This window comes from Streptomyces pyxinae (genome assembly GCF_024756275.1).
Taxonomy (GTDB): domain Bacteria; phylum Actinomycetota; class Actinomycetes; order Streptomycetales; family Streptomycetaceae; genus Streptomyces; species Streptomyces pyxinae.
In genome coordinates this window covers 115343-171739 of the sequence record NZ_JANUGQ010000015.1, presented here as the reverse complement: position 1 = coordinate 171739, position 56397 = coordinate 115343, and the positions used below count along the sequence as shown (strand labels likewise).

50 protein-coding genes and 1 pseudogene (2 of these 51 only partly in view) are annotated in these 56397 nt (G+C 74.5%); 33 read left to right on the top strand and 18 right to left on the bottom strand.

Annotated features, from left to right (window positions below):
* The 9 genes from NX801_RS18830 to NX801_RS18790 all read left to right on the top strand — a co-directional run.
* Positions 1 to 340 carry the 3' portion of a response regulator gene (locus NX801_RS18830; RefSeq protein WP_258788926.1) on the top strand. Its footprint begins 335 nt before the window's first position, so only the last 340 of its 675 coding nucleotides appear in the window; its start codon lies off the left edge, out of view; the stop codon is at positions 338 to 340.
* A 106-nt stretch (positions 341 to 446) separates the two neighbouring features.
* Positions 447 to 3413, top strand: a complete 2967-nt coding sequence (locus NX801_RS18825) for a DNA translocase FtsK (RefSeq protein ID WP_258788925.1) — start codon at positions 447 to 449, stop codon at positions 3411 to 3413.
* Between the two features lie 520 nt (positions 3414 to 3933).
* Positions 3934 to 4692 (top strand): helix-turn-helix domain-containing protein, encoded by a 759-nt coding sequence (locus NX801_RS18820; RefSeq protein WP_258788942.1) that lies wholly within the window; start codon positions 3934 to 3936, stop codon positions 4690 to 4692.
* A gap of 361 nt (positions 4693 to 5053) precedes the next feature.
* Positions 5054 to 6532, top strand: coding sequence for a 30S ribosomal protein S12 methylthiotransferase RimO (rimO, locus tag NX801_RS18815; RefSeq protein ID WP_258788924.1), 1479 nt, complete (start codon positions 5054 to 5056; stop codon positions 6530 to 6532).
* A complete protein-coding gene (pgsA, locus tag NX801_RS18810; RefSeq protein ID WP_258788923.1) occupies positions 6529 to 7194 on the top strand; it encodes a CDP-diacylglycerol--glycerol-3-phosphate 3-phosphatidyltransferase in 666 nt (221 codons plus the stop codon). The genes rimO and pgsA overlap by 4 nt, the downstream gene beginning before the upstream one ends.
* On the top strand, positions 7191 to 7751 hold the full coding sequence (locus NX801_RS18805) for a CinA family protein (RefSeq protein ID WP_258788922.1): 561 nt from the start codon (positions 7191 to 7193) through the stop codon (positions 7749 to 7751). Before pgsA ends, NX801_RS18805 begins: the two co-directional genes overlap by 4 nt.
* 109 nt (positions 7752 to 7860) lie before the next feature.
* Positions 7861 to 8244, top strand: a complete 384-nt coding sequence (locus NX801_RS18800; protein WP_258788921.1) for a helix-turn-helix domain-containing protein — start codon at positions 7861 to 7863, stop codon at positions 8242 to 8244.
* 254 nt (positions 8245 to 8498) lie between these two features.
* Entirely contained in the window at positions 8499 to 8969 is a 471-nt protein-coding gene (locus tag NX801_RS18795) for a Dps family protein (protein ID WP_258788919.1), read from the top strand.
* A 176-nt stretch (positions 8970 to 9145) separates the two neighbouring features.
* Positions 9146 to 9412: a hypothetical protein gene (locus NX801_RS18790; protein ID WP_258788917.1), complete on the top strand. Its 267-nt coding sequence runs from the start codon at positions 9146 to 9148 to the stop codon at positions 9410 to 9412.
* A gap of 299 nt (positions 9413 to 9711) precedes the next feature.
* On the opposite strand, the gene NX801_RS18785 is transcribed toward NX801_RS18790, so the two are convergent.
* Together NX801_RS18785 and NX801_RS18780 are read right to left on the bottom strand one after the other, a co-directional pair.
* Positions 9712 to 10512 (bottom strand): Fpg/Nei family DNA glycosylase, encoded by an 801-nt coding sequence (locus tag NX801_RS18785; RefSeq protein WP_258788916.1) that lies wholly within the window; start codon positions 10510 to 10512, stop codon positions 9712 to 9714.
* Between the two features lie 127 nt (positions 10513 to 10639).
* Positions 10640 to 15259 carry an ATP-dependent helicase gene (locus NX801_RS18780; protein WP_258788914.1) on the bottom strand — a complete coding sequence of 1540 codons (4620 nt, stop codon included), beginning with the start codon at positions 15257 to 15259 and terminating at the stop codon, positions 10640 to 10642.
* A 418-nt stretch (positions 15260 to 15677) separates the two neighbouring features.
* Here NX801_RS18780 and NX801_RS18775 point away from each other — a divergent pair, with 418 nt between their 5' ends.
* From NX801_RS18775 to NX801_RS18755, 5 genes are all read left to right on the top strand, one after another.
* Positions 15678 to 16598: an AraC family transcriptional regulator gene (locus NX801_RS18775; protein WP_258788913.1), complete on the top strand. Its 921-nt coding sequence runs from the start codon at positions 15678 to 15680 to the stop codon at positions 16596 to 16598.
* Between the two features lie 161 nt (positions 16599 to 16759).
* Complete coding sequence (locus NX801_RS18770; protein ID WP_258788912.1) at positions 16760 to 17620, top strand: AzlC family ABC transporter permease; 861 nt, start codon at positions 16760 to 16762, stop codon at positions 17618 to 17620.
* A gap of 11 nt (positions 17621 to 17631) precedes the next feature.
* Positions 17632 to 17937: an AzlD domain-containing protein gene (locus tag NX801_RS18765; RefSeq protein WP_258788911.1), complete on the top strand. Its 306-nt coding sequence runs from the start codon at positions 17632 to 17634 to the stop codon at positions 17935 to 17937.
* Positions 17938 to 18007: 70 nt separating this feature from the next.
* Positions 18008 to 18202: a DUF3046 domain-containing protein gene (locus NX801_RS18760; RefSeq protein ID WP_258788910.1), complete on the top strand. Its 195-nt coding sequence runs from the start codon at positions 18008 to 18010 to the stop codon at positions 18200 to 18202.
* A gap of 372 nt (positions 18203 to 18574) precedes the next feature.
* Positions 18575 to 19813, top strand: a complete 1239-nt coding sequence (locus tag NX801_RS18755) for an AI-2E family transporter (RefSeq protein WP_309505857.1) — start codon at positions 18575 to 18577, stop codon at positions 19811 to 19813.
* A 109-nt stretch (positions 19814 to 19922) separates the two neighbouring features.
* Here the strand turns inward: NX801_RS18755 and NX801_RS18750 are convergent, their stop codons facing one another.
* Positions 19923 to 20783 (bottom strand): NmrA family NAD(P)-binding protein, encoded by an 861-nt coding sequence (locus tag NX801_RS18750; protein ID WP_258788908.1) that lies wholly within the window; start codon positions 20781 to 20783, stop codon positions 19923 to 19925.
* Positions 20784 to 20904: 121 nt separating this feature from the next.
* Positions 20905 to 21336, bottom strand: a complete 432-nt coding sequence (locus tag NX801_RS18745) for a nuclear transport factor 2 family protein (RefSeq protein WP_258788907.1) — start codon at positions 21334 to 21336, stop codon at positions 20905 to 20907.
* A gap of 194 nt (positions 21337 to 21530) precedes the next feature.
* Between NX801_RS18745 and NX801_RS18740 the strand changes: the two genes are divergently transcribed.
* The 4 genes and pseudogenes from NX801_RS18740 to NX801_RS18725 all read left to right on the top strand — a co-directional run.
* Positions 21531 to 22103 carry a TetR/AcrR family transcriptional regulator gene (locus NX801_RS18740; RefSeq protein WP_258788906.1) on the top strand — a complete coding sequence of 191 codons (573 nt, stop codon included), beginning with the start codon at positions 21531 to 21533 and terminating at the stop codon, positions 22101 to 22103.
* Positions 22104 to 22244: 141 nt separating this feature from the next.
* Positions 22245 to 22691, top strand: coding sequence for an FAD-dependent monooxygenase (locus NX801_RS18735; RefSeq protein WP_258788905.1), 447 nt, complete (start codon positions 22245 to 22247; stop codon positions 22689 to 22691).
* A 102-nt stretch (positions 22692 to 22793) separates the two neighbouring features.
* Positions 22794 to 22988, top strand: a complete 195-nt coding sequence (locus tag NX801_RS18730) for a hypothetical protein (protein WP_258788904.1) — start codon at positions 22794 to 22796, stop codon at positions 22986 to 22988.
* 20 nt (positions 22989 to 23008) lie between these two features.
* Positions 23009 to 23680 (top strand): annotated as a pseudogene (locus NX801_RS18725) (transposase family protein); the annotation flags it as partial.
* A gap of 25 nt (positions 23681 to 23705) precedes the next feature.
* On the opposite strand, the gene NX801_RS18720 reads toward NX801_RS18725, so the two are convergent.
* Positions 23706 to 24470 (bottom strand): class I SAM-dependent methyltransferase, encoded by a 765-nt coding sequence (locus NX801_RS18720; RefSeq protein ID WP_258788903.1) that lies wholly within the window; start codon positions 24468 to 24470, stop codon positions 23706 to 23708.
* A 409-nt stretch (positions 24471 to 24879) separates the two neighbouring features.
* Here NX801_RS18720 and recA point away from each other — a divergent pair, with 409 nt between their 5' ends.
* Positions 24880 to 26013, top strand: coding sequence for a recombinase RecA (gene recA / locus NX801_RS18715; protein WP_258788902.1), 1134 nt, complete (start codon positions 24880 to 24882; stop codon positions 26011 to 26013).
* A gap of 4 nt (positions 26014 to 26017) precedes the next feature.
* Positions 26018 to 26599, top strand: coding sequence for a recombination regulator RecX (recX, locus tag NX801_RS18710; RefSeq protein WP_258788901.1), 582 nt, complete (start codon positions 26018 to 26020; stop codon positions 26597 to 26599).
* 314 nt (positions 26600 to 26913) lie between these two features.
* Here the strand turns inward: recX and NX801_RS18705 are convergent, their stop codons facing one another.
* From NX801_RS18705 to NX801_RS18675, 8 genes are all read right to left on the bottom strand, one after another.
* On the bottom strand, positions 26914 to 27318 hold the full coding sequence (locus NX801_RS18705; protein ID WP_258788900.1) for a rhodanese-like domain-containing protein: 405 nt from the start codon (positions 27316 to 27318) through the stop codon (positions 26914 to 26916).
* On the bottom strand, positions 27315 to 27926 hold the full coding sequence (locus tag NX801_RS18700) for a cupin domain-containing protein (RefSeq protein ID WP_258788899.1): 612 nt from the start codon (positions 27924 to 27926) through the stop codon (positions 27315 to 27317). The genes NX801_RS18705 and NX801_RS18700 overlap by 4 nt, the downstream gene beginning before the upstream one ends.
* Before the next feature lie 284 nt (positions 27927 to 28210).
* Positions 28211 to 28306 (bottom strand): putative leader peptide, encoded by a 96-nt coding sequence (locus NX801_RS30795; protein WP_309505856.1) that lies wholly within the window; start codon positions 28304 to 28306, stop codon positions 28211 to 28213.
* 102 nt (positions 28307 to 28408) lie between these two features.
* Positions 28409 to 30097, bottom strand: a complete 1689-nt coding sequence (locus NX801_RS18695; protein WP_258788898.1) for an FAD-dependent monooxygenase — start codon at positions 30095 to 30097, stop codon at positions 28409 to 28411.
* 455 nt (positions 30098 to 30552) lie between these two features.
* Complete coding sequence (locus tag NX801_RS18690) at positions 30553 to 31503, bottom strand: amino acid ABC transporter permease (RefSeq protein ID WP_258788897.1); 951 nt, start codon at positions 31501 to 31503, stop codon at positions 30553 to 30555.
* Positions 31500 to 32147, bottom strand: coding sequence for an amino acid ABC transporter permease (locus NX801_RS18685; protein WP_258788896.1), 648 nt, complete (start codon positions 32145 to 32147; stop codon positions 31500 to 31502). Before NX801_RS18685 ends, NX801_RS18690 begins: the two co-directional genes overlap by 4 nt.
* Positions 32148 to 32375: 228 nt before the next feature.
* Positions 32376 to 33299, bottom strand: a complete 924-nt coding sequence (locus tag NX801_RS18680) for a glutamate ABC transporter substrate-binding protein (protein ID WP_258788895.1) — start codon at positions 33297 to 33299, stop codon at positions 32376 to 32378.
* Positions 33300 to 33667: 368 nt separating this feature from the next.
* Positions 33668 to 34453, bottom strand: a complete 786-nt coding sequence (locus NX801_RS18675; RefSeq protein WP_258788894.1) for an amino acid ABC transporter ATP-binding protein — start codon at positions 34451 to 34453, stop codon at positions 33668 to 33670.
* Positions 34454 to 34869: 416 nt separating this feature from the next.
* Here NX801_RS18675 and NX801_RS18670 point away from each other — a divergent pair, with 416 nt between their 5' ends.
* Positions 34870 to 35589 carry a response regulator transcription factor gene (locus NX801_RS18670; protein WP_258788893.1) on the top strand — a complete coding sequence of 240 codons (720 nt, stop codon included), beginning with the start codon at positions 34870 to 34872 and terminating at the stop codon, positions 35587 to 35589.
* A gap of 12 nt (positions 35590 to 35601) precedes the next feature.
* Positions 35602 to 36990, top strand: coding sequence for a sensor histidine kinase (locus tag NX801_RS18665; protein ID WP_258788892.1), 1389 nt, complete (start codon positions 35602 to 35604; stop codon positions 36988 to 36990).
* Positions 36991 to 37119: 129 nt separating this feature from the next.
* Here NX801_RS18665 and NX801_RS18660 read toward each other — a convergent pair whose 3' ends face one another.
* On the bottom strand, positions 37120 to 38121 hold the full coding sequence (locus tag NX801_RS18660) for a TAXI family TRAP transporter solute-binding subunit (protein ID WP_258788891.1): 1002 nt from the start codon (positions 38119 to 38121) through the stop codon (positions 37120 to 37122).
* Positions 38122 to 38352: 231 nt separating this feature from the next.
* Here NX801_RS18660 and miaB point away from each other — a divergent pair, with 231 nt between their 5' ends.
* Both miaB and NX801_RS18650 read left to right on the top strand, forming a co-directional pair.
* The gene (gene miaB / locus NX801_RS18655; protein ID WP_258788890.1) at positions 38353 to 39885 is read left to right on the top strand and encodes a tRNA (N6-isopentenyl adenosine(37)-C2)-methylthiotransferase MiaB; all 1533 of its coding nucleotides are present in this window, start codon (positions 38353 to 38355) and stop codon (positions 39883 to 39885) included.
* 145 nt (positions 39886 to 40030) lie between these two features.
* The gene (locus NX801_RS18650; RefSeq protein WP_258788889.1) at positions 40031 to 40756 is read left to right on the top strand and encodes a class III extradiol dioxygenase subunit B-like domain-containing protein; all 726 of its coding nucleotides are present in this window, start codon (positions 40031 to 40033) and stop codon (positions 40754 to 40756) included.
* A 204-nt stretch (positions 40757 to 40960) separates the two neighbouring features.
* Here the strand turns inward: NX801_RS18650 and NX801_RS18645 are convergent, their stop codons facing one another.
* The 3 genes from NX801_RS18645 to NX801_RS31030 all read right to left on the bottom strand — a co-directional run bounded on the left by NX801_RS18645 (position 40961) and on the right by NX801_RS31030 (position 41944).
* On the bottom strand, positions 40961 to 41224 hold the full coding sequence (locus tag NX801_RS18645; protein WP_258788888.1) for an antitoxin: 264 nt from the start codon (positions 41222 to 41224) through the stop codon (positions 40961 to 40963).
* 111 nt (positions 41225 to 41335) lie between these two features.
* Complete coding sequence (locus NX801_RS18640) at positions 41336 to 41587, bottom strand: hypothetical protein (protein ID WP_258788887.1); 252 nt, start codon at positions 41585 to 41587, stop codon at positions 41336 to 41338.
* A gap of 276 nt (positions 41588 to 41863) precedes the next feature.
* Positions 41864 to 41944 (bottom strand): hypothetical protein, encoded by an 81-nt coding sequence (locus NX801_RS31030; RefSeq protein WP_428986179.1) that lies wholly within the window; start codon positions 41942 to 41944, stop codon positions 41864 to 41866.
* On the opposite strand from NX801_RS31030, the gene miaA reads away from it, so the two are divergent.
* The 7 genes from miaA (at position 41913) to hflX (ending at position 51491) form a co-directional block, all read left to right on the top strand.
* On the top strand, positions 41913 to 42851 hold the full coding sequence (gene miaA / locus NX801_RS18635; RefSeq protein ID WP_258788886.1) for a tRNA (adenosine(37)-N6)-dimethylallyltransferase MiaA: 939 nt from the start codon (positions 41913 to 41915) through the stop codon (positions 42849 to 42851). The two genes, NX801_RS31030 and miaA, sit on opposite strands and share 32 nt — an antisense overlap.
* A gap of 105 nt (positions 42852 to 42956) precedes the next feature.
* Entirely contained in the window at positions 42957 to 43421 is a 465-nt protein-coding gene (locus NX801_RS18630; protein ID WP_258788941.1) for a hypothetical protein, read from the top strand.
* A gap of 125 nt (positions 43422 to 43546) precedes the next feature.
* Positions 43547 to 44509 carry a diaminopimelate epimerase gene (dapF, locus tag NX801_RS18625; RefSeq protein ID WP_428986178.1) on the top strand — a complete coding sequence of 321 codons (963 nt, stop codon included), beginning with the start codon at positions 43547 to 43549 and terminating at the stop codon, positions 44507 to 44509.
* A 427-nt stretch (positions 44510 to 44936) separates the two neighbouring features.
* Positions 44937 to 47108, top strand: coding sequence for a RelA/SpoT family protein (locus NX801_RS18620; protein ID WP_258788885.1), 2172 nt, complete (start codon positions 44937 to 44939; stop codon positions 47106 to 47108).
* A gap of 67 nt (positions 47109 to 47175) precedes the next feature.
* Positions 47176 to 47919 carry a Clp protease N-terminal domain-containing protein gene (locus tag NX801_RS18615; protein ID WP_258788884.1) on the top strand — a complete coding sequence of 248 codons (744 nt, stop codon included), beginning with the start codon at positions 47176 to 47178 and terminating at the stop codon, positions 47917 to 47919.
* A gap of 172 nt (positions 47920 to 48091) precedes the next feature.
* Entirely contained in the window at positions 48092 to 49618 is a 1527-nt protein-coding gene (locus NX801_RS18610; RefSeq protein ID WP_258788883.1) for a M1 family metallopeptidase, read from the top strand.
* A 367-nt stretch (positions 49619 to 49985) separates the two neighbouring features.
* Complete coding sequence (hflX, locus tag NX801_RS18605; protein WP_258788882.1) at positions 49986 to 51491, top strand: GTPase HflX; 1506 nt, start codon at positions 49986 to 49988, stop codon at positions 51489 to 51491.
* Positions 51492 to 51778: 287 nt separating this feature from the next.
* Here hflX and NX801_RS18600 read toward each other — a convergent pair whose 3' ends face one another.
* Positions 51779 to 52963, bottom strand: coding sequence for a trypsin-like serine peptidase (locus NX801_RS18600; RefSeq protein WP_258788881.1), 1185 nt, complete (start codon positions 52961 to 52963; stop codon positions 51779 to 51781).
* A 526-nt stretch (positions 52964 to 53489) separates the two neighbouring features.
* On the opposite strand from NX801_RS18600, the gene NX801_RS18595 reads away from it, so the two are divergent.
* On the top strand, positions 53490 to 55142 hold the full coding sequence (locus NX801_RS18595) for a diaminobutyrate--2-oxoglutarate transaminase family protein (protein WP_258788880.1): 1653 nt from the start codon (positions 53490 to 53492) through the stop codon (positions 55140 to 55142).
* A gap of 35 nt (positions 55143 to 55177) precedes the next feature.
* Positions 55178 to 56397, top strand: partial view of an IucA/IucC family protein gene (locus tag NX801_RS18590; protein ID WP_258788879.1) — the 5' portion only. It continues 649 nt past the right edge of the window; 1220 of the gene's 1869 nt are visible here — the first part of the coding sequence; its start codon is at positions 55178 to 55180; its stop codon lies off the right edge, out of view.

Below are 56397 nucleotides of genomic sequence, written 5' to 3'. Positions count from 1 at the left end.
GTGGGTGCTGCGCGCCAAGGTCTCCGTCTTCGTCGAGCTGTACATGAAGAACTGTCAGCTCCGGGAGCAGGCGGCGCTGCTCCGGCTCCAGCTGGAGGGCGGCGCCGAGGGCGGTGCGCGGGAGTCCGCCGGACTGCTCGCCGAGCTCTCCGCGCGCCTGGCGGCGGTCGAGGAGCAGGCCGAGGCGCTCTCCAAGCAGCTGGACGACGAGTCGGCGGACGCCGCCGCCGTCGCCACCGCCGCCCATCTGGAGCGGAAGCTGACCGGTCTGCGCCGGGCGCTCGACGCCCTGGAGCCCGGCACGGGCAACGGCGCCGGGCCGCTGACGCCGCCGCACTGATTCCATCGCAGGCGCTGACAGGGCGTCTGACCTGGACCAACGCCCGCCGGGACCCGTTCGAGTGGCGGGGCGTCAATTCCGGGGGGCCATCACCCGACACGAACGGGTGAAGCGGTGGGCACACGTGTCCACCGGGGCCCACCCCGGTAACCTCACCACCACGGTCTCACGCACCTCCCGCACCCGTCCCCGGGGCACGGCGGGCGCCGCGAGGCCGCGAACCGGCCGTACGACATCCGGAGCGACGAACCAGGTGGTGCCCGGCATGCCCCCCGCGAAGAAGACCGCCGCCAAGCCCCCCGCGAGGGCGGCGGCGAAGCCCGCCCGGAAGGCGGCCCCGGCGAAGCGGGCGGCACCGGCGAAAAGGGCCCCCGCCAAGCGGGCGCCCGCGAGGAAGGCACCGCCCAAACCGGTGCCCTCCGCCGGCTGGGGCGTGTTCCGGCTGGTGCGCGCCCTCTGGCTGGGCCTGGCGCACGCCGTCGGCGCCGTGTTCCGCGGCATAGGCCGGGGCGCCAAGGGACTGGACCCGGCCCACCGCAAGGACGGGCTCGCCCTGCTGCTGCTCGGTGTCGCGCTGATCGTCGCCGCCGGCACCTGGGCGCACCTGCGCGGACCGGTCGGTGATCTGATCGGCATCCTGGTCACCGGCTCCTTCGGCCGACTGGACCTGCTGGCGCCGCTGCTGGTCGGCGCGATCGCGGTGCGGCTGATCCTGCACCCCGAGAAGCCCGAGGCCAACGGCCGGATCGTGATCGGGCTCTCCGCGCTGGTCGTCGGCGTGCTGGGCCAGGTGCACATCGCCTGCGGGGCACCCGCCCGCAGCCAGGGCGTCGAGGTGCTCCAGGACGCCGGCGGGCTGATCGGCTGGGCCGCCGCCACCCCGCTGAGCTTCCTGGTGAGCGAGATCCTCGCCGTACCGATCCTGGTGCTGCTCACCGTCTTCGGGCTGCTGGTCGTCACGGCCACCCCGGTCAACGCCATCCCGCGCCGGCTGCGGGCGCTGGGCGTACGGCTGGGCATCGTCGAGACCTACGACGATCCGGCCGGCTCCGTACTGCCCGGCGAGGACGGGGCGTGGGACGAGGAAGGGGCACCTGGCCAAGCGCCCGCGCGCCCCCGTACGCGCCGGCGTGCGCCTGCCGTGGGCGCCGGTCCGTACGACGCCGAGGGAGCCGAGGCGGAGGCGCTCACCCGGCGCCGCCGGCCCCGCTCCGCGCACTCCCAGGAGGCGGTCGACGTGGCCGCCGCCGCTGCCGCCGCGCTCGACGGGGCGGTGCTCAACGGCATGCCGCCCTCCCCGGTGGTCGCCGACCTCACCCGCGAGGTCACCGGCGACCGGACGCGCGCCGCCGGGACCGCCGCCGGGGCCGCCGGATCCCCGGACGAGGGCGGCGCTCCCGAGCGCTCCGGCGCCGCCGGGCGCGGGAGCCGGGCGGCCGTACCACCGGCGCGCGACGCCGAGCGCGCCGGCGGGGCGGACGGCGGAGACGCCGGTGAAGCGGCCAACGGGTCCGTACCGGACCTCACCAAGCCGGCGCCGGCGCGGGACGAGTCCTCGTCGCTGCCGGCCCGTGCCGAACAGCTCCGGCTCGCCGGGGACATCACGTACGCGCTGCCCTCGCTCGACCTGCTGGAGCGGGGCGGCCCCGGCAAGACCCGGAGCGCCGCCAACGACGCCATAGTGGCCGCGCTGCGGAACGTCTTCACCGAGTTCAAGGTGGACGCCGACGTCACCGGCTTCACCCGGGGGCCCACGGTCACCCGGTACGAGGTGGCGCTCGGCCCGGCGGTCAAGGTCGAGCGGATCACCGCCCTGACCAAGAACATCGCCTACGCCGTCGCCAGCCCGGACGTCCGGATCATCTCGCCCATCCCCGGCAAGTCCGCCGTGGGCATCGAGATCCCCAACACCGACCGGGAGATGGTCAACCTCGGGGACGTGCTGCGGCTCGCGGACGCCGCCGAGGACGACCACCCGATGCTGGTGGCGCTCGGCAAGGACGTCGAGGGCGGCTATGTGATGGCCAATCTGGCGAAGATGCCGCATGTGCTGGTGGCCGGTGCCACCGGATCCGGCAAGTCCTCCTGCATCAACTGCCTGATCACCTCCGTGATGATACGAGCCACTCCGGAGGACGTCCGGATGGTGCTGATCGACCCCAAGCGGGTGGAGCTCACCGCGTACGAGGGCATCCCGCACCTGATCACCCCGATCATCACCAACCCCAAGCGCGCCGCCGAGGCGCTCCAGTGGGTGGTGCGCGAGATGGACCTCCGCTACGACGACCTGGCGGCCTACGGCTTCCGGCACATCGACGACTTCAACCGGGCCGTCCGGGCGGGCAAGGTCACCCCGCCGGCGGGCAGCGAGCGCGAGCTCCAGCCGTATCCGTATCTGCTGGTGATCGTGGACGAGCTGGCCGACCTGATGATGGTGGCGCCCCGGGACGTGGAGGACGCGATCGTCCGGATCACCCAGCTCGCCCGGGCCGCCGGCATCCATCTGGTGCTGGCCACCCAGCGGCCCTCGGTCGACGTGGTGACCGGCCTGATCAAGGCGAACGTCCCCTCCCGGCTGGCCTTCGCGACCTCCTCGCTCGCCGACAGCCGGGTCATCCTGGACCAGCCGGGCGCGGAGAAGCTCATCGGCAAGGGCGACGGGCTCTTCCTGCCGATGGGCGCGGGCAAGCCGACCCGGTTGCAGGGCGCCTTCGTCACCGAGGAGGAGGTCCAGGCGGTCGTCCGGCACACCAAGGACCAGATGACCCCGGTCTTCCGGGAGGACGTCACCACCGGCGGCAAGCAGAAGAAGGAGATCGACGAGGACATCGGCGACGACCTGGACCTGCTCTGCCAGGCCGCCGAGCTGGTCGTCTCCACCCAGTTCGGCTCCACCTCGATGCTCCAGCGCAAGCTGCGGGTGGGCTTCGCCAAGGCCGGCCGGCTGATGGACCTGATGGAGTCGCGCGACATCGTCGGTCCGAGCGAGGGGTCCAAGGCGCGGGACGTGCTCGTCAAGCCGGATGAGCTGGATGGCGTACTCGCTGTCATCCGCGGGGAGTCCAGCGGGTAGAAGTCTGTTCCGTACGGGAACGGCGAGCAACCGTTTCCGCCGGTGATACGTCAGGTTGGACGAGAGGACGGGCGCCGGCCGGCCCGTCCTCCGGACACCCGCCGCACCGATGCCATTCCGATGGCGTACAAAGTGCGTCCGTCCGGTTGCTCCACCCTTTCGTACCACCCATAGACTGAACCTCCAGCAGGTGGTTACACGCTCGAAAGGCGCTCTCGTGTCCATCGGCAACTCCCCCGAAGACGACCGTCCTTCGACCGACGACTCGCCCGAGAAGCCCACGCCCACGACGGCTCGCTCGCCGCGCCGGCGCGGGAAGCGGGCCGGCTCCGACGCGCCCGCCGGGGCCGCCGCGTTCACCGGTGACGACGTGCCGGCCGACGACCCGCCCGCCGCTGAGGCGCCCGGTGAGTCCGGCACGTCCCGTGGATCCGGCAGGAAGAGCGGGTTCACCCGGCGCGAGCGGCGCGAGTCGGCCACCGGGGACGACGCGCGCGACTGGGACGACGACCGCCCCTCGATCGGCGGCGTCCTGAAACAGGCGCGCATCGACGCGGGGCTGAGTGTCGAGGAGATCAGCGCCTCCACCCGGGTGCGCATCCCCATCGTGCGCGGTCTGGAGGAGGACGACTTCTCGCGGTGCGGCGGCGATGTGTACGCCCGGGGGCACATCCGGACCCTCGCCCGCGCCGTCGGCATCGACCCCGCGCCGCTCGTCGAACGGTACGACGCCGATCACGGGGGCGCCCCGGCGCCCACGCCCGCGGCACCGCTCTTCGAGGCGGAGCGCATCCGCCCGGAGCGGCGGCGCCCGAACTGGACGGCGGCGATGGTCGCGGCGATCGTCGCGGTGATCGGCTTCGTCGGCTTCACCCTGATGAACGGGGACGAGGCCGAGTCGCGCGCCACCCAGGTGGCCGAGGGGCCGACGGCCGGGCACCGGCCCAGCACCTCCCCGAAGCCGCACCGGCCCACGGCCCCGGCCCCCACCGAGAGCGCCGTCGCGGCGGTCCCGAAGGACAAGGTGACGGTCAAGCTGACCGCCGTGGACGACAAGAGCTGGATCTCGGTGAAGGCCGCCGACGGCCGGCTGCTCTTCGACGGGCTGCTGGAGAAGGGCGAGTCCAAGACCTACCAGGACGCCGAGCGGCTGGACCTGATCCTCGGGAACGCCGGGGCGATCGAGCTGTTCGTCAACGGCAAGAAGGTCGAGGACCAGTTCGAGACCGGTCAGGTCGAGCGGCTCTCCTACGGCAAGGGCGACCCGCAGGCCGGGTGATCCGGGCGATCCGGTCCGGACCGCGCCGGTGCTGTCGGCCCTGTGCGGTACTGTCCGGGCCGGCCGCCGTCGGCCGTGGGCGGCACCGGTCCGGGCCACCGCCACCGTCTCGTCTCGCCGCGTCCCCCGTGCCTCCGGGCCCGGGGGACGCGGCGCGTGCGGCCGGTCGCGGGACCGGGCCCGGAGACCGGCCGGTGCCTCTTTCCGGTTTTCGGGAGCGCCGGCGGAGGCCGCGGGAGCCACCGGACCGGGCGGCCGGGCGGGCCGTCCGGGCGGCACGACCGCCGGTGCCGGGCGACCGGTGGCGGGCGGGTGACCCTGCGCGACGGAGCTGTCGGGGGGACGAAGTAGTCTTGAGTCCATGCCCGAACGCCGTACCGTCGCCCTTGTCACTCTTGGCTGCGCCCGTAACGAGGTGGACTCGGAGGAGCTCGCAGGCCGCCTGGCGGCGGACGGCTGGGAGCTCGTACCGGAAGCCGCCGACGCGGACGTCGCCGTCGTCAACACCTGTGGCTTCGTGGAGGCCGCCAAGAAGGACTCCGTCGACGCCCTCCTTGAGGCCAACGACCTCAAGGACCACGGGCGCACCCAGGCCGTGGTCGCGGTCGGCTGCATGGCCGAGCGGTACGGCAAGGAGCTGGCCGAGGCGCTGCCCGAGGCCGACGGGGTGCTCGGCTTCGACGACTACGCCGACATCTCCGACCGGCTGCGCACCATCCTGGGCGGCGGCGTCCACGCCCCGCACACCCCGCGCGACCGCCGCAAGCTGCTGCCGCTGAGCCCGGTGAAGCGCCAGGAGGCCGCCGCCGAGGTCGCCCTGCCGGGGCACGGCGCCCCCAGCGACCTGCCCGAGGGGCTGGCGCCCGCCTCCGGGCCGCGTGCCCCGCTGCGCCGCCGGCTCGACACCAGCCCGGTCGCCTCGGTGAAGCTCGCCTCCGGCTGCGACCGGCGCTGCTCCTTCTGCGCCATCCCGTCCTTCCGCGGCTCCTTCGTCTCGCGCCGCCCCTCCGACGTGCTGGGTGAGACCCGCTGGCTGGCCGAGCAGGGGGTGAAGGAGGTCATGCTGGTCTCCGAGAACAACACCTCCTACGGCAAGGACCTCGGTGACATCCGGCTCCTGGAGAGCCTGCTGCCGGAGCTGGCGGCGGTCGACGGGATCGAGCGGGTGCGGGTCAGCTACCTCCAGCCCGCCGAGATGCGGCCCGGCCTCATCGACGTGCTGACCTCCACCGAGAAGGTGGCGCCCTACTTCGACCTGTCCTTCCAGCACTCGGCGCCCGCCGTGCTGCGCACGATGCGCCGGTTCGGGGACACCGACCGGTTCCTGGAGCTGCTGGACACCATCCGCTCCAAGGCGCCGCTGGCCGGGGTGCGGTCCAACTTCATCGTCGGCTTCCCCGGCGAGAGCGAGGAGGACTTCGCGGAGCTGGAGCGGTTCCTCACCCACGCCCGGCTCGACGCGATCGGCGTCTTCGGCTACTCCGACGAGGACGGCACCGAGGCCGCCGGCTACGAGCGGAAGCTCGACCAGGACGTGATCGACGCGCGGCTGGCCCACCTCTCCCGGCTGGCCGAGGAGCTCACCGCGCAGCGCGCGGAGGAGCGGCTGGGCGAGACCATGGAGGTGCTGGTCGAGTCGGTCGCCGGCCCCGAGGCGGTGGCCGCGGGCGAGGACGCCGCGGTCGGCCGGGCGGCCCACCAGGCGCCCGAGACCGACGGCCAGGTGGTCTTCGCCGACGGCGCGGGCCTGGCACCGGGCCGTATGGTCAGGGCCAGGGTCGTGGGCACGGAAGGCGTCGACCTCATGGCCGAGTGTCGTGTCGAGGAGGCAGTCAGATGACCGGAGTCCCGGCATCCGCTGCGGGCGGTTCGGGTAGGCCGGCGCCCGGCGGCAAGCTGGGGGCTGCGGCCGTCAACCAGGCCAGCCTGTGGAACATCGCCAATATCCTCACCATGGTCCGGCTGGTGCTGGTGCCCGGCTTCGTGATGCTGCTCCTCCAGGACGGCGGTTACGACCCCGCCTGGCGGGCCTGGGCGTGGGCGGCGTTCGCCGTCGCCATGATCACCGACGTCTTCGACGGCCATCTGGCCCGGACGTACAACCTGGTCACCGACTTCGGGAAGATCGCGGATCCGATCGCGGACAAGGCGATCATGGCGGCCGGGCTGATCTGTCTGTCCGGGCTCGGGGATCTGCCCTGGTGGGTGACGGGGGTGATCCTCTTCCGGGAGCTGGGCATCACGCTGATGCGCTTCTGGGTGATCCGGCACGGGGTGATCCCGGCCAGCCGGGGCGGCAAGCTCAAGACCCTGGCGCAGGGCACCGCGGTCGGCATGTACGTACTGGCGCTCACCGGCCCGCTGGCCACCCTGCGGTTCTGGGTGATGGCCGTGGCGGTGGTGCTGACCGTCGCCACCGGGCTCGACTATGTGCGGCAGGCGGTGGTGCTGCGCCGCAAGGGGCTGGCCGCCGAGCGGGCCGCTGCGGAGCCGGTGCGGTGACGGCCGCCGCCCGGGTGCTCCGGCTGCTCGCTGAGCGTGACCAGACCGTGGCGGTGGCCGAGTCGCTGACCGGTGGCCTGGTCGCCGCCGCCTTCACTTCCGTCCCGGGAGCCTCACGGTCGTTCCGGGGCTCGGTGACGGCGTACGCGACGGCGCTCAAGCACGAGTTGCTCGGGGTCGACGCCGAGCTGCTGGCGGAGCGCGGGGCGGTCGATCCGGCGGTGGCCGCGCAGATGGCGGCGGGTGTCCGGGCCCGGCTGGGCGCCGACTGGGGGCTGGCGACGACCGGCGTCGCGGGGCCCGAGGCGCAGGACGGCCGGCCGGTCGGCACGGTCTTCGTGGCGGTCTGCGGACCGCCGGAGGCCGGGGTCGGTGAGGCCACCGGGGCCGGCGGGGCGCTTGAGGCGGCCCCCAGCGGGAAAGTCCGTGAGTTGCGGTTGAACGGCTGCCGGACGGAAATCCGTAAAGAAAGTGTACGGAGCGTGCTCGACCTGCTCGCCACTGAACTCACGGAAAATGCGCGGGCACAGGATACGGAACAGAACGGGGGGATTTGATGTTTGCAGCCCTGAGAGAACACGACATCGCTCCCCGCACGGCCGCGTCGCGAGGCGGTACGGTGGGGCGTGAAGGAAGCGGCTACGCGGTCCGAGGAGGGAGCCACCGATGATTCTGCTCCGTCGCCTGCTGGGTGACGTGCTGCGTCGGCAGCGCCAGCGCCAGGGCCGTACTCTGCGCGAAGTCTCCTCGTCCGCCCGAGTCTCACTCGGCTATCTCTCCGAGGTGGAGCGGGGGCAGAAGGAGGCTTCCTCCGAGCTGCTCTCCGCGATCTGCGACGCGCTTGACGTACGGATGTCCGAGCTCATGCGGGAAGTGAGCGACGAGCTCTCGCTGGCGGAGCTGGCCGAGTCGGCAGCGGCGAGCGAGCCGGTGCCCGCGCCGGTGCGTCCGATGCTCAATTCGCTGTCCGTCACGTCGGTGACCGGTGTGCCGACGGAGCGGGTGACCATCAAGGCGCCCGCCGAGGCGGTCGACGTGGTCGCCGCCTGAGCGATCTTCCGCGCCCGGTCTGGGCGCTGCCCGGAGGAGCGGTTCCGATCGGGGTCGGTGAGGTTCGCCTGACCCGGCGGGGCCGCTTTTTCCTGCTTCTTCCCCTGGTCGACGCTGTTTTGAGCCGAGCCCCGGTCGGGTACCCGAGTGCCGACCGGGGCTTTCGCTTATGCGAAATGCCCGTTTCAGGTCATATGTGTAAAGGTGGGCGTACATGCGGTGACCATGCCCACCGCCGGAAATGGAGGATTCGGATGTCTGTCGTCAAGAGCACCCTGCCCGAAGCCGACCTCAAGGTCGTCGGCGAAGCGCTGCAGGGCGCGTTGGTCGATGTGGTCGACCTGTCCCTGGTGGCCAAGCAGGTCCACTGGAACGTCATCGGACCGCGCTTCCGCTCCATTCACCTTCAGCTCGACGAGGTCGTGACCACGGCGCGCACCCACTCCGACACGGTGGCCGAGCGCGCCTCCGCGCTGGGTATCACCCCGGACGGCCGCGCCTCGACCGTCGCCTCCGACAGCGGCATCAATGAGGTCCCCGAGGGCTGGATCAAGGACGCCGACGCGGTCGACATCATGGTGAGCGCGCTGAGCGCCTGTGTCGGCCGGATGCGGGAGCGCGTGCGGGCCACCGACGAGCCGGACCCGGTGACCCAGGACCTGCTGATCGCCCTCACGGCCGATCTGGAGAAGCACCACTGGATGTTCCAGGCCGAGACCGTCTGACGGCCGGGGGACTTCCCCGGCCGGGGTGCGCGACACACCACCGGGTGACCGGCGCCGGTACGGGCGCCGGCCGCGTGTGGTGGGAGGACCGGATGGGAAGGCTGCGCCGGACGTGTTCCGGCTTGCCTCCCGTCCGGTGAGCGCCCCGGGCGCGGCGCCGACCGGAGGAGGCGGGCATGGCGGGGCGACGCATATCACTGCTGGCGCTCGCGCTGGTCACCGGCGGGGTGTGGTGGTGGGCCGTGCTGAGACTGGCCCTGGCGCCGCAGCACGCGGGGGTGGTGGAGGCCACGCTGGCGGCGGGCGGCTGGGGGCTGAGCCTGCTGCCGGTGCATGTGGCGGCGGCGCGGGCGCCGAGGCGGGCGCGGCTGGGGCAGAGGGTGGAGCTGGGGACGCCGGACGCGGCGGGCGCGGGGGTTCGCCTGCGTGAGAGCGGCGGCTGAGAGCGGTGCGGGGGCGGCGGTCGGCCGGAGAGCCGGCCGCTTTGTCGTGTCCGGGAGCGGGGTGGGGCGGTGGCGAGGGGCGCGATTGCCCGGGGCGCTGCGGCAGGGGCCGTGTGATCCGTGCGGGACGGCGTACGCGCCGGCGCCGGGAAGCGGGGAAGCAAGGGCCGGCGCGGGGCGTTTGGGGCCGGTGCCGGGCGGGCCTACCGGCTACGGCGCCGGACGGACGTACGGGGAAGGTGCCGGACGGGCATACCGGATACGGCGGGCCGGGCGGGTGTACGGGGAGGGGCGCGGGGTCAGCCGGTGGGGCCGGGGCCCTGCTGGCAGCCGGGGCACCAGTAGGAGAGCCGCTCCTGATCGGTCTCCTGCCAGCGGCTGACCGGGGTGCCGCAGCGGAAGCAGGGGCGGTCCTTGCGGCCGTAGACGTAGAGCTTCCGGTCCGGGCGGTTCTCCGGGGCGGTGCGGCGTTCGAAGCGGAGCTTGTTCGCCTCCAGCAGCCGGTGCGCGGTGGCGATCAGCCGCTCGGGGACCCCGGCGGGCAGCTCGCCCACCGGCAGCCAGGGGGTGGCCCGGGCCAGAAAGGCCAGCTCGCACTTGTAGACATTGCCGATGCCGGCCAGGTTGCGCTGGTCGAGCAGGGCCTCGCCGAGCGGCCGGGCCGGATCGGCGCACACCCGGCGTACGGCCTCGGCGGCGTCCCAGTCGGGGCCGAGCAGATCCGGGCCCAGATGGCCGACCCGGTCCGGCTCCTCGGCGGTGCGGATCAGTTCGAGTACCGGGAGCCGGTAGCCGACGGCGGTGTGCCCGTCGTTGCCGAGGACGGCCCGGATCTGGTGGTCGGGGCCGCCGGTCCACCGCCGGCCGGCGGCGAAGACCCGCCAGGAGCCCTCCATCCGGAGATGGGAGTGGAGGGTGAGACCGCCCTCGATCCGGGCCAGCAGATGCTTGCCGCGCGCGGTGACGTCGAGCAGGGTGCGGCCCGCGAGGTCGGCGGTGGCGAAGCGCGGTACCCGCAGATCGGCGTGGGTGAGCGTGTGGCCCGCCAGCGCCCGGTGCATCCGGTGGGCGGTCAACCAGACGGTGTCTCCTTCGGGCATGGCTCCATGATGGGGGACGGGCCCGCGGGCCGGGGGCGGGCCCCAGTGGGATACCGGGAAGACCGGGAGCAGGGGCCGCGGGCCCGGGGGCCGGCCGGGGAGACCGGGGACCCGGGGGGCGCGCGGGTCAGGGGCGCAGCCGCAGGCCGCGGGGGGTGGCGTGGAAGCCGGCGCCCTCCAGAACGCCGGAGAGCGGGGAGGTGAGGGCCGCCCCGCCGTTGATCCGCTCCACCGTGATCGTGCCCAGCGCGTCGGCGCGGGCGGCGGCGGCCAGCGCCTCGGCGGCGGCCCGCAGCCGGGGGTCGTCCGGCTCGGTGGCCCAGGAGAGCACGGTCTTGCCGCCGCGCTCCAGATAGAGGGTCAGCTCGCCGTCGACCAGCACCACCAGCGAGCCCGCCTTGCGCCCCGGCTTGTGGCTCGCGCCCGCCGGCGGCTCGGGCCAGGACAGCGCGGCGCCATAGGCGTTGGCCGGGTCGGCGGCGGCCAGCACCACCGCACGGGCCGCGTCGGACGGCTCGGCGCGGTCCCGGGCGGTCGCCGCCGCGCGCAGCCGGTCCACGGCGCCGTCCATCGCGAACTGCGCGGCGCCCAGGCCCTCCACCACATAGCCCCGGCGGGCCTGGCCGCTGTCCTCGAAGGCGGACAGCACCCGGTAGACGGCGGAGAAGCCGCCCTCCACGCCTTCGGCGGCCACCGCGCCCCGGGTGACCACCCCGTGCCGGTCGAGCAGAGTGCGGGCCAGCGCGTGGGCGCGGTGGGTCGGCTCGGGCTCCGGGGCCGGCAGCAGCGACCAGCGGCCGGTGACGGTGGGCGGTCCGGAGCGGGAGGCGGGGCGGGCGGTCGCGGTCAGGGTGCCGTACCGGCCGCGCGGCACGGTCCGGCGGGCGCGGTGGGCGGTGGAGCCGGCCGTGCGGCCCGAGCCGAGCAGGGCGCGGAGCGGGGCCAGGGTGTCGTTGGTGAGCCGGCCGGACCAGGCCAGCTCCCAGAGCGCCTCGGAGAGCTGGGGGTCGGTGATCCCGGGGTGGGTGGTGGCCCGGAGCTGCTCGGCGAGCTGGCGGAAGAACAGGCCGTATCCCCCGGAGAGGACGCCGAGCAGGGACTCGTGGAGCGCGGTCAGCTCCAGCGGGTGCGGCGGGGGCAGCAGCAGCGGCGCCGCGTCCGCCAGATAGAGCGAGACCCAGCCGTCCTTGCCGGGCAGGGCGCCCGCGCCGGCCCAGACGACCTCACCGGTGGTGGTCAGCTCGTCCAGCAGGGCGGGGGTGTAGTTCCGCACCCGGGAGGGGAGGATCAGCCGCTCCAGCGCGGAGGCGGGGACCGGGGCGCCCTGGAGCTGCTCGATCGCGCGGGCCAGTCCGTCGATGCCGCGCAGCCCGCCCCCGCCCAGGTGCTGCCACTGGGGCAGGAAGGTGGCGAGGGCGGCCGGCGGGACCGGCTCCAGCTCCTGGCGCAGGGCGGCCAGCGAGCGGCGGCGCAGCCGGCGCAGCACGGCGGCGTCGCACCACTCCTGACCGGCGCCGGCCGGATGGAACTCGCCCTGGACCACCCGGCCGGCGGCGGCCAGCCGGTGCAGGGCACCCTCGGTGACCGCGACCCCGAGACCGAACCGGTCGGCCGCCGCGGCCGAGGTGAACGGGCCGTGGGTGCGGGCGAACCGCGCCAGCAGATCGCCCAGCGGGTCCTTCACCGGCTCGGTGAACGCCTCCGGGACACCCACCGGCAGGGCGGTGCCCAGGGCGTCCCGCAGCCGGCCCGCGTCCTCCACCGCCGCCCAGTGCTCGCCGCCCCCGATCCGCACCCGGATCGCCCGGCGCGCCCCGGCCAGTTCCTCGGCCCACCCGGCCTCCGCGCCCCGCTCGGCCAGCTCGGCGCCGGTGAGCGGGCCGAGGACCCGGAGCGCGTCCGCCACGCCCTCGGCGTCCTTGACCCGGCGGTCCCCGGTCCGCCACTGGAGCTCGTCCTCCAGCTCGGCCAGCACCTCCGCGTCGAGCAGTTCGCGCAGCTCGGCCCGGCCCAGCAGCTCGGCCAGCAGCTGGGAGTCGAGCGAGAGGGCGGCGGCCCGGCGCTCCGCGAGCGGGGAGTCCCCCTCGTACAGGAACTGCGCCACATAGCCGAAGAGCAGCGAGCGGGCGAAGGGCGAGGGTTCGGTGGTGGTCACCTCCACCAGCCGGACCCGCCGCGCCTCGATGTCCCCCATCAGCTCCTGGAGGCCGGGCACGTCGAACACGTCCTGGAGGCACTCCCGCACCGCCTCCAGGACGATCGGGAAGGAGCCGAACTCACTGGCCACCTGGAGCAGCTGGGCGGCCCGCTGGCGCTGCTGCCAGAGCGGGGTGCGGCGGCCGGGGCTGCGGCGGGGCAGCAGCAGGGCGCGGGCGGCGCACTCCCGGAAACGGGAGGCGAACAGCGCGGAGCCGCCCACCTGGTCGGTGACGATCCCGTCGACCTCGCCCCGGTCGAAGACCACGTCCGCCGCGCCGACCGGGGCCTGCTCGCCGTCGTACTCGGTGCCGGGCGCGGCCGGGTCCTGGTCCAGCAGGTCCAGGCCCATCAGATCGGCGTCCGGCAGCCGCAGCACGATCCCGTCGTCGGCGTGCATCACCTGGGCGTCCATGCCGTACCGCTCGGTGAGCCGGGCGGCCAGCGCGAGCGCCCAGGGGGCGTGCACCTGGGCGCCGAACGGGGAGTGCACCACCACCCGCCAGTCGCCCAGCTCGTCCCGGAACCGCTCGACCAGGACGGTGCGGTCGTCCGGGACATGGCCGCAGGCGCGGCGCTGCTCCTCCAGATAGGTGAGCACGTTCTCCGCGGCCCGGGCGTCCAGACCGGCGGCGAGCAGCCGGAGCCGGGCGTCCTCCGGGGACAGGGCGCCGACCTCGCGGAGGAAGGCGCCCACCGCACGGCCCAGTTCCAGCGGGCGGCCCAGCTGGTCGCCCTTCCAGAACGGCAGCCTGCCCGGCACCCCGGGCGCGGGGGAGACCAGCACCCGGTCGCGGGTGATGTCCTCGATGCGCCAGGAGGTGGTGCCCAGGGTGAAGACGTCGCCCACCCGGGACTCGTACACCATCTCCTCGTCCAGCTCGCCGACGCGCCCGCCGCCCTTCTTGGGGTCGGCGCCGGCCAGGAAGACCCCGAAGAGGCCCCGGTCCGGGATGGTGCCGCCGGAGGTGACGGCCAGCCGCTGGGCGCCGGGCCTGCCGGTGACGGTGCCGGCGACCCGGTCCCACACCACCCGGGGCCGCAGCTCCGCGAAGGCGTCCGAGGGGTAGCGCCCGGCGAGCATGTCGAGGACCGCGGTGAACGCCGACTCGGGCAGCGAGGCGAACGGCGCGGCCCGCCGGACCAGCGCCAGCAGGTCGTCGACCTGCCAGCTGTCCAGCGACACCATGGCGACCAGCTGCTGGGCCAGTACGTCCAGCGGGTTGGACGGCACCCGCAGCGCCTCGATCGCCCCGTCCCGCATCCGCTCGGTCACCACCGCCGCCTGCACCAGATCGCCCCGGTACTTGGGGAAGACCACCCCGGTGGAGACCGCGCCCACCTGGTGGCCCGCCCGGCCGACGCGCTGGAGCCCGGAGGCCACCGAGGGCGGCGACTCGACCTGGACCACCAGGTCCACCGCGCCCATGTCGATGCCCAGCTCCAGGCTGGAGGTGGCCACCACGGCCGGCAGCCGGCCGGCCTTCAGGTCCTCCTCCACCAGGGCCCGCTGCTCCTTGGAGACCGAGCCGTGGTGGGCCCGGGCGAGCAGCGGCGGGGCGCCCTGGGCGGCGCCCGCCTGGGCCATCAGCTCGGCGGGCGAGTGGTCCTCGGGCAGCGGCTCGCCGGTGGCGCGCTCGTAGGCGATCTCGTTGAGCCGGTTGCAGAGCCGCTCGGCCAGCCGCCGGGAGTTGGCGAAGACGATGGTGGAGCGGTGCGCCTGCACCAGATCCGCGATCCGCTCCTCGACATGCGGCCAGATGGACGGCTTCTCGCCGGGGCCGGAGTCGGTGGCGGGGGAGCCGCCCAACTCGCCCAGATCCTCCACCGGGACGACCACCGAGAGGTCGAACTCCTTGCCGGACGGCGGCTGGACGATCTCCGCCTTGCCGCGCGGTGCCAGGAACCGGGCCACCTCGTCCACCGGGCGCACGGTGGCGGAGAGCCCGATCCGCCGGGCCGGTCGGGGCAGCAGCTCGTCCAGCCGCTCCAGGGAGAGGGCGAGATGGGCGCCCCGCTTCGTACCGGCGACGGCGTGCACCTCGTCCAGGATCACCGTCTCCACCCCGGCGAGGGCGTCCCGGGTGGCGGAGGTGAGCATCAGAAAGAGGGACTCGGGGGTGGTGATCAGGATGTCCGGCGGCCGGGTGGAGAGCGCCCGGCGCTCGGCGGCCGGGGTGTCGCCCGACCGGATGCCGACCCGCACCTCCGGCTCCGGCAGCCCCAGCCGGACCGCCTCCTGCCGGATGCCGGTGAGCGGGGAGCGGAGATTGCGCTCCACATCGACGGCGAGGGCCTTGAGCGGGGAGACGTACAGCACCCGGCAGCGCTTCCTCGCCTCGGCCGGCGGGGGCGTGGCGGCCAGCCGGTCCAGCGAGGCGAGAAACGCGGCCAGGGTCTTGCCGGAGCCGGTCGGCGCGACCACCAGCACGTCCGACCCCCGGCCGATCGCCTGCCAGGCCCCTTCCTGGGCGGCGGTGGGCGCGCTGAAGGCTCCGGTGAACCAGCTCCGGGTGGCGGGGGAGAAGGCGTCGAGCGCGCTTGTTGCCATGCCCACCATCGTGCACCCGGCCACTGACAACCGGCCGGACGCGGCCGTGACCAGCGGCTCCTCGCGCCGTCGGGCGCGTGGCGGGGGCGGGGGCGGGGGCGGGGGCCGGGCGCCGTGACCACTGGTGCCGTGAGCGCCGGGTTGCCGTGGCCGGGGGCCACCGGGTGTCGTGGCCGGGCACCGTGGTCCGGTCCGGCGGGGCCGGTGGCGGGCGCCGGGTCCCGGGCCGGGCGGGTGGCTCGGCCCGGGTGGGGCGGGTCGCGGAGAGCGGCCCTGTGGGGAGCGGGCGGCGGAGGCCGGCCCTGCCGGGCGCGGCCGTCCGGGCAGCCGTCCGGGCAGATGAACACACCGAGGGTGGCCGGTGTCCGGAGACGGGGCACCCCGGCTGAGCCGGGTGGGGGCGGCGCAGAATGGAGGCATGGCACGGGAGAACGGCGGCACGCGGGACAGCGGGCGTGTCGAGCGGGACCGGGACGCGCGGGACGGCGAGCGCCTCGGGCGGGACCGGGACGCGCGGGACGGCGAGTGGGCACGGCACTGGCGGTATCCCGGCGTGCCCGGCCTCGATCTGCTGCGCGCCCGCTATGTACGCCATGAGTTCGCCCGCCACAGCCATGAGGGCTTCGTCATCGGGGCGGTCCGGCGGGGGATCGAGGACGTGATCGTGCCGGAGGGCACCGTACGGGCCCGGCGCGGCAGCGTGGTGATGATCAACCCGGAGGTGCCGCACGCGGCCCGGGCCGGGGCGCCGGAGGGCTGGTCGTACGCCACCCTCTATCCGTCGGCGCGGCTGATCGCGGACATCGCGGAGGAGACCACCACGCTGCGCGGCACCGCCGGCTTCGCCGAGACCATCGTGTCCGACGAGGAGACGGCCCGGCTGGTGCGGGCGGTGCACCGGGCCGCCGAGGAGGGGAACGCGCTCGCCGCCGACAGCCTGCTGCGCATCGCCATGACCCGGCTGCTGCGCCGGTACGGCGGTTCCCTGCCGGTACGGACACCGCCGGCCGCCGGGGCCCGCTCGGCGGCCCGGGCCCGGGACGTCCTGCTGGAGCGGATGGCCGCCCCGCCCTCGCTGGCGGAGCTGGCCACCGAACTGGACGCCCGGCCGTTCACCCTGCTGCGGGCCTTCAAGGCGGCGTACGGGATGCCCCCGCACACCTGGCTCACCGACGCGCGGGTGCGTGCCGCCCGGCGCCTGCTGGAGCGGGGCGTCCCGCCGGCCGAGGCCGCCGTCGCGGTGGGGTTCACCGACCAGCCGCACCTGAACCGGCACTTCACCCGGATCGTCGGGGTACCGCCCGGGGCCTATCAGCGCGAGCGGGCGGCCGGGCGCTGACGGCCCGGGGATCAGACCGCCCGGGAGAGCGGGGGGCGGGGGCGCAAGAACGTACAAGACGGCCGTCCGGCCCGCTCCGTAGCGTCCGGGACGTGCCAGAACAGATGACACCCCCACCCGCCGCCCGGCCGGCGCCACGACCGCCCGGACCCGATATCCGTGTGCGCTCCTCCGACCGGCGCGGAGGGTCCGGCGGAGCCACCGGTTCCGGCCGCGCCGAGTCCCTCCGGGCCGAACCCGTCCGGGCCGAACCGGATCGGGCCGCTTCCGGCCGGGCAACCTCCGACCGGGCCGTCGTACGGGACGCGCTCGGGGTCGGGGTGGCCGTCGGCCTCTCGGGCTTCGCCTTCGGAGTGACCTCGAACGGCGCCGGGCTGAGCCTTCTCCAGACCTGCGCGCTCAGTCTGCTGGTCTTCACCGGCGCCTCGCAGTTCGCGCTGGTCGGGGCGCTGGCCGGCGGCGGCAACCCGTTCACCGCCGCCGCCGGTGCCTTCTTCCTCGGCACCCGGAACGCCTTCTACGGCCTGCGGCTCTCCCGGTCGCTCGCCCTGCCCCGCGCGCTGCGGCCGGCCGCCGCCCAGTGGGTCATCGACGAGACGGCGGCGGTCACCCTGGCGCAGCGGACCCGGCGGGCGGCGCGGATCGGTTTCACGGTCACCGGGCTCACCCTCTATGTGCTGTGGAACCTGACGACGCTGCTCGGGGCGGTGGGCGCCGAGGCGATCGGGGACACCCGGGCCTGGGGGCTGGACGCGGCCGGGCCCGCGGTCTTCCTGGCGCTGCTCGCCCCGATGCTCCGTACGGCGGCCGAGCGGGCCACCGCCGGGATCGCCGTCCTGCTGGGGCTGGGCCTGCTCCCGGTGCTGCCCGCCGGAGTGCCGGTGCTGGTGGCGGCGCTGGCCGCGCCGGCGGTGCTCTGGTACCAGGGCCGCCGGGCGGACCCGGGCGCGGGGAGCCCGCACCCGGAGACCAGGGCGGACAAGACGCCGGAGGCCGGCGGACTCAGCGAGAGGGCGCGGTGATGGGCGGATCGATGAACACCTGGATGGCGATCGGGCTGACCGCGGGCGGTTGTTACCTGCTCAAACTGGCGGGTCTGCTGGTGCCCGCCACCGCGCTGGAGCGGCCGGTCGTGGAGCGGCTGGCAGCGCTGCTGCCGGTCGCCCTGCTGGCCGCGCTCACCGCTCAGCAGACCTTCTCCGACGGCGCCGCCCTGGTCCTGGACGCCCGGGGAGCCGGACTCGCCGCGGCGGCGGTCGCCCTGCTGCTGCGCGCACCGTTCCTGGTGGTGGTCGGCGCCGCGGTGGTCGTCACGGCGGGGGTACGGGCGCTGGGCTGACGGACCGGCCGGCCGCTCCCGACTCCGGTGCGGGCCGGGCCCCGCACCCGGGCGCGGGATACTGGGGATCATGCGGTTGACCACTTTCTGGGAGCGGATGGCGGACCACTTCGGCGCGGCGTACGCCGAGTCCTTCGCCAAGGACCATGTGATGTCCGAACTGGGCGGCCGGACGGTCCGTCAGGCGCTGGCCGACGGCTGGGAGGCGAAGGACGTGTGGCGGGCGGTCTGCGCGGCGGTGGACATACCGGCCGACAAGCGCTGACGAGTACGGCCGAGCGCTGACGAGTACGGTCGAGCGCCGGCTGGCACAGCACGTACCGCGCGCACGGACACGCGCCGACGAGCGCCGACAAGCACGGACACGCGCCCGCAGGCACGGACGAGCGTCGGCAACGCCGACCGGTGCCGACGGCCCGGCCGGCTCCGGGGACGAGCCGCGGGGACGGACCGCCGGGCCCGTCCCCGGGGCGGGCGACCGGCTGTCGGTGCCGTACGGGAGACTTGCCCCGTGGCCCCGACTGACGAGAACGACACACCCGCCCCCGGCCCGGCGGCGCCCGGCCGGGCGAGCGCCGGGCCGCTCCCCGGGGCGGCGGGCGACCCGGCGCCGGCCGGTGCGTCCGGCGCCGCCCGGATGCCCCGCTGGCTCCCCCGAGCCCTGGTACTGGCGCTCGCGCTGTACGCCTGCTTCCAGCTCGGCAACTGGGCCTTTCACCAGCTCATCGGACTGCTGCTCAATATTCTGATCGCCTTCTTCCTGGCCCTGGCCATAGAACCGGCCGTCGGCCGGATGGCCGCGCGGGGAATGCGCCGGGGGCTGGCGACCTTCCTGGTCTTCTTCGTGGTGCTGGCGGCGAGCGCCGGGTTCGTGGTGCTGCTCGGCTCCATGCTGGCCGGTCAGATCATCCAGATGGTCGAGGGCTTCCCGCAGTATCTGGACTCGCTCATCAACTGGACCAACCACACCTTCCACACCGAGCTGTCCCGGGTGGAGGTCCAGGACAGCCTGCTGCGCTCCGACTGGCTGCGGAAGTACGTCCAGAACAGCGCGAGCGGGGTGCTGGACGTGTCGGCGACCGTGCTCGGCGGGCTGTTCAAGCTGCTGACGATCTTCCTGTTCTCGTTCTACTTCGCGGCCGACGGCCCCCGGCTGCGGCGGGCCATCTGTTCCGTACTGCCGCCGGCGAAGCAGGCCGAGGTGCTGCGTGCCTGGGAGATCGCCGTCGACAAGACCGGCGGCTATCTCTACTCGCGCGGTCTGATGGCGCTGATCTCCGGCGTCGCCCACTACATCCTGCTGGTCGTCCTCGACGTGCCGTACGCGCCCGCGCTCGCCGTGTGGGTGGGGCTGGTCTCCCAGTTCCTGCCGACCATCGGCACCTATCTGGCGGGCGCCCTGCCGATGCTGGTCGCCTTCACCGAGAACCCCTGGTACGCGCTGTGGGTGCTGGCCTTCGTCGTGGTGTACCAGCAGTTCGAGAACTACATGCTCCAGCCCAAGCTGACCGCCAGGACCGTGGACATCCACCCCGCGGTGGCCTTCGGTTCGGTGATCGCCGGTACGGCGCTGCTCGGCGCGGTCGGCGCCCTGATCGCGATCCCGGCGGTCGCCACGCTCCAGGCGTTCCTGGGCGCGTATGTGAAGCGGTACGCCGTGATGGACGACCCCCGGGTGCACGGTCACCGGCGCCACGGCGAGCTGGTGCTGGCCCGGGTGCAGCGGGCGCTCCGGGCCAAGCGGGAGCAGGAGGAGCGGACCCGGGGCCGGGAGGATCCCCCGGCCCGCCCCGCCCAGGACGACGGTCGGGACGAGGCCCGGGAGAGTGGCGGGAAGGGTGGTCCGGGCGACGGTCGGGGAAGCGACTCCGAGTAGCCCGGGGCCACGCCGGACGGAGCTCCGCCCGGTACTCCACCCAGTACGCCACCCGGCCGTTCCCGACCGGTGCCCGGTGACGGGCCGGGCGGGAGGCGGCGGGGCGGGCTCACCGTGCGGCGGCGGTGAACGCCTCCCGGTGGGCCAGGGCGTACGCGGCGAAGGAGCGCGGCGGCCGGCCGGTGACCCGCTCCACCGCGTCGGTGACCCGGTCCTCGGCGCCCTCCGCGATCATGCGGTCCAGCCCGGCCAGCAGCGCCGCGAACTCCGCCGGCAGCTCCCGGGCGAGCCGTTCGCGCAGCTCCGCCTCCGGGACGGCCCGGTGGCGCACCGGCCGGCCGGTCACCCCGGCGACGGTGGCGGCGATCTCGTCGTACGAGAGCGTTCCGGGCCCGGTCAGCACCCAGTCCCGGTTGTGCGGGAGGGCGTCGGTGAGGGCCCGGGCGGCCACCGCGGCGATGTCCTCGGCGTCGATGAAGCCCACCCGGCCGTGCCCGGTGGCGGTGACGAGCGTGGCGTCGTCGCGCAGTGATTCGGCGTGCGGGTGCCGGCCGGTGAAGTTCTGCATGAACCAGGACGGCCGCAGCACCGCCCACTCCGGGAACGTCTCCGCCAGCGCCGCGTGGACGGCGCCGGTGCCGGGGCCGCCCCCGGGTACCAGGGAGGAGCTGAGCAGCACCGCCCGCCGTACCCCGGCCCGCCGGGCGCGGTCGAGGAAGGGCAGCATCACGGTGGCGGGCTCCGGATCGCCGATGGGCGGTACGAGATAGATCCCGGCCACGCCGGACAGCGCGGCCTCATGGGTGGCGGGAGCGAACCAGTCGAAGGCCACCGGACCGGCGCCCCCGACGGGAGTGGCCCGGCGCCCGGCGGCCCGGACCCGGTGGCCGCCCTCGGCCAGTCGCCGGACCAGTCGGGCGCCGGTGGTGCCGGTCGCGCCGGTCACCAGAAGGGTGCTGTGCATGTCCATGCGTCGTTCTCCTGAGCTGAGGGGCCGAGATGCCGAGAGGCCGCGAGGCTGTGCGATGCCGAGGGGGCTGAGATGCCGGGGGCGGGGGAGGGGGAACCTTCCCGGCTCGCGGGAGCCGGGCTCAGCCGCGCGGTGCGGCGGGGACGGCGAGCGGGTTCCAGTAGTCGCGGTAGCGGGTGATCCGGCCGGCCACGACGGTGACCACCGCGATGTAGGACATCTCATAGGGCTCGTCCGTGGCGACCACCCGCCCCGTCGCGCGCATCTCCACGACGACGGTGTCGGGATCGGTGGTCCGGTGGATCTCGACGTACGGGAAGTCCTGGATGTCGAGGCGGTCGGGGTAGCCGGCCATGTACGCGGCGACGGCGGCCCTTCCCACCAGCCGCTGCGGCGCTCCCCCGGGGGCGAAGGGGAACTCGAAGACGCCCCGGTCGTCCCAGAGGGCCACCCAGCCGTCGATGTCCTTGTCCAGCAGCAGGCGCAGTCCGTGGCGGTACACCTGCTCGGGGGTCATGGGGTCGTGCTCCGGGGTCGGGGTCTCGGTGGTCATGCCGGTCTCCTCGGGGATCGGATCGTCGTGGGCCGCCGGCCGCGGGCGGTTCGGTCACCGGGCACGGCGGAACCGTGCGGCCGGGCGGCGATAGAATGCGGACCGGCGGTCCATTTGAAGATACGGACCGTCGGTCCGTATTGCAAGATCGCACCGGGCGCGGCGCGGAGAGGCGGCCGCGCGGGAGGTCACCGATGCCCGAACCGCGGCAGCGCGCCGACGCCGTACGCAACCGGGAGACCGTGCTGGACGCGGCCGAGGAACTGTTCACCCGCGCGGGCCCCGCGGGGGTGAGCATGAACGCGGTCGCCACGGCGGCCGGCGTCGGCAAGGGCACCGTCTTCCGGGCGTTCACCGATCGCACCGGCCTGCTCCAGGCCCTCGCCGAGCGCCGCTCCGCTCCGCTGCGCCGGGCCGTCGCGGAAGGAGCCGCCCCGCTCGGTCCCGGGACGCCGCCGCGCGAGCGCGTCCCCGCCGTGCTGGACGCCCTGCTCACGGCCAAGCTCGACAACCAGGCCCTGTATCTGGCGCTGGAGGAGGCGGGTGCGGCCAGTCCGTACCAGAGCCCGTCCTATGCCTGGTGGCACGGGGTGCTGCGGGACAGTCTGGCGGAGCTCACCGACGCGGACCGGGCCGGTTTCCTGGCGCACGTCCTGCTCGCCGCCGTCCGGGCCGACCTGGTGGCGCATCTGGCCGGCGCCGGGCGCGTCCCGGTCGCCGCGCTCCGGCGGCGGCTGGCCGAGTACACGGAATCGGTGCTGCCCTAGGAGGTGGCCGGCCGGCGCCGACGGCCGGTCGGAAGCGCGCCGGCGACCGGGCGCCGGGCCGGGGCAGCGAGGTGCCGGGCCGGAGCGGCGGGGGCCCGGGGCCCGGTCGGCGTCCCGCCGGGCCCGGTTGGAGTGCCGGGCATGGCACCGGCCGTGGAAGTGGTGGGGGCCGGGCCGGTCGGCCTGAGCGCCGCGTTGCTGCTCGCCCGGGCGGGGCTCGACGTGGTGGTGCCGGAACGGCGGCCGGGGCCGGTCACCGAGTCCCAGGCGTCGGACCCGCACGCGCGGACCCCGGAGGCGCTGCCCCCGAGCGGACTGGCCGAGGCGCCGCACCCGCTGGGCCGGCTGCCCGGCGCGACCGCGCGCGGCGGCCCGGCCCCCGGCGGGCTCACCGCCTGGCGCCACGCCCGCCGGGCCGACGCCCTGCGGGTGCCGGCCCGCACCGACCTCGCCACCCGTGCCTGGACGCTGCGCGCCGCGCCCGCCCGTGCCGTACGCGACACCGCCCTGCGCGGCGTCCTCGCCGTCCCGGCCGACCGCCGGCTGCTCACCGAGGCGGTCGCCGGCCCGCACCCGCTCCGGCCCTGAACCCACGGCCGGAGCGCCCGCGCCGGTCGGACATCCCGTCGGCGCCCTTCCTGGTCTGAGACGATCGGCAGGACCGTACGACTGAACGCAGGGGTGAGGAACATGATCGGTCTGCTGCTGCTCGGCGTCTTATTGCTTGCCGTCGGCGGGTGTGCGTGTGTGGTGTGGGCGGAGCGCGGCGGACCCCGCTGGGCCCGCCGCGTGGCGACCGTGACGCTCGCCGTGGGCGAGCTGGTGCGTCGCTCCGAGAAGCGCCGGCGCCGGAGCGTGACGCGGCGCACCAGCGGTCGCGACTAAGGGGTCGCGCAGACAGGGGCGCCTACGAGGCGGTCGCGGACTCCGCTTGCTCGGCTACCACCATCCGCAATCGCCACGACGAGTGCATGCAGCCGGGGCTGTTCGCCCGGCTGAAGCAGATCGCGCTCGACGCCTACGACCGCATCGTCGGTCTCGTCCTCGGCCAGATCGCCGTCGACGGGGCCATCATCAAGGCCCCCGGCGGCGGTGAGGCGGCCGGACGCTCACCGGTCGACCGAGGCAAGCAGGCCATGAAGCGTTCGGGCATGACCGATGGCTACGGCATCCCCATCGGCCGAGTCCTGGCCGGTACCAACTGCCACGACTCGCCGCTCCTGGCGCCAACTCTGGATCTTTCGGCCGCATTCGGACTACTTCCTGACGAGATCACCGTGCGCCTCGGCGCCGGCTGTGACTCGGCCACGTCACGCGCGCCGCTCGACGAACGAGGGTTGCGTGGCCGGATCGCCCACAAGGGGACCAAGGTGCCAGTCCAGGCCGCCCAACGGCGGCACGTCGAGCGAACCGCCTGGCAGAACGCCTTCCATCGGCTCACCCGCTGCTACGAACGCCGTACGACCGTCGTCAACGGCTTCTTCGGCCTCGCCGACACGGTCATCACCGTCCGTAGCCCGATCCGCCGGGCATGGACCACCCACCGCTGGGACAGCCGGCCGAACCGCCGTCCCTGAAGGCACGCCTGGCCTCCGCAGGCTCTTACGCGCGCTCAGGCTTGCGTGCCTCGATGAGGGTCCTGGAGGAGTGGGCGATGAAGGGGCCCTCGGCCCCGGTTTTCTCGTGCAGCTCGCGCAAGCGTCCGCGGTACTGCTCGACGGTAAAGCCGGGCACCGTCCAGATCACCTTACGCAGGAAGTAGATCACGGCGCCGACGTCGAAGAACTCCATCCTCAGCCGCTCCGTGCGCACGTCGACGATCTCCAGGCCGGCGGCCTTCGCCGCCGCGGTCTCGTCGTCGGGGTGCCGCTTCCGGCGCGCCTCGGACTGCGGCCCCAGGAAGTACTCCACCAGCTCCCACACGCTGGCGGGGCCGACATGCTGGGCGAAGTACGTCCCACCCGGTCGCAGCACCCGCGCGATCTCGGACCACCACACCGTCGCGGGATGCCGGCTGGTCACCAGGTCGAATGCTTCATCGGCGAACGGCAGCGGCGGCTCGTCCGGGTCGGCGACGACCACCGCCCCGCGCGGGTGCAGCAGCCTGGTCGCCTTGGCCACGTTCGGCGGCCAGGACTCCGTCGCGGCCATCGTGGGCGGCATCCTCTCCGCCCCGGCCAGGACCTCACCGCCACCGGTCTGGATATCGAGCGCCGCCGACACTACCGCGAGCCGCCGACTCATCGCCTGCTGATAGCCCCACGACGGGCGTTCCTCGGTCGCCCGGCCGTCCAGCCAGGAGAAATCCCAGCCCTCCACGGAAGCCGACTCGGCTTCGGCGACAAGCTCTTCAAAAGGACGTGACATATCCACATCATTACGCACCAGCCCACCCGAAGGCACACGATATTTCGCTGTGGCCCCCAGCAAGACGGTGACGGGAGCAACGTACGGCGGCGGCCGAACCGCTGCCCGTGAGGGCGCGCCTATCTGCGCGAGCTCCAAAAACGGTCGGAGCCGACGGGGCAGAGCCGACTGGGGCTCGGTCAAGTTCACTCGTCGGAGGTCGATGGCGCACGGCCGGTCCCTGGCGTGGCTCGCTTGACACTAAAATCGAACATCCATTCTGATGGGGGTCCGGCCCGGGAATCCGGGGTGCCGGGGGTGCCGGTGCGGAGTTGTCCACAGGTCGGAAGGACGGCGGGGCCCATTGTCAGTGGCAGGGGTTAGCGTCTTTGACGTGAAGCGATCGACACAAGCAAACCGGGTGGAACCCATGGCAGGAACCGACCGCGAGAAGGCGCTCGACGCCGCGCTCGCGCAGATTGAACGACAGTTCGGCAAGGGCGCCGTGATGCGCATGGGCGAGCGGTCGAAGGAGCCCATCGAGGTCATCTCGACCGGTTCGACCGCGCTGGACGTCGCGCTCGGCGTCGGTGGCCTGCCGCGCGGCCGGGTGGTGGAGATCTACGGCCCGGAGTCCTCCGGCAAGACGACCCTGACCCTGCACGCCGTGGCCAACGCGCAGAAGGCCGGCGGTCAGGTCGCCTTCGTGGACGCGGAGCACGCTCTCGACCCCGAGTACGCCAAGAAGCTCGGCGTCGACATCGACAACCTGATCCTCTCCCAGCCGGACAACGGCGAGCAGGCCCTGGAGATCGTGGACATGCTGGTCCGCTCCGGGGCGCTGGACCTGATCGTCATCGACTCGGTGGCCGCGCTGGTGCCGCGCGCCGAGATCGAGGGCGAGATGGGCGACTCCCACGTGGGTCTCCAGGCCCGGCTGATGAGCCAGGCGCTCCGGAAGATCACCAGCGCGCTCAACCAGTCCAAGACCACGGCGATCTTCATCAACCAGCTCCGCGAGAAGATCGGTGTGATGTTCGGCTCGCCGGAGACCACGACCGGTGGCCGCGCGCTGAAGTTCTACGCCTCCGTGCGCATCGACATCCGCCGGATCGAGACCCTCAAGGACGGCACCGAGGCGGTCGGCAACCGCACCCGCTGCAAGGTCGTCAAGAACAAGGTCGCGCCGCCGTTCAAGCAGGCGGAGTTCGACATCCTCTACGGCCAGGGCATCAGCCGCGAGGGCGGTCTGATCGACATGGGCGTGGAGCACGGCTTCGTGCGCAAGGCCGGTGCCTGGTACACCTACGAGGGCGACCAGCTGGGCCAGGGCAAGGAGAACGCCCGCAACTTCCTCAAGGACAACCCCGACCTCGCCGACGAGATCGAGAAGAAGATCAAGGAGAAGCTGGGCGTCGGCGTCCGTCCCGAGGAGCCGTCGGCCGAGCCGGCCGCCGACGCGGCGGCCACGGCGGCCGGCGCGGGTGACCCCGCCAAGCCGTCCGTACCGGCTCCCGCGGTGAAGGCCACCAAGGCGACCAAGGCCACCGCCGCGAAGAGCTAGCGCCATGGTCCGGCGCACCGAATGGCCGGGCGACAGCTCCGACTCGTCGAGGGCCGGGAACGAGCTGTCGCCCCCGTTGTCCCCGCCGCCGCAGGACCCGGCCGAGCGGGCGCGGGCGATCTGTCTGCGCCTGCTCACCGGCACCCCACGCACCCGGGGCCAGCTCGCCGAGGCCCTGCGCAAGCGGGAGGTCCCGGACGAGATCGCCGAGGAGGTGCTCGCCCGCTTCGAGGAGGCCGGCCTCATCGACGACGCCGCCTTCGCGGACGCCTGGGTGGAGTCCCGGCACCACGGCCGGGGCCTGGCCCGCCGCGCCCTGGCCCGGGAGCTGCGGACCAAGGGCGTGGACTCGGCACTGATCGACCGAGCGGTGGGGCAGCTCGACACCGAGCAGGAGGAGGCGACCGCTCGCGAGCTGGTGGACCGCAAGCTCCGGGCCACCCGGGGCCTCGACCGCGACCGCCGGCTGCGCCGCCTCGCCGGCATGCTCGCCCGCAAGGGGTACGGGGAGGGCCTGGCCCTGCGGGTGGTCCGGCAGGCCCTGGAGGAGGAGGGCGAGGACACCGACGGGCTGGAAGGACTGTAGGACCGGGGCCGGAACCGGGGGAGGACGGCGGCTGGGGGGCCGGGGTGCCGGTCTTCCCGGGCGGCGGACTCCGGAGCCGGGCGGCCGGGGCCTGGTCTCGGATGCTCGGATGCCCGGAGCCCAGTCCCGGGTGCCGGGCCGGAGCCGTGACCGCTCCGGCCGGCGTGGACGCGCGCGCCTGTGACCGCCGGGGCCCGGTGGCCGCTGTGCGGCCTGCCCGGACGCTCCGCGCCGTCCGGGGGAGTGGTCCGGCCGCCGGGCCGGGGCCGGTACGGCAGGGTCCTGCCGATCCGGACGGGCGCGGCCCGGGGGTGTCAGGCGACCGGGAGGCCGGCGGCGCGCCAGGCCTGGAAGCCGCCGATCAGGTCGGTCGCCCGGCGCAGGCCCAGCTGGTGGAGGGAGGCGGCCGCCAGTGAGGAGGCGTACCCCTCGTTGCACACCACCACGACCCGCAGATCATGACCGGTCGCCTCGGGCACCCGGTGGTTGCCGCGCGGGTCCAGGCGCCACTCCAGCTCATTGCGCTCGATCACCAGCGCCCCCGGAATCAGCCCGTCGCGCTCCCGCAGCGCCGCGTACCTGATGTCCACCAGCAGCGCCTCGCCGGCCCCGGCCGCCGTGTACGCCTCCCGGGGCCCGATCCGGTCCAGGCCCTCCCGGACCCGCTCCAGCAGCTCGTCGATACCGGTGCCGGCCGGGTCCCGCTCCGCCGCGCTCACTGCCAGTCCTCCGGCCGCTCCACCTGCTCCAGCCGCAGCACCTGGCCGGTCCGGCTGAACCGTCGCATCAGCGGCAGCGGCGGGTAGTAGGCGTGCACCGACACGGCGTGCTCGGTGGCCGACTCGTTGAGCACCTCGTGCACATGGTGGCGCCCGAACGCCCGGCCGGTGCCCGCCGGGAGCAGGCGCCGGCGGTCGACGCCCTCGTGGAGTTCCAGGGTCCGCCAGCCCCCCGAGGGCAGACGGACCGAGAGCGCGTGCTCGCGGAGGGCGCCGCGCGCGGTGGCGAAGGCCCCGTGCGACTCGGCGTGGTCGTGCCAGCCGGTCCCGGTGCCGGGCGGCCAGCCGATGAGCCAGGCCTCGCTGCCTGCGGGGCCGTCGAGCCGCACCCAGGTCCGGCCCTCCGGATCGAGCGGCAGCGAGGCGACCAGGGCGGCGTCGGCGGCGGTACGGCGTACGAAGGCGAGCAGTTCGGCGGCGGTCGGGGCCACCGCCCGGTCCGGGCCGACGGCCGTTCCCGAGGCGGTGGCCGGCCCGGAAGGAGCAGGGGAGGGAGAAGCGGAAGGAGCAGGGGAGGGAGAAGGGGATGCCGAAGGAAGGAGCGTCATGAGGAACCGTCCTGAGAGTCCTGGACCGGCGGTCGCGGCGGCGCGGGGCGCCGGAGCGCCGCCGGACGGGCACCGCCCGCGAGCGGGGACGCCATGACGCCGGCGGACGGCCGGTGCGGCCCGGAGGCCGGGAGACCGGAGACGTCCACCGGACGCGGGACGCCCCGTCACGGGGAGCCCGGAGGGCGGCGGGACCGGAAGCCGGGCGCCCGGAGACGGGCGCCGGAGAGCCGAACGCGACCGGACCCGGCCGAAGAGAACACCGGGTGAGTGGGGGCGCTGGTTCAGCAGGACGGACGACACACGCAGCCGGCGTAGCGGAGCAGGTCCATGTGGAACCTCCGCCACAGGCGCACATCGGTGTCGTTCAGGGTGGTCATGATGGACCGGAGTACAGCACGGGTGCCCGGCGCCGGTCAATCACCGACCGGTCCCCGGACAGCGGCCGGCCGGTGCGCCACCGGGCCCCGGCCGGCCGCCGGTCAGTCCGTCCCGGCGGTCGCGTCGCTGGGCACGGCGGCGGGCGCTCCGCCCCGCACCGCCTCGGCCGCCGCCCGCAGTTCGGCCGGGCGGACCCCGCCGAACGAGGCCGCCAGATGCCCGTCCGGGCGCACCAGCAGCACCGCGTGCGCCGGCGCGCCCGGGTACGCCTCGGTGACCAGCACCTCGCCGGGCACCGGCAGCGCGGCCACCGTCTCCGCGAGGCGCGGCATCACCCCGGCGGTGGCCCAGTGGCGCCGGTCCCACACCCCGGTGCCGGGCGCGACCAGGACCACCAGCAGCCGGCCCCGCCCCAGCCGCTCGCGCAGCCGTCCGGTGGTGCCGTCCGGCGCCGTGACCCGGACGTCCTCGGCGGGCGCGCCCTCCGGGGTGCCCACCGCGGACCGCCCCCCGGCGTCCGGGGGCGCGAGCGGGGAGAGCGGATACGCCGGGGGCGCGCCCAGCGGCCCGAGCCCCAGGTGCCCGTCGGTCAGCAGCGCGTCATGGCCGGAGCCCCGCAGCACCGTCCGCAGCCCGCCCGGACCACGCAGCACCGGCAGCGACTGGTCGGCGGCGCGCAGCCGGGCGGCGACCGCCGTGCGCCGTTCGGCCTGATAGCTGTCGAGCAGCGTCTCCGAGGCGCCGTGGTGCCGGTCGAGGGCCAGCTTCCAGGCGAGGTTGGCGGCGTCCCGGAGCCCCTCGTCGAGTCCCTGGGTGCCGAGCGCGCCCAGCAGATGGGCGGCGTCCCCGGCGAGGAAGGCCCGGCCCGCCCGCCAGCTCTTCGCCAGCCGGTGGTGGAGCGTGTAGACGCCGGTGTCCAGCAGGTCGTACGCGGGGGTGTGACCGCACCAGCCGGCGAGCGTCTCGCGGATCCGGCCGATCAGCGCGTCCGGGGTCACCAGTTCGCCGCGCGGGGGCAGCAGCCAGTCCAGCCGCCAGGTCCCGTCCGGCAGCGGCCGGGCGGTGATCTCCTCGCCGCCGCTCCGCCACGGCGGCCGGCGGTGCAGCAGCGCCTCGCCGGGCCACGGCAGCTCGGCGCGGAGCGCGGCGACGGCGTGCCGCTCCACCGCCGTCCGGCCCGGGAAGCGGATGCCGAGCAGCTTGCGCACCGTGGAACGGGCGCCGTCGCAGCCGACCAGATGACTTCCCCGCCACCAGGTGTCCTCCGCACCCCGGGCGTGGACCGAGACGCCCCGGTCGTCCTGCTCCACGGCGTCCACCCGGCTGTACGGGACCAGTCGCACCAGCTTCCGGTCCGGCAGCGCCGCGAGGGCGTCCCGCAGCCGGCGGACCAGCGCGTGCTGCGGGAGGTGCAGCGGCGGCACCGGACCGGGGCCCTGCCCGGTGGCGGCGTCCGGCGCGGGCGACCGGCCCGGGGACACCTCCGGCCGGCGCGGTTCGGGCAGGGCGGGCTCGGGGCCGTACGGAGCGAAGGCGAGCTGCCGGGTCGGCTGCCTGCGGCGCATCGAGCGCCAGCCGGTCCAGCGGGCCCCGTCGAGTTCGAGGCCGGGGCAGCCGAGCCCGGTGAGGAAGGCGGCCGTGTCGGGGCGGAGCACGGCCGTCCGCGCGGCGCGGACCTCCTCGGCGCCGGAGCCCTCGTCCAGCACGACGCAGGGCACTTCCTGAGCGGCCAGCGCCAGGGCGAGCGCGAGACCGACCGGTCCCGCGCCGACCACGATCACCGGGTCCACGACGGCGCTCCCGGAACCGGTACGAACCCCCGGCGGACGGCCGGCCGGGCGGACCGCCCGGCGCACCCGCGCGCGGCCCGGTGGGCCCCCTGTTGAGCAGGGGAAAGAAGGGACGGAGCGGCTGGAGTCCGGCGGCGCGCGATCACAGAACGTATGCAACCTACTGCGGGTGCTTGCGTCAAGTGACGGGGGCAGCGGCGCGACCGCCACTGCCCCCGTACGGCGCCCGGCGCGCCCCCGTGCGGCGCCCGGCGGGCCCGGATCACCCCACGCGCCGTCAGTTCCCGCCATCCACCAGCCGTGTTCGGACGCCGGTCTCCGCCGGCCCGTTCCGCCCCCCCCGCACGTGGTCCGCGCCTGTCCGTCGGTTTTCCGGTACGTGGTCCGCGCCGGTTTCCCGTAGGTGATCCACCCCGGCCCGTTCCGCTCTGCGGTACGCGCTTCCCGCCGGCTCGTCAGTCCTTCGCGGGCCCCCGTCCGGTTCCGTCGGCGGCGGTGCCCGGGGTGTCCTCGTGGGCGAGGACCGCCCCGGAGGCCGCCTCGCCGCCCAGGACGGCGGCCGCGGCCGCGGGTTCGGCGGCCGGGGCGATCCCGATGCCGGACTTGGCGCGGCGGCCGCGCTTCTCGATCCAGGTGGCGAGCGCGGAGAGCGCCAGACACATCGCCACATAGATCGTGCCGGCCACGACGATCGTCGAGACGTACGGATACTGCCCGTTGACCAGGGTGGTGGCGCTGATCAGCCGGACCGAGTTCAGCAGCTCGGGGTAGAGGATGATGTAGCCGAGCGAGGTGTCCTTGAGGGTCACCACCAGCTGGCTGATGATGGTCGGCAGCATGGCCCGGACCGCCTGCGGCAGCAGGACGGTGGTCATCACCTGGGTCTTGCTCATGCCGAGCGCGTAGGCCGCCTCCCGCTGGCCCTTCGGCACCGCGTTGACGCCCGCCCGCAGCACCTCGGCCTGAACGCAGCCGTTGTAGAGCGACAGACCGATGGCCAGGGCCCACATCGAGTGGTCGATCAGCAGGCCGACCCAGACGGCGTAGATGGTGATCAGCAGCGGGATGGACCGGAAGAGCTCGATGAAGCCGGTGGCCAGCAGGCGGACCGGGCGGTGGTCGGAGAGCCGGGCGACGGCCAGCAGCACCCCGAGGGCCAGCGAGCCCACGGCGGCGAGGCCGAACACCTTCAGGGTGGCGACCAGGCCGTCCGCGATGTTCTCCCGGATGCCCGAGTAGTTGAAGATGTCCCACATCTCCGGGGCGAGGTGGCCCTTGTCGCTCAGCCGGACGACGCTGACGGTGATCAGCGCCACGATGGCGAGCGCGCCGAGGACGGCGAAGACGCGGTTGCGGACGACGGCCCGGGGGCCGGGTGCGTCGAAGAGCACGCTGGAAGAACTCATCGGGCGACCTCCAGGCGGCGCTCCAGGACACGGAAGACGCCACTGATGGTGAAGGTGACGATCAGATAGGCGACGGCGACCCAGAAGAAGACGGGGACGATGCTGTAACCCTCCTCGCTCATCACCTTCTGCCAGCCGAACAGCTCGGTGACGCTGAAGGCGCCCGCGATGGCCGAGTTCTTGGTGAGCGCGATGAGGATCGAGCTCAGCGGCGGCAGTACGGTCCGGGTGGCCTGCGGCAGCACGATCATGCGCAGGGTCTGGGTGAACGACATACCGAGCGAGCGGGCCGCCTCGGCCTGCCCGAGCGGCACCGTGTTGATGCCGGAGCGCACCGCCTCGCAGATGAAGGACGAGGTGTAGAAGCCCAGCGCGAGCGAGCCGAGGACGAAGGCGCTCATGCCCGGGAAGAGGATCTCGGGCACCACGAAGGTGGTGACGAGGAAGAGCAGCGTCAGCGGGGTGTTCCGCAGCAGGGTGACCCACGCGGTGCCGAACCACCGCAGCGGCGGCACCGGGGAGACCCGGAATCCGGCGACGACCAGGCCGAGGACCAGCGCGATCACCGAGCTCACGGCGGTGATCGACACGGTTCCCAGGAAGCCGTCCCGGAAATCTGAGAAATGATCGAGCAGTACGTTCATGGGGTCTCCGCGTCGGCGGTCAGCTGCGGGCGGCGGGCGGGTACGGGCGGTACGGGACGGGCACGTACGGGACGGACGGGGACGGGCACGGCGGAGCGCTCGGGCCCGACGGAGCCGCGGGTGCCGGGCCGGCGGGCGCGGCCGCCGGCCCGGAGCGCCCCGTACGGGCGGCGGTACGGGCGCTCCGGGGCGGCCGGGCGGGTGCGGGGCCCGGCGGCGGGAGCGGGCTCAGTAGCGGACGACGGCCGGCGGCTCGGCGTAGGCGGAGCCGGAGAGGCCGAGGGTCGCCTCGTACGCCTTCTTGTAGGTGCCGTCCTTGACCCGGCCCTCCAGCGACTTGTTGATCGCCTCGCGCAGGACCTTGTCGTCCTTGTTGAGGCCGACGCCGTACGGCTCCTTGGTGAACGGCTTGCCGACCACCTTGAGCTTGCCGGGGTTCTGGGCGGCGTAGCCCTTGAGGACGGAGTCGTCGGTGGTCACCGCGTCGACCTGCTTGGTGAGCAACTGCTGGACGCAGTCGGAGTACTTGCCCAGCTCGCTGGTCTCGGCACCGTACTGGGGCTTCTTGATCTCCTGGAGCGGAGTGGAGCCCTTGATGGAGCAGACCTTCTTGCCCTTGAGGGTGTCGGGGCCGGTGATCGCGGTCTCGTCCTTGCGCACCAGCAGGTCGGCGCCGGCCTGGTAGTACGGGCCGGCGAAGCCGACCTGCGCCTTGCGCTTGTCGTTGATGGTGTAGGTGCCGACGTAGTAGTCCACCTGACCGGAGGAGATGGCGGTCTCCCGGGTGGCGGAGTCGACGGTCTTCCACTCGATCTGGCCGACGGTGAAGCCCAGGTCGGCGGCGACCATCTTGGCTATCTCGATGTCGAAGCCCGAGCGCTCCTTGGTCGACTGGTCCTCGAAGCCCAGGTACGGCTGGTCCGCCTTGGCGCCGATGACCAGCTTGCCGCGCTCCTTGGCCTTCTTGAAGGTCGGCGAGTCCAGCTTCACGTCCGTGGCGACGATGTACTGGGGCAGCGCCGGAGCGTTGGTGGCGCCCGGCTGCACCCCGCTCGGCTTGTCGCCGGCGGAGCCCTCCTTGCCGCCACAGGCGGTAGCGGTCAGGGCGAGGACGGCGACGGCAGCGGCGGCGGCCGTTTTGCGGAGCATCATGGTCAACATCCCTTGGTTCGTGGGTCGGTGGATCGGAGTCCGGCGGTCGTCCGGGGAGGCGGTGCTGGCCCGGCGGGGGGCGCCGGGAACGCTGGGACCGGGGGCAATCGGGGTCCGTGCCCGGTGCGGTGGCGCGGGGTCTCCCGGCGGCGGTTCCGCCCGGCGGGCGCCCTGCCCGCGCTCCGCCCGGTGGTGAGGCGGCCGGCGGGGCCGGCCCGCGGCCGGTCCCGGGTCCGGCGGACGAGGCCGCCGGTGCGGGCACGGGTGTACGGAGGCGGGTGACGGACCCGCCGGCGGAGTGTCCGGGTCCGTCCTCGGTGCCCCTGGCCTCCCGGTTCCCTGCCCGGGCGGCTCGTGCCCCGGGTCGCTCAGTGGTGCAGGATCTTGGAGAGGAAGTCCTTGGCCCGGTCGCTGCGCGGGCTGCTGAAGAACTGGTCGGGCACGGCCTCTTCGACGATCTTTCCGTCGGCCATGAAGACCACCCGGTTGGCGGCCGAGCGGGCGAAGCCCATCTCATGGGTGACGACCACCATGGTCATCCCCTCCCGGGCCAACTGCTGCATGACCTCCAGGACTTCATTGATCATCTCGGGGTCGAGCGCGGAGGTCGGCTCGTCGAAGAGCATGACCTTGGGGTCCATGGCCAGCGCCCGGGCGATCGCCACCCGCTGCTGCTGACCGCCGGAGAGCTGCGCCGGGTACTTGTCGGCCTGCGAGCCGACACCCACCCGGTCCAGCAGGGTCCGGGCCTTCTGCTCCGCCGCCGCCTTGTCCGTCCGGCGGACCTTGACCTGGCCGAGCATGACGTTCTCCAGCACCGTCTTGTGCGCGAAGAGATTGAACGACTGGAAGACCATGCCGACGTCGGCGCGCAGCCGGGCCAGTTCCTTGCCCTCCTGGGGCAGCGGCCTGCCGTCGATGGTGATCGAGCCCGAGTCGATCGTCTCCAGGCGGTTGATCGTGCGGCACAGCGTGGACTTGCCGGACCCGGACGGTCCTATGACGACCACGACCTCGCCCCGGGCGATGGTCAGGTCGATGCCCTGAAGCACGTGCAACGCGCCGAAGTGCTTGTTGACGTCGCTCAGCACGACCAGGTCACCCGCGGTCACCGCGGCCTCGTCCGCACCTTTCGTCACTGACACTCCGCTCATCGGCTCATTGCTCCGTCCTGCTCGGTTGGGGAGGACCCTAGACATGCGGTGCGACCAGCGTCATTACATCTGAGCGGAAATTGAGCATAACAATCGGATTTCGAACAAATACGCACAGTCATCGACCCGTCGGATGCGTACCGGCTCCGTAACGGATGTCCCGGCGTGCCGATCAAGCCCTTGACTGGGGGACTTCCATCGGCGTTCATGCCTGGGTGGTTTCCGGGGCGCCGCGCCGGCCGTTCCGCCGGGACGACGGACCGCCGGGACCACGGACCGGTGCCGGGCTCCACCGGCGAAAGGCGGAAACCGGCGGACGGCGGCGGGAGGCGCCGGAAGACGGCGAAGGCGCGGAAAGCGGCAGAAGACGCGGAAAACGGCGGAAGACGCCGGGAGACGGAAGGAGGGCCAGGGCCATGAGACTGCTGCTCGTCGAGGACGACGACCATGTGGCGGCCGCGCTCTCCGCCGTCCTCAAGAAGCACGGCTTCGACGTCACCCACGCCAGGAACGGCGAGGAGGCGCTCCAGGCGGTGCTCCCGGCGGCCCAGGAGGGCAAGGCCCCGTTCGGCGTCGTCCTGCTCGACCTGGGCCTGCCCGACCAGGACGGCTATCAGGTCTGCGGCAAGCTCCGGAAGCTGACCACCACGCCCGTGATCATGGTCACCGCCCGGGCCGATGTGCGCTCCCGGATCCACGGCCTCAATCTGGGAGCCGACGACTATGTGGTCAAGCCGTACGACACCGGTGAGCTGCTGGCCCGGATCCACGCCGTCAGCCGCCGCACCGCCGCTCCGGACACCGACGAGGGCGCGGGCGGCGGGCCGGGCGCCGAGGAGGGCACCGTACGGCTGGGCGGCGTGGCGATCGAGCTGTCCACCCGGCGGGTCACCGTGGACGGCACCCCCGTCCCGCTCACTCGCAAGGAGTTCGACCTGCTCGCGCTGCTCGCCCAGCGGCCCGGGGTCGTCTTCCGGCGGGAGCAGATCATCAGCGAGGTGTGGAACACCAACTGGGAGGGGACCGGCCGCACCCTGGAGGTGCATGTGGCCTCGCTCCGCGCCAAGCTGGCCATGCCCGCCCTGGTCGAGACCGTGCGCGGGGTCGGCTACCGCCTGGTCGTCCCGGCCGCCTGACCCCGGCCCGACGTGCGCACCCGGCTGCTTCCGCTGCTCATCGTCCTCATGGCGGGCGTCCTTGTCGCGCTCGGCTTCCCGCTGGCCGCGAGCCTGGCCGCCGCCCGGCAGCAGGAGGTGGTGGTCGACCGGATCGACGACACCGCGCGGTTCGCCGCACTCGCCCAGTTCGTCACCGAGCAGGGCCCCGAGATGGACGAGCGGAGATCCACCCTGATAGGTGAACTCACCCGCTACCACGAGGTGTACGGCATCGAGGCAGGCGTCTTCTACCGCGACGGCGTCACCATGGCGGTCGCGCCCGAGGAGTGGAAGTTCGCCGAGGAGGACCAGCCCCGCCGGGCCTATCAGGAGGCCCTGGTGGGACGGCGCAGCCACGACCCGCCGCAGGTCTGGCCCTGGCAGCCGGACGCCCGGCTCGCCGTCGCCTCCCCGGTGGTGCGGGACGGGGACGTGGTCGCGGTGGTGGTGACCAACTCGCCCACCGAACAGCTGCGCGGCCGGATCCTGACCGGCTGGCTGCTGATCGTGGCGGGTGAGGCGGCGGCCATGCTGCTGGCCGTCGGTGCCGCCTTCCGGCTCACCGGCTGGGTGCTCCGGCCGGTACGGGTGCTGGACGCGGCCACCCATGACATCGCGACCGGCCGGCTCAACTCCCGGGTCGCCGCCGCGAGCGGGCCCCCGGAACTGCGGCGGCTGGCCCGCTCCTTCAACGAGATGGCCGACAACGTCGAGGGCGTACTCGAACAGCAGCGTGCCTTTGTCGCGGACGCCTCGCACCAGCTCCGCAACCCGCTCGCCGCGCTGCTGCTGCGGATCGAGCTGCTGGCGCTGGAACTGCCGCCGGGCAGCGAGGAGATCGCCTCGGTGCGGGCCGAGGGCAAGCGGCTGGCGCGGGTGCTGGACGATCTGCTGGGGCTGGCCCTGGCCGAGCACGCGGCGGCCGACCTCCGCCTCACCGACATCGGGGAGCTGGCCGCCGAACGGATCGCCGCCTGGCGTCCGCTGGCGGACGAGCGGGGGGTCCGGCTGACCGGGCACGAGACCGCCGTCACCGGCTGGGCCGACCCGGTGGCCCTCTCCAGCGCACTGGACGCGGTGATCGACAACGCCCTGAAGTTCACCCCGGCGGGAGCGGAGGTCACCGTCGCGGTCACGGCCGGCGGCGCGACCTCGTCGATCACCGTCACCGACGGCGGCCCCGGCCTCACCGACGAGGAACTGACGCGGGTCGGAGACCGGTTCTGGCGCAGCGGCCGGCACCAGAACGTCAGCGGGTCCGGCCTCGGACTCTCCATCGCACGCGCCCTGCTCGCCGCTGGCGGCGGCTCCATCGACTACGCCCACCACCGGCCGCACGGTCTCCGGGTCACCCTCACCGTCCCCCGCTCCGGGGGCTGAACCGCAACCGGCCGCCGGCACCGCCGGTCGGCACCCGTCCGCCGGCGCCGGGCGGTCGTGCGCGGGGCGCGGCTCAGAACGAGGGTGCGGGACGGATCCGCCGGGCGGTGGGGGCGTGCGGGGCGCGGCTCAGGGCTTGGCCGAGCGGAAGTAGCGCCGGGACCCCTCGTGGAGCGGCAGCGGGTCGGTGTAGATCGCCGTCCGCAGGTCCACCAGCTGCGCCGAGTGGACCTCCCGGCCGATCCGGTCGCGGCTGTCGATCACCGTACGGGTGAACGCCTCCGTCAGTCCGGGGTCGGTCCGCTCGGTGGTGACCAGCAGATTGGCCACCGCGATCGTCGCCACCGGCTGGCCCTGCTGTGCCCGGGGATAGGCGTCGGCCGGCACGGCGGCGGACCGGTAGTAGAGGCTGGTGCCGCCGGACGCGTGCAGCCGCCGCACCAGCTCGCCGCCGAGCGGCACCAGCCGGATGTCCATGCGCTCCGAGAGCTTCTGCACCGCGTTGGTGGGCAGCCCGCCCGACCAGAAGAAGGCGTCCAGCTTCTTCTCCTTCAGCTGGTCCGGGACGGTGTCGATCCCGGCCGACACGGGCATGACGTCCTTCTCCAGGTCCAGTCCGGCCGCCGTCAGTATCCGGTCCGCGACCAGCCGGACGCCCGACCCCGGCTGGCCGACCCCGACGCGTCTGCCCCGCAGATCCTCGACCGACCGGATACGGGACCCCGCCGGGACGACCAGCTGGACGTAGTCGTCGTAGAGCCGGGCGCAGCCGCGCAGCCGCTGCGCCCCGGGCCGGCTGTTCAGCATGTAGGTGGCGACCGCGTCGGCGGTGGCGATGGTGAAGTCGGCCCCTCCCTCGCTCACCCGGGCCAGGTTCTCCTGGGAGCCCTCGCTGTCCCGGAGGGTCACGGTGAGGCCGGGAAGGTCCTGGGCGAGCGCCTCCTTCAGCAGGTCGCCGTACCGCTGGTAGACGCCGGACGGCACCCCGGTGCTGAAGGCCACCCGTCCGTGCGGCGCGGAGTCCCGGGCGGGCAGCAGCCACCAGACCAGCAGCCCCAGCACGGCCAGCAGCGCGGCGGCGCCCAGCAGGGCACGCCGGCGGTCGGCGCGGGCGGGGGCGGAGGGGGGCATGGCGCGATCCTGCCAGCCCGGACCGCCCGCTGGCCAGGCCCGGCGGCGGGACCACCCCGGCCGGACGCCCGGGGCCCGGGGCCGCCCCGGCCGGTCACCCGCCCCCGTAGCCCCCCGGCCGGACGCCCGGCGCCGTACCGCCCCGGCCGGACGCCCCGGCCGGGGTCGGAGCCGGGCCCGGCGCGGGATCCGCCGGGCGGGAGTGTCCGGGACACCGCCTACCCTGGTTCCATGACCAGCAGCGACCGGAGCCAGGCAGTGGGCGAAGCGAAGACGTACGAGCCGAAGACGTACGAGGTGCGCACCTACGGGTGCCAGATGAACGTCCACGACTCCGAGCGGCTCTCCGGGCTCCTGGAGGGCGCCGGGTACGTCCGCGCGCCCGAGGGCTCCGACGGCGACGCCGACGTGGTGGTCTTCAACACCTGCGCGGTCCGGGAGAACGCCGACAACAAGCTGTACGGCAACCTGGGCCGGCTCGCCCCGATGAAGACCCGCCGCCCCGGCATGCAGATCGCGGTCGGCGGCTGTCTGGCCCAGAAGGACCGCGACACCATCGTCAGCAGGGCCCCCTGGGTCGACGTCGTCTTCGGCACGCACAACATCGGCAAGCTGCCGGTCCTGCTGGAGCGCGCCCGGGTGCAGGAGGAAGCCCAGATCGAGATCGCGGAGTCGCTGGAGGCGTTCCCCTCCACGCTCCCGACCCGCCGCGAGTCGGCGTACGCGGCCTGGGTCTCCATCTCGGTCGGCTGCAACAACACCTGCACCTTCTGCATCGTCCCCGCGCTGCGCGGCAAGGAGAAGGACCGGCGCCCCGGCGACATCCTCGCGGAGATCGAGGCGCTGGTCGCCGAGGGCGTCTCGGAGATCACCCTGCTCGGCCAGAACGTCAACGCGTACGGCTCCGACATCGGTGACCGCGAGGCGTTCTCCAAGCTGCTGCGGGCCTGCGGGACGATCGGTGGGCTGGAGCGGGTCCGCTTCACCTCGCCGCACCCCCGTGACTTCACCGACGACGTGATCGCCGCCATGGCCGAGACGCCCAATGTGATGCCGCAGCTGCACATGCCGCTCCAGTCCGGCTCGGACACCGTGCTCCGGGCGATGCGCCGCTCCTACCGCCAGGAGCGGTTCCTCGGGATCATCGAGAAGGTGCGCGCCGCCATTCCGCACGCCGCCATCTCCACCGACATCATCGTGGGCTTCCCCGGCGAGACCGAGGAGGACTTCGAGCAGACCATGCACGTGGTCCGGGAGGCCCGGTTCGCCCAGGCGTTCACCTTCCAGTACTCCAAGCGTCCGGGCACCCCGGCGGCCGAGATGGACGGGCAGATTCCGAAGGCCGTCGTCCAGGCGCGCTACGAGCGGCTGGTCGCCCTCCAGGAGGAGATCTCCTGGTCCGAGAACAAGCGGCAGGTCGGCCGCACCCTGGAGGTCATGGTGGCCGAGGGCGAGGGCCGCAAGGACGACACCACCCACCGGCTCTCCGGCCGCGCCCCCGACAACCGGCTGGTGCACTTCACCAAGCCGGCCGAGGAGGTGCGCCCGGGTGATGTGGTGACCGTGGAGATCACCTACGCCGCCCCGCACCACCTGCTGGCGGAGGGCCCCACCACCGCCGTCCGGCGCACCCGGGCGGGGGACGCCTGGGAGAAGCGGAACGCCGCCGGGGCCGCCAAGCCGCAGGGCGTCCTGCTGGGTCTGCCGAAGATCGGCGTCCCGGCCCCGCTGCCGCCGGTCGCGGGCGGCTGCACGGTCGCCTGAGCCACCGGTCCGGCGGCTCGCGATTCGTCGCCCCGGCCGGGAGACAGGTGCCGATCCGGAGCCGGGGGCCGGGCCACCGGGCCGGAGCCGCCCGGCCGGGCCACGGAGCCGGACCGGCCCCGGCCCAGCGGTTACGCTGCGGATCATGCTTGTCGCCGCCGCCGTCTGTCCCTGCCCGCCGCTGCTGGTGCCCGAGGTCGCCGCCGGTGCCGCGCCCGAACTCGACGCGGCCCGGGCCGCCTGCTCCGACGCCCTGGGCGTGCTGGCCGCCGCCCGCCCGGACCTGCTGGTGGTGGTCGGGCCGGACCCCCGGGCCGGAGCCGAGGGCCCGGTGCGGTACCCCGCCGGGACGCCGGGGAGCTTCCGAGGCTTCGGCGTGGACCTGGACGTACGCCTGGGGGCGCCAGGACCGTCCGTGCCGGAGGGGCCGCCGCTGCCCGCCCCGCTGGCCGTCGGCGCCTGGCTGCTGGACCGCGTCCGGTGGGCGGCGGCACCGGTCGAGGGTCTGGGCGCGGGCGAGGCGCTGGCCGCCGGCCGCTGCGCCCCGGCCGGCCGGGAGCTGGCGGACCGGGCGGGCCGGGTGGCGCTGCTGGTCCTCGGTGACGGCAGCGCCTGCCGTACGGTCAAGGCGCCCGGCTATCTGGACGAGCGGGCCGCGCCCTTCGACGAGGAGGTCGGCCGGGCCCTGGGCGCGGCGGACACGGCCGCCCTGGCGGCGCTGGACGAGCGGCTGGCCCGGGAGCTGAAGGCCATGGGCCGGGCGCCCTGGCAGATCCTGGCCGCAGCGGCCAGGGGCGCGGGCCTGACCGGCCGGCTGCTCTACCAGGACGCCCCGTACGGGGTCGGCTACGCCGTCGCCGCCTGGTCCTGAGACCCGGGCCGGAGTGGTCCCGGTGCCGTACGGCCCGGGCCGGGCAGAAAGCACGGCGCACGGGCGGCGGGCCGCCGCCCGCGCGGCCACGACCGCGACCGCCGGCCCGCGACCGCGCGCCGGACGGCCGGGAGGCGCGGTGCCTCCCGGCCGTCCGGCGCGGCGGAAGGATCCCGCCCACCCCGGGGCGGGCGGGTGCGGGAATCAGTGACCCGAGGGCGGCGGTGGGGGCGGGGTCGGTGGCGACCCGGGGCCGTCGTCCTTGTGGGCGAGCCGGTCCAGCGCCTCCTTCGCCCTGCCCGTACCGGACTCGATCCGGTCGCTGTACTTGCCCTTGGTTCTCTGGTCGACCATCCTCGCGGCCCGGTCCAGCCCGTGGTCGATCTTGTCGCCGTGCTGCTGCGCCAGGTCGGAGACCTTGTCCTTGGCCGGGCCGAGCCTGGCCTTCAGCGAATCCAGAAAGCCCATGGAACACCTTCCCTCGGGGTCGATCGGGTCCGTCAGTGTCGATCAGGTCGATCAGGATGATCGGGCTGATCGGGTCGGTCGGAGGTCGCGGGGAAGTGGCGGACGGCGGCGCTACTTGCGGGCGCCTTCGCCGGCCTCGTTGTCCGCCGCCTCCTCGGCCGACTGCTGCTTGGGAATCTCGGGAATCTCCAGGCCCTCGGCGGCGGCCCCGGGCTCCGTGGCCGCCGCGCGGGTCGGGTGCGCCGGGTGGGCCGTGCGGTCGGTGGCGTCCGCCGCCGGGGGCGTGTCGGTCGCCCCGGGCTCTCCCGCCGCCGTCTCCGGGCCGGTGATCACCGCCACGGCCGACGACTCCTCGGCGGCCACGCCGGCAGACTCCTTGCCCTTCCTGCGAAACCGTGCAAAAAAGCCCATATCCACTCCATAGAGTACTCGTGAGGGTGATATTCCGCGCCGTCGTGCCTGTTCAGGGCCGTTCGCGGCCGGTCGGCGGGCCTCCATGGCCGTGGCGGCCGAGCCCGTGACCGGCCGGTGGGTCCGCGGCGGTCGCGGGCGCCCCGGGGCCTCCGGCGGGCTGCCGGGCCGGTCCCGGGCGTCGGCGGCGGGAATCTCGCAACAGGCAACGAGGCCGTTTCCGTGCCGTCACGTAGCTCGTTCGGGGACGACCTGGGAGGTTTGCGAGACTGGGGCGGTGAGAAGTGCAGCTCCCGCGCCGCGGGTCATCGCCGTCGTCGGCCCCACGGCGGCCGGAAAGTCCGATCTGGGTGTCCTCCTGGCGGAGAAGCTCGGCGGCGAAGTCGTCAACGCCGACTCCATGCAGCTCTACCGGGGGATGGACATCGGCACCGCCAAGCTGACGCCCGGTGAGCGCGGCGGAGTGCCGCACCACCTCCTGGACGTCTGGGACGTCACGGAGGCGGCCAGCGTCGCGGAGTACCAGCGGCTCGCCCGCGCCGAGATCGACCGGCTGCTCGCCGCGGGCCGGTACCCGATCCTGGTGGGCGGCTCGGGGCTGTACGTACGCGGGGCGATCGACGCGCTGGAGTTCCCCGGAACCGACGCGGCCGTGCGGGCCCGGCTGGAGGCCGAGCTCGCGGAGCGCGGCTCCGGCGTCCTGCACGCCCGGCTGGCCGCCGCCGACCCCGCCGCCGCCCGGGCCATCCTGGCCGGCAACGGCCGCCGGATCGTCCGGGCCCTGGAGGTCATCGAGATCACCGGCCGGCCCTTCACCGCCAACCTCCCCGGCCCCGACCCGGTCTACGACACCGTGCAGATCGGCGTGGACGTGGCCCGGCCCGAGCTGGACGAGCGGATCACCGTCCGGGTGGACCGGATGTGGGAGGCCGGGCTCGTCGACGAGGTGCGGGCCCTGGAGGCGGCCGGGCTGCGCGAGGGCCGCACCGCCTCGCGCGCCCTCGGCTACCAGCAGGTGCTGGCGGCGCTCGCGGGGGAGTGCACGGAGGAGGCGGCCCGCGCCGAGACCGTCCGCGCCACCAAGCGCTTCGCCCGGCGCCAGGACTCCTGGTTCCGCCGCGATCCGCGGGTCCACTGGCTGAGCGGCGCCGCCACCGACCGCGAGGAACTCCCGCGAGAGGCGCTGGCGTTGGTCGAACGAGCGATTACAGCCTGATCACGTGATGGCATCGGGACGCCCCGCTCGTCATTCCGGCGCCCCGGGCCGTGCCATCATCGAGCGATCGACCAGTGGATTCCGAGTGGGGGAGGGCGCGTGGCGATGGAGGCCGGCCCTCGCGACACGGGAGAGCACGGTGCGCCGGAGTCCGCCGGGGCGCGGCCGGCGCCGGGGCTGAGCCCGGACGGGCCGGAGCTGACCGAGGACGGCAACCAGGACGTCCCGCCCGGCGAGGTCGAGGTCGAGCTGCGTCCGCAGCGCCGGCTGCGGATCTGGCAGCTGGCCCCCATCGTGGGACTCGCGGCGCTCGGCTCGCTGATGTTCGCCTTCCCGCTGGCCTTCGGCTCGGGCGACGGCGGTGCCGTCCTCGCCATGCTGGGGCTGCTGCTCAGCGGCTGCGCGGCCGGCTGGGGTCTGATGGCCGCCCGCCGGGTCGGCCACACCTGGCCGGGCCTGCCGTCCCGCGGCTCCGGGGAGCGCCCCGACTGGCGGGTGATCGCCCTGTACGTCGCCGGGGCCGCGCTGCTGGTCGCGCTGGCCGTCCTGCGGGTCGCCCGGCTCCGCTGAGCGGGCCGGACGCCGGCCCTCCCGGGATCCCGCCCTGCCGCGGTCCCGCGTCCGTCCTTCCAGTCACCCTGCCCCCGTGCCCCCGTGCGGCGGCCGGGGCGGCGCCGTCACACCCGGCCCGTACGATGGAGGGCGTGATCAGCGCACCTCTCCCCTTCCTCAAGGGGCACGGCACCGAGAACGACTTCGTGATCCTGCCGGACCCGGACAACGCCCTCGACCTGCCCGCCGCCCTGGTCGCCAGGGTCTGCGACCGCCGGGCCGGAATCGGCGGGGACGGCGTGCTGCACGTGGTCCGCTCGGCCGCGCACCCGGAGGCGCGGGCCATGGCCGGCGAGGCCGAGTGGTTCATGGACTACCGGAACGCGGACGGCTCGGTCGCGGAGATGTGCGGCAACGGCGTCCGGGTGTTCGCCCGTTACCTGGAGCACGCCGGTCTGGTCACCGCCGGAGACCTGGCCGTGGCCACCCGCTCCGGGGTCAGGCGCGTGCACCTCGCCAAGAACGCCGAGCACGCCGAGAACGCCGAGCACGCCAAGAACGCCGGGAACGCCGAGCACGCCAAGAACGGTGACGTCACCGTCGCCATGGGCCGGGCCGTGCTGTCCGCCGACGGCGTCACCGTCTCGGTCGGCGGTCGGAGCTGGCCCGCCCGCAACATCAGCATGGGCAACCCGCACGCGGTGGCCTTCGTCGAGGACCTGGCGCACGCCGGTGAGCTGCGCGCCGAGCCGGCCTACGAGCCCGCCGGGGTCTACCCGGACGGGGTGAACATCGAGTTCGTCGCGGACCGGGGGCCCCGCCATGTGGCCATGCGGGTCCATGAGCGCGGCGCGGCCGAGACCCGGTCCTGCGGCACCGGTGCCTGCGCGGTGGCCGTCGCCTCGGCCCGCCGGGACGGGCTGGACCCGGCGGAGACCGGCACCCCGGTCACGTACACCGTGGAGGTGCTCGGCGGCACCCTGACGATCACCGAACACCCGGACGGAAACGTCGACATGACCGGTCCCGCCGTGATCGTCGCGGAGGGCCGGATCGATCCCCGGTGGCTCGCCGGGGACGGCGCCGGGGACGGCGACGGGCGGTAGCGGCGCGGACGGACCCGGACCCGGCGGGCGCGGTACGGCCGTCCCCGGCCGTCCTGGCGCGGCAACGCCGCTGTACGGGGTGTACGGCTATACGGGTGCACCGGGTGTGCGGGACGGCGGTGAGCCGGCGGCAGCGGTACGCGCGGGCCGTCGTACCGGTCGCCGTACGCGCGCGTCGTGCCGGCCGTCGTGGGGCGCGCCTTCGCGTGTGGCGGCGGCGCCGTGGGGGAGCGAGGGGCGGGGCCCGGTGGCGAGCGGGTCCGGGGGCAGGTAACGGGATCCCGGGCGCACTTCGCTCGAACGAGTGGTCTGTCTCACGCTGAGCGAGAGCGGCACTGCGGTCCGTGGTGGGCTCGGTAGCATCAATCACCGGCCCGACGGGCTCGCCCTGCCCGCCCACCGCCGGTCGACGCCGCCGGAGGTGCCCATGAGCGCAGAGGCCACGCATCCCACCGCCCCCAGCCGCCGCCGCGGTCCACGCTTCGATCTGCGCAGACTCGGCCGCGCCGCGGTGCTCGGTCCCACGGCGCGCGACCGGTTGCCCGATGCCATCGGCCATGTGGCCGACGTCCACCGCGCCCACCACCCGGACGCCGATCTCGCCGTGCTGCGGCGGGCATACATGCTGGCCGAGTCCTCGCACCGCGGCCAGTTCCGCAAGAGCGGCGATCCCTACATCACCCATCCGCTCGCCGTCACCCTGATCCTCGCCGAACTCGGCGCCGAGACCACCACGTTGACCGCCGCCCTGCTGCACGACACCGTGGAGGACACCGAGCTGACGCTCGACCAGGTGGGGGCGGAGTTCGGCGCCGAGGTGCGCTATCTGGTCGACGGGGTGACCAAGTTGGAGAAGGTCGACTACGGGGCCGCCGCCGAGCCCGAGACCTTCCGCAAGATGCTCGTCGCCACCGGTAACGACGTCCGGGTGATGTCGATCAAACTGGCCGACCGGCTGCACAACATGCGCACCCTCGGCGTGATGCGGCCCGAGAAGCAGGTCCGGATCGCCAAGGTGACCCGGGACGTGCTGATCCCGCTGGCCGAACGCCTCGGGGTCCAGGCGCTCAAGACCGAGCTGGAGGACCTGGTCTTCGCCGTCCTCCACCCGGCGGAGTACGAGGACACCCGCGCGCTCGTGGCCCGCAATCCGTCCGCCATCGAGGTGCTCGACGTGCTGGCGGAGCGGATCGGCACGACGCTGAAGGAGGCCGGTGTCGCCGCCGAAGTGCTGGTCAGGCCGCGGCACTTCGTGTCGGTCCACCGGGTCCGGATCAAACGCGGCGAGCTGCGCGCGGGCGACTTCGGCCGGCTGCTGATCCTGGTCGGCGAGGACGCCGACTGCTATGCGGTCCTGGGCGAGCTGCACACCTGTTTCACCCCGCTGATCTCCGAGTTCAGGGACTTCATCGCCGCTCCCAAGTTCAACCTCTACCAGTCGCTGCACACCGCGGTCGCCGCGCCCGGCGGGGCGGTGGCCGACGTCCTCATCCGTACCCGCCGGATGCACACGGTGGCCGAGGCCGGGGTGGTCGCCCTCGGCAATCCGTACGCCGTCCCGGCCGAGGGCGACCACCCCGCGGACACCGCCGATACCCCCGGGGCAGGCGCCGCCGGGGAGGCCGGGAGCACCGAGGGGGCCGGGGGCGCCGAGGACGGGGAGCGGGCCGACCCGACCCGGCCGGGGTGGCTGTCCCGGCTGCTCGACTGGCAGCGGGCCACCCCCGACCCCGACACCTTCTGGACCTCGCTCCGCGACGATCTGGCCCAGGACGCGGAGATCACCGTCTTCGGGCCGGACGGCGGCGCGCTCGGCCTGCCGTCCGGGGCCACCTGTGTGGACGCCGCCTACGCGCAGCACGGCGAGGAGGCCCACCGCTGCGTGGGCGCCCATGTCAACGGCCGGCTGGCCGTGCTCTCCACGGTCCTGGCCGACGGTGACGCGGTGCGGCTGCTGCTCGCCCACGACGCCGCCTCCGGGCCCTCGCCGGACTGGCTGGAGCACGCCCGGACACCGGCCGCCCGGCTGGCCATCGCCCGCTGGCTCACCGCCCACCCAGAGTCCGCCCCGGCGCCCGACGTACCCCGGCGCCGGGTCCCGGCCGACCGGAGCGGCACCCCGGGGGGCCGGCCCCGGCCGGACGACATCGAGGTGGACCTGCCCGGCGCCACGGGCGTCCGGCTGGCCGGCTGCTGCGCCCCGGTGCCGCCGGACGCGGTCACCGGCTTCCCGGTCCACGGCGGGGCGGTCACCGTGCACCGGGCCGGGTGCTTCACCGCGCGCCGGATGACGGCGGCCGGGCGGGCGCCGGTCGGGGCGCGCTGGAGTGAGGCGGCCGGGTGCCGGGTCACCCTGGTGGTGGAGTCGTTCGGCCGGCCCCGGCTGCTCGCCGACCTGACCGAGGCCATCGCCACGGCCGGGGTGTCGGTCGTCTCGGCCACCGTGGAGCCACCCCGCCGGCAGCGCGTCCGCCACACCTACGCCCTCCGGCTGCCGGACCCGGAGGAACTGCCGGGGCTGCTGCGCGTGCTGCGCGACGTACCGGGCGTCTACGACGTGTGCCGGACCCACCACCGGGGGACGGCCGAGGCCGGCTGACCGGCGACGGAAGAAGAGTGTCAACTCAGGGTTGACGACCCCGTATCCGTCAACCTACGGTTGACGCATGGACGCACACCACACTCACTCGCCCCGCGTACGCCTCGACGATCTGATCGAGGCCATCAAGCAGGTCCACACCGCTCCGCTGGAGCAGCTCCAGGACGCCGTGCTCGCCGCGGAACACCTGGACGACGTGGCCGACCATCTCATCGGCCACTTCGTCGACCAGGCCCGGCGCTCGGGCGCCTCCTGGACCGAGATCGGCACCAGCATGGGCGTCACCCGCCAGGCCGCCCAGAAGCGCTTCGTGCCCAAGGAGTCGCACGACCTCGACCCCAGCCAGGGCTTCAGCCGCTACACCCCGCGCGCCCGGAACACGGTCATGGCCGCCCACAACGAGGCGGTGGCGGCCCGCAACCCCGAGGGCCGCCCCGAGCACCTGGTGCTCGGTCTGCTGGCCGAGCCGGAGGGGCTGGCCGCCCGCGCGATCACCGCCCAGGGCGTCACGGCGGACGCGGTACGGCAGGCGGCGGTGGCCGCGCTGCCGCCGGCCGCCGACGAGGTCCCCGACCTCATCCCGTACGGCTCCGACGCCAAGAAGGTCCTGGAGCTCACCTTCCGGGAGGCCCTGCGTCTGGGGCACAACTACATCGGCACGGAGCACATCCTGCTGGCCCTCCTGGAGTTCGAGAACGGCCGGGGCGTGCTGAGCGGGCTCGGCATCGGCAAGGAGCGGGTGGAGGCCGAGGTGGCCGAGGTACTGGAGTCGGTGCGCCACGCCGGCGAGCAGCGGTCGGACGGGGCCTGAGCCCGCAGGCGTTCCTGATTCCCGTGCGGTACTCGTACGGGGGCCGAGTACCCCGGGGACGGCTCCCGGGAGGGTCCCGGGAGCCGTCGGGTGCGGGTGCCGGGGACCCCGTTCGGGTGGGCGGGAAGCGCGCCGCCCCACTCCCCGTCCGGGCCGCTGATAGCCGTTGGGCATGCCCCTCACCCCACGTTCCGCCCCGGGGCGGACCTCCCGGCGCGCCCGCGCCCTGCGGACGGCGGCCCTCGTCGCCGCCTCGGCCGGCCTGATCGCCGCCGCCGTCCCCGCGCCCGAACCGCTCGGCATCGGCGACCCCCTCTTCCCCACCCTCGGCAACCCCGGGTACGACGTCCTCGCGTACGACATCGCCCTGACCTACCGCGGCGACAACAGCGAGCCGCTGGACGCCGTCACCCGGATCGACGCCCGCGCCGTCACCCGGCTGGAGCGGGTCAATCTCGACTTCGCCCAGGGCACGGTCCGGGAGGTCCGGGTCAACGGCGCGCCCGCCGAGTACACCCCGGCCGGCGAGGACCTCGTCGTACGGCCCGCCCGGCCCGTCGAGGCCGGCGAGCCGCTCCGCATCACCGTCAGCCACACCAGCGACCCGTCGGGCTCCCCGGCGACGGGCGGCTGGGTGCGCACCGCCGACGGGCTGGCCATGGCCAACCAGGCCGACGCCGCCCACCGGGTCTTCCCCTGCAACGACCACCCGGCCGACAAGGCGTACTTCACCTTCCGGATCAGCGCGCCCAAGGAGCTGACGGCGGTCGCCAACGGGCGCCGGGTGGCGCGGGCGACCGCCGGCACCCGCAGCACCTGGCTCTACCGCACCGGCCGCCCGATGGCCACCGAGCTGGCCCAGGTCTCCATCGGCCGCTCCGCCGTCGTCACCCGCACCGGCCCGCACGGCCTCCCGCTGCGGGACGTGGTGCCGCAGGCCGACCGGGAAGTCCTCGAACCCTGGCTCAGGAAGACCCCCGGCCAGCTGGAGTGGCTGGAGGACAAGGTCGGCCGGTACCCCTTCGAGACCTACGGCCTCCTGGTGGCGGACGCCGACACCGGCTTCGAGCTGGAGACCCAGACCCTCTCCCTCTTCGAGCGCTCGCTCTTCACCAACACCGCCTACCCGGAGTGGTACGTCGACTCGGTCATGGTCCATGAGCTGGCCCACCAGTGGTTCGGCAACAGCGTCACCCCCCGGACCTGGTCCGACCTCTGGCTCAACGAGGGCCACGCCACCTGGTACGAGGCGCGGTACGCCGAGGAGGCCACCAAGGGCACCGAGGAGGCCGAGCGGCGGACCCTGGAACGCCGGATGCGCGCCGCCTACACCGCCTCCGACGGCTGGCGGGCGGCCGGCGGGCCCCCGGCGGCCCCCAAGCCGCCCGCGCCCGGGCAGAAGATCAGCCTGTTCCGCCCCGTGGTCTACGACGGCAGCGCGCTGATCCTCTACGCCCTCCGGCAGGAGATCGGCACGGCCGCCTTCGAGCGCCTTGAGCGGCTCTGGGTGGAACGGCACGCGCACTCCACGGCCGGCACCGCCGACTTCGTGCGCCTCGCCTCCGAGGTCGCCGGCCGCGATCTGAGCACCTTCCTGCACGGCTGGCTCCACGACGCGAAGACCCCGCCCATGCCCGGTCACGCCGACTGGCGCAGCACCACCCCGGCGAAGCCCGCCCAGCGCGGCGCCAAGCGCTGACCTCCCGGGGCGGCGCCCCCGCGCCCCCGCGCCGCCGGGATGCCTCGCCGCCCCGGGAGACACGGACGCTCCGGGGGTGCCGCAGCCCTGGGAGCCCCGGGAAAACGCGGATGACGGGCCCGGCGCCGCCGTGCGACCATCGTGGGGTCGGCGGCACCGCCGGGCCCGTGGAGCGCACGGGCCGTGCGGGGGCCGGTATGGGCGGGCCGGGGCGGGGAATGATCCCGGTGCCCCGCGCGTTCCCAGTGACGTACGGGGGGTCCGACGCGGACCCCGGTGGCCGGGGGGTTCTCGGGCAGCCTCTGGGCTCTCCGCTTCCGCCGGCCTCCGTAGTTCTCCTCAGTTCTCCTATCGACGTAAGGATCCAATGACCTCCTCTTCATCCCCTTCCCAGGCCGCACTGAGCGCCGAGCAGAGCCTCACGGAGCAGAACCGCGCCGAGCGCCTCCGGGCCGATGCCCTGATGGAAGAGGACGTCGCCTGGAGCCACTCGATCGACGGCGAGCGGGACGGCGACCAGTTCGACCGCTCCGACCGCGCGGCGCTCCGGCGGGTGGCGGGTCTCTCCACCGAGCTGGAGGACGTCACCGAGGTCGAGTACCGGCAGCTGCGCCTGGAGCGCGTGGTGCTGGTCGGCGTCTGGACCTCCGGGACCGTGCGGGACGCCGAGAACTCCCTCGCGGAGCTGGCCGCTCTCGCGGAGACGGCGGGCGCCCTGGTGCTCGACGGCGTGATCCAGCGCCGCGACAAGCCGGACCCGGCCACCTACATCGGCTCGGGCAAGGCCCACGAGCTGCGGGACATCGTGCTGGAGACCGGTGCCGACACCGTGGTCTGCGACGGTGAGCTCAGCCCCGGCCAGCTCATCCACTTGGAAGACGTCGTCAAGGTGAAGGTGGTCGACCGGACCGCGCTGATCCTGGACATCTTCGCCCAGCACGCCAAGTCCCGGGAGGGCAAGGCGCAGGTCGCCCTGGCGCAGATGCAGTACATGCTGCCCCGGCTGCGCGGCTGGGGTCAGTCGCTCTCCCGGCAGATGGGTGGCGGCGGCGGTGGCGGCATGGCCACCCGCGGTCCCGGTGAGACCAAGATCGAGACGGACCGGCGGCGGATCCGCGAGAAGATGGCGAAGATGCGCCGGGAGATCGCGGAGATGAAGACCGGCCGGGACATCAAGCGGCAGGAGCGGCGCCGCAACAAGGTGCCGTCGGTCGCCATCGCCGGCTACACCAACGCCGGCAAGTCCTCCCTGCTCAACCGGCTGACCGGCGCGGGCGTGCTGGTGGAGAACGCGCTGTTCGCCACCCTCGACCCGACCGTCCGCCGGGCCGAGACGCCGAGCGGCCGGCTCTACACGCTGGCGGACACCGTCGGCTTCGTACGGCATCTGCCGCACCACCTGGTGGAGGCGTTCCGGTCCACCATGGAGGAGGTCGGGGACTCCGACCTGATCCTGCACGTGGTGGACGGCTCGCACCCGGCACCGGAGGAGCAGCTGGCCGCGGTGCGCAAGGTGATCCGCGAGGTCGGCGCGGTGGACGTGCCGGAGATCGTGGTGATCAACAAGGCGGACGCGGCCGACCCGGTCGAGCTCCAGCGGCTGCTCCGGGTGGAGCGGCACGCCATCGCGGTGTCGGCGCGGACCGGCGCCGGGATCGACGAACTCCTGGCGCTGATCGACGCCGAGCTGCCCAGGCCGCGGGTCGAGCTGGAGGTCCTGCTGCCGTACACCGAGGGCGCGCTGGTCTCCCGGGTGCACGCCGAGGGCGAGGTGATCTCCGAGGAGCACACCCCGGAGGGCACCCTCCTCAAGGCGCGGGTGCACGAGGAACTGGCCGCCTCGCTGGCGCCGTACACCCCGGCCGCGCACTGAGACGCCGTACGCCCCCGGCCGTGCGCCGAGCCGGTGGCTCGGACGCCGCCGCGCACTGAGGCGGTGGCCCGGGCGGCCGGAGGGCACCTGTCCGGAGGCCCGGTGCCCGCTCCCTTTCGGGGGACGGGCACCGGGCCTCCGGGCGTTTCCGACCGCTCAGTGGGTCCGGGCCCGGGGAGGGACGGGCCGTTCGCCGGGCCTCCGGGTGTGTCCGGGCCGCCCGGCGGTCGCGGGCCCCGGGGTGTTTCCGGACCGGTTGGGGCGCGCTGTTCGCCGGGCCGCTGGGGCTACTGGCCGGCGAACTTCCGGCTGACCTCCTCGTACACCCGCTTGGCGCCGTCCCCGAGCCGCGGCCCGGCCAGCCAGCCGGCCGGCACCGGGCCGATCGAGGTGTTGGAGACCAGCGCCGGCTTCCCGTCCCGGCCGGGGGCCACCCAGCCGCCGCCCGAGGCGCCGCCGGTCATGGTGCAGCCGATGCGGTACATGGTCGGCTGGTCCGCCGCCAGCGACAGCCGGCCCGGCTTGTCCGCGCACTGGTGCAGGCGCTGGCCGTCGTACGGGGCCGCCGCCGGGTAGCCGGTCGCCTCGATGCTCGCGACCTCCGGCGCGGCCGGGGCGGCGAAGTCCACCGGGAGCGCCGAACCGACCGTCTCCTCCAGCGACGTGCCGCCGCCCTCCTCCGGGGTCACATGGACGACCGCGTAGTCGTACGGGGCGCCCTGGCCGCCGGTCGACGCCCCCTGGGCGATCCACTCGTCCGAGGTCGCCGCCCAGTCGCCCCACCACACGCCGTACGGGGCGATCTCCTGCCGGCCGACCTGGTTCAGCCGGTCGGAGGGGAGAGCGCGGTCGTTGTACGAGGGGACGAAGGCGATGTTCCGGTACCAGCCGCCCTTCTTGCCCGCGTGCACACAGTGGCCCGCCGTCCAGACCAGGTTGGACTTGCCGGGGTGCGCCGGGTCGCGTACCACGGTGCCGGAGCAGACCATCGAGCCCTCCGGTCCGTCGAAGAGGATCTTGCCCGCCTCGGGGGCGCCGCGATGGTACGGCGCCGGGACCTGCCGGGCGGTGACCGGCTCGGGTGCCGGGTCGGTCACGCCCGCGTCGTTCCCGTCCGGGACGTCGGCCTCCGGCACGGGGGTGTCCGCCTCCCGGGCCTCCCGCATCCGCCGGGCGTCCCAGAGGTCCTCGATGACCGGGTTGACGAAGTCCCTGGCCTCGCGCAGCCAGGCGTCCTTGTCCCAGTTCTTCCAGGCGCCGTCCTGCCACTTGTCCACGTCGATCCCGTGCTCCTTGAGCCGGTCCCGCAGCCGGTCCGGGATATGGATCTTCCCGCCCCTCCCGCTCGCGGTGGGGCTCGCGGAGGCGGCGGGGTCGCCGCCCGCGTTGTCCTCGGACGGGCCGCAGCCGGTCGCCGCCAGCACCAGCAGCGCGGTGACGGACGCCGCGAGCAGCGGGCGTATGGGTCGCATGTCGTGATCCCCCTGGGACGTGATCGGCGGGTGCTCCGGCGGACGGCTCGGGGAAGCACCGCCGGTGCGGCACCGGACGCCACCGGTGCCGGCTCCGGCGGACGGTGGCCGCACGGCGGCGCGGCCCCCACTATGCCGGTGCCGAGGGGGACGGCGTACGGCAGGGCCGCGGTTCCCGGCGTCGGGCCCGGGCCGCGCCGCCGGGGTTCCCGGTCCGGCGTCCGGCGCGCCGGGCGAACGGCCGTTGGCGAAAGCGCCGTTGGCGCGACGGGCGGCGGAGAGCGGGGGAGGAGGGGGGAGCGCGAAGGAGTGTGGAGGTGCGGTGGAGGCGTGTGGAGGCACGAGGGGAGTGCCCGGGAGCGGGGGACGGAAACGTGCGGCCGGACCCCGGGCGGAGGCCGTGTTCCCGAGCGGTGACCGTCGTTACTACGTACGGGGGAACAGGAGTTGGCGTCCGGCGCGGCTGAGCGACGGACCGGCCGCACGGCGGGGTGCGGCGCAACCGTGAAGCGGGAGGACCGGAACCGTGGCCGTGACCGAATCAGCGCCGGCGGCACCACCGGCGGCGCACGAGGGCATTCTGCGCCGCCAGTCCCTGCGGGAGTCGGCGGCCCGCACCTACGCGCGTTCGCTGCCCGTGGTCCCGGTCCGGGCCAGAGGACTGACCATCGAGGGTGCCGACGGGCGGCGCTATCTCGACTGTCTCTCCGGCGCGGGCACCCTGGCGCTCGGCCACAACCACCCGGTCGTCCTGGAGGCGATCCGCAAGGTGCTGGACTCGGGGGCCCCGCTGCACGTCCTGGACCTGGCGACTCCGGTCAAGGACGCCTTCACCACCGAGCTGTTCGCCACCCTGCCGGGCCGGTTCGCGGAGAACGCCCGCATCCAGTTCTGCGGCCCGGCCGGCACCGACGCGGTGGAGGCGGCGCTCAAGCTGGTCCGCACCGCCACCGGCCGGCGCGGACTGCTCGCCTTCACCGGCGCCTACCACGGCATGACGGCCGGCGCGCTGGACGCCTCGGGCGGTGCCACCGAGATCCGGGTGACCCGGCTGCCGTATCCGAGGGACTACCGCTGCCCGTTCGGGGTCGGCGGCGAGCGCGGCGCCGAGCTGGCCGCCCGCTGGACCCGGGACCTGCTGGACGACCCCAAGAGCGGTGTCCCGGAACCGGCCGGCATGATCCTGGAGCCGGTGCAGGGGGAGGGCGGGGTCGTCCCGGCGCCGGACACCTGGCTGCGCCGGATGCGGCGGATCACGGCCGAGCGCTCCATTCCGCTGATCGCCGACGAGGTGCAGACGGGGGTCGGCAGGACCGGGGCCTTCTGGGCGGTCGAGCACAGCGGTGTGATGCCGGACGTGATGGTCATGTCCAAGGCCATCGGCGGCTCCCTGCCACTGGCCGTGATCGTCTACCGCTCGGAGCTCGACACCTGGGAGCCAGGAGCCCATGCCGGCACCTTCCGGGGGAACCAGCTCGCCATGGCGGCCGGCGCGGCGACCCTGGCCTTCGTGCGGGAGAACCGCCTGGCCGAGCGCGCGGCCGTCCTCGGGGACCGGATGCTGGGGCAGCTGCGGGGGCTGGCCGCCGCGCACCCGTGTGTCGGGGACGTACGCGGCCGGGGGCTGATGATCGGTGTGGAGCTGGTCGATCCGGCGGCGGACGCGAAGGCGGGGGCGGCGGGGCGGGCCGGTGCCCTTCCGGCCCAGAGCGCGCGCCCTGCCCCCGGCGGTCATGTCCTCGGTGACCAGACCCCCGAGGGCCAGGCCCCTGACGGTCAGGCCCCCGGCCGCCGCGGCTCCTTCGGTCCGGACGGATACGGCTCCGGCGCCTTCGGCTCCGGCGCATACGACGCCCTCGGCTCCGGCGGACCGGGCTCCGGTGGATACGACGGACTCGGCCCCGACGGTCACGACGCCCTCGGCTCCGACGGGCTGCCGCCGCCAGCCCCCGCGCTCGCCGCCGCCGTGCAGCGGGCCTGTCTGGACCGGGGGCTCATCGTCGAACTGGGCGGCCGCCACTCCTCGGTCGTACGGCTGCTCCCGCCGCTCACCCTCACCGACGAGCAGGCCACCGCGGTGCTGGACCGGTTCGCGGACGCGCTGGCCGCCGCCGAGCGGCTCGCGCCGGCCGGCCGGAGCCGTCCCGACGGCCGGCGGCGCACCGCACCCCCGAATTGATCTACGCTGAACTCCCTGAGCAGAAAGCCACCTTCGTGAACCCGACCTCAGCATCCGAAGCGACCGGCACTCCCGGCGAGCCGGCCGTTGCCCCGTGCGCCACGGCCGGCGACCGGCCCTCCGTCCCGGCCGGCCGCACCGCGCCGCCGTCCGGCCCGGCTTCCGCCGCCGGGCCCGGTACGGCGCCGGACCCGCTCGACCATCCCGACCCGGCCCGGGCCGCCGACACGGCGGCGGTGGAGAGCCTGATCCGCTGCTGGGTACGGGAGAAGGACCTCAGCCCGCCGCCCGGCGACACCCTGCGCGTCCCGCTGGACGTCACCGGGACCGCGCTGCTGGTCCCCGTCCGCTACTGGTCGCCCACCGGCTGGCACCGCTTCGGCCCGCCGCGCGTCGAGAGCGCCCCGGACGGCGCCCCGCCCGCCGACGCGGTGACCGTGGCCGCGCTGCTCGGCCGGGAGTCCGGGCGCCCCGAAGGCACCGAACTCGTGGGCCGCGTCGCCGACTCCAGCCGCCGCACCGCCGAGTTCATCGCGCACCGGCGGGCCCACCCGGGGCCGGTCCCGGACGCCGATCTGTTCCTGGACGGCGAGCAGTCGCTCCTGCTGGGCCACCCGCTGCACCCGACGCCCAAGAGCCGCGAGGGACTCTCGGACGCCGAGGCCCGCCGCTACTCGCCCGAACTGCACGGCTCCTTCCCGCTGCACTGGCTGGCCGTCGACCGCTCCGTACTCGCCACCGACTCCGCCTGGACCGAGCAGGGCCGGACCGTCCCGGCCGAGCTGCTCACCGCCCGGCTCGCCGAGGGCCTGGCCCTGCCCGCCGGTACGGTCGCGCTGCCGCTCCATCCCTGGCAGGCCCGGGACGTGCGCCACCGCCCGGCCGTCGCCGCCCTGTTCGACGCGGGACTGCTGCGCGACCTCGGCCCGTACGGCGAGCCCTGGCACCCCACCTCGTCGGTCCGGACCGTCCACCGGCCGGGCGCCCCGGCCATGCTCAAGCTGTCGCTGGGCGTCCGGATCACCAACTCCCGCCGCGAGAACCTCCGCAAGGAGCTGCACCGGGGCACCGAGGTGCACCGGCTGCTCCGTTCCGGCCTGGGCGCCGAGTGGCAGACGGCGTACCCGTGCTTCGACATCGTGCGGGACCCGGCCTGGCTCGCGGTGGACGGCCCGGACGGCACCCCGGTGACCGGCCTCGACGCCATCCTGCGCCACAACCCGTTCGGCCCGGGTGACGACGCCGTCTGCCTGGC

Excerpts from the sequence above, each read along its gene's own strand:
- rimO (WP_258788924.1), top strand. The coding sequence starts at position 5,054 with ATGCCCGAACGCCGTACCGTCGCCCTTGTCACTCTTGGCTGCGCCCGT.
- pgsA (WP_258788923.1), top strand. The coding sequence starts at position 6,529 with ATGACCGGAGTCCCGGCATCCGCTGCGGGCGGTTCGGGTAGGCCGGCG.
- NX801_RS18800 (WP_258788921.1), top strand. The coding sequence starts at position 7,861 with ATGATTCTGCTCCGTCGCCTGCTGGGTGACGTGCTGCGTCGGCAGCGC.
- NX801_RS18795 (WP_258788919.1), top strand. The coding sequence starts at position 8,499 with ATGTCTGTCGTCAAGAGCACCCTGCCCGAAGCCGACCTCAAGGTCGTC.
- NX801_RS18790 (WP_258788917.1), top strand. The coding sequence starts at position 9,146 with ATGGCGGGGCGACGCATATCACTGCTGGCGCTCGCGCTGGTCACCGGC.
- NX801_RS18785 (WP_258788916.1), bottom strand. The coding sequence starts at position 10,512 with ATGCCCGAAGGAGACACCGTCTGGTTGACCGCCCACCGGATGCACCGG.
- NX801_RS18780 (WP_258788914.1), bottom strand. The coding sequence starts at position 15,259 with ATGGCAACAAGCGCGCTCGACGCCTTCTCCCCCGCCACCCGGAGCTGG.
- NX801_RS18775 (WP_258788913.1), top strand. The coding sequence starts at position 15,678 with ATGGCACGGGAGAACGGCGGCACGCGGGACAGCGGGCGTGTCGAGCGG.
- NX801_RS18765 (WP_258788911.1), top strand. The coding sequence starts at position 17,632 with ATGAACACCTGGATGGCGATCGGGCTGACCGCGGGCGGTTGTTACCTG.
- NX801_RS18760 (WP_258788910.1), top strand. The coding sequence starts at position 18,008 with ATGCGGTTGACCACTTTCTGGGAGCGGATGGCGGACCACTTCGGCGCG.
- NX801_RS18755 (WP_309505857.1), top strand. The coding sequence starts at position 18,575 with ATGCCCCGCTGGCTCCCCCGAGCCCTGGTACTGGCGCTCGCGCTGTAC.
- NX801_RS18750 (WP_258788908.1), bottom strand. The coding sequence starts at position 20,783 with ATGGACATGCACAGCACCCTTCTGGTGACCGGCGCGACCGGCACCACC.
- NX801_RS18745 (WP_258788907.1), bottom strand. The coding sequence starts at position 21,336 with ATGACCACCGAGACCCCGACCCCGGAGCACGACCCCATGACCCCCGAG.
- NX801_RS18740 (WP_258788906.1), top strand. The coding sequence starts at position 21,531 with ATGCCCGAACCGCGGCAGCGCGCCGACGCCGTACGCAACCGGGAGACC.
- NX801_RS18735 (WP_258788905.1), top strand. The coding sequence starts at position 22,245 with ATGGCACCGGCCGTGGAAGTGGTGGGGGCCGGGCCGGTCGGCCTGAGC.
- NX801_RS18730 (WP_258788904.1), top strand. The coding sequence starts at position 22,794 with ATGATCGGTCTGCTGCTGCTCGGCGTCTTATTGCTTGCCGTCGGCGGG.
- NX801_RS18720 (WP_258788903.1), bottom strand. The coding sequence starts at position 24,470 with ATGTCACGTCCTTTTGAAGAGCTTGTCGCCGAAGCCGAGTCGGCTTCC.
- recA (WP_258788902.1), top strand. The coding sequence starts at position 24,880 with ATGGCAGGAACCGACCGCGAGAAGGCGCTCGACGCCGCGCTCGCGCAG.
- recX (WP_258788901.1), top strand. The coding sequence starts at position 26,018 with ATGGTCCGGCGCACCGAATGGCCGGGCGACAGCTCCGACTCGTCGAGG.
- NX801_RS18700 (WP_258788899.1), bottom strand. The coding sequence starts at position 27,926 with ATGACGCTCCTTCCTTCGGCATCCCCTTCTCCCTCCCCTGCTCCTTCC.
- NX801_RS30795 (WP_309505856.1), bottom strand. The coding sequence starts at position 28,306 with ATGACCACCCTGAACGACACCGATGTGCGCCTGTGGCGGAGGTTCCAC.
- NX801_RS18690 (WP_258788897.1), bottom strand. The coding sequence starts at position 31,503 with ATGAGTTCTTCCAGCGTGCTCTTCGACGCACCCGGCCCCCGGGCCGTC.
- NX801_RS18685 (WP_258788896.1), bottom strand. The coding sequence starts at position 32,147 with ATGAACGTACTGCTCGATCATTTCTCAGATTTCCGGGACGGCTTCCTG.
- NX801_RS18680 (WP_258788895.1), bottom strand. The coding sequence starts at position 33,299 with ATGATGCTCCGCAAAACGGCCGCCGCCGCTGCCGTCGCCGTCCTCGCC.
- NX801_RS18675 (WP_258788894.1), bottom strand. The coding sequence starts at position 34,453 with ATGAGCGGAGTGTCAGTGACGAAAGGTGCGGACGAGGCCGCGGTGACC.
- NX801_RS18670 (WP_258788893.1), top strand. The coding sequence starts at position 34,870 with ATGAGACTGCTGCTCGTCGAGGACGACGACCATGTGGCGGCCGCGCTC.
- NX801_RS18660 (WP_258788891.1), bottom strand. The coding sequence starts at position 38,121 with ATGCCCCCCTCCGCCCCCGCCCGCGCCGACCGCCGGCGTGCCCTGCTG.
- miaB (WP_258788890.1), top strand. The coding sequence starts at position 38,353 with ATGACCAGCAGCGACCGGAGCCAGGCAGTGGGCGAAGCGAAGACGTAC.
- NX801_RS18650 (WP_258788889.1), top strand. The coding sequence starts at position 40,031 with ATGCTTGTCGCCGCCGCCGTCTGTCCCTGCCCGCCGCTGCTGGTGCCC.
- NX801_RS18645 (WP_258788888.1), bottom strand. The coding sequence starts at position 41,224 with ATGGGCTTTCTGGATTCGCTGAAGGCCAGGCTCGGCCCGGCCAAGGAC.
- NX801_RS31030 (WP_428986179.1), bottom strand. The coding sequence starts at position 41,944 with ATGACCCGCGGCGCGGGAGCTGCACTTCTCACCGCCCCAGTCTCGCAA.
- NX801_RS18630 (WP_258788941.1), top strand. The coding sequence starts at position 42,957 with ATGGAGGCCGGCCCTCGCGACACGGGAGAGCACGGTGCGCCGGAGTCC.
- dapF (WP_428986178.1), top strand. The coding sequence starts at position 43,547 with ATGGAGGGCGTGATCAGCGCACCTCTCCCCTTCCTCAAGGGGCACGGC.
- NX801_RS18620 (WP_258788885.1), top strand. The coding sequence starts at position 44,937 with ATGAGCGCAGAGGCCACGCATCCCACCGCCCCCAGCCGCCGCCGCGGT.
- NX801_RS18615 (WP_258788884.1), top strand. The coding sequence starts at position 47,176 with ATGGACGCACACCACACTCACTCGCCCCGCGTACGCCTCGACGATCTG.
- NX801_RS18610 (WP_258788883.1), top strand. The coding sequence starts at position 48,092 with ATGCCCCTCACCCCACGTTCCGCCCCGGGGCGGACCTCCCGGCGCGCC.
- hflX (WP_258788882.1), top strand. The coding sequence starts at position 49,986 with ATGACCTCCTCTTCATCCCCTTCCCAGGCCGCACTGAGCGCCGAGCAG.
- NX801_RS18600 (WP_258788881.1), bottom strand. The coding sequence starts at position 52,963 with ATGCGACCCATACGCCCGCTGCTCGCGGCGTCCGTCACCGCGCTGCTG.